We start from the raw sequence: 55,629 nt of genomic DNA on the forward strand, positions 1-55,629 counted from the left end.
CCCAGCCAGTAGGCGTCGACCTGCTCCTTGTCCACGCCGGCCGAGGCGAACGCGTCCCCGGTCGCGGCGAGCAGCAGCTCGTCGACGCCCTTGTCCCAGTGCTCGGTGAACCGGGTGCAGCCCATCCCCACGATCGCCACCCGGTCCTTGATGCCGTGCGAACCCATCTCAGCGCTCCGTTCCGCCGCGAACCGGCCGGGCCTTCCAGAAGTAGTTGTGGATCCCGTCGGCGGTGAACAGCCGGCGGAAGGTCGGTTCCACCCGGTCGCCGACCGCCACCTCGGCGGCGTCGACGTCGGTCAGCTCGACGGGCAGCCGCCCGCCGCCGTCGAAGTCGACCACCGCGAACACCATCGGCGGGCTCGGCGAGTAGGCCAGCCGGTCCACGGTGAACGCGGCGATCGTGCCGGCGACGTCGGCCATCGGGCGAGGCGCGCCGGGCGGGCCGGCGAACCCGTACTTCCAGTCGGCGTTGCGGCTCGCCGCCGACGACGACGGCCGGGCCGGTTCCGGGCGGCGCGGCGGCTCCACCCGCAGCAGCCCCCGCCAGGCGAGGTAGGCGCCGTAGGAGACCGGCGCCCCGGCGGCGGCCTGCTCGGCGACCGGGGCGGCGGGGCGGTACTCCGCGAGCGCCGCGGTGGCGCGCAGGACGATCGCGTCGGCGCCGTCGGACAGCGTCAGCAGCACCAGGTGGTCGCCGGGCGCCGCCGTCTCCAGGGCGGCGGCCAGCAGCATCGCGGGCTGGGCCGCCCCGGTGTTGCCCACGGTGGCGTGCAGCCGGTCGGCCACCCGCCCGGCGGGGACCCCCGAGCCCGCGGCGACCGTCCGGGCGGCCCGGGCGTGCGTTCCCGCCACGATCAGCCGGGCGACGTCCTCGGTCGCGACGCCGGCCTCGGCCAGCGCGAGCTTGAGGGCCTCGGCGCCCAGCCGCGCGTAGACGACCTCGCCGAACCGCTCCTCCCAGCGCCGGGAGGCCGGCTTGCCGGGCACCCGCCACCGGTCGGTGAACTCCTCGGTCAGCGAGACCCAGGCGGCCACCTCGGCCAGCACCGGCCCGTCGGCGGCGGAGCCGACCACGAGCGCGGCCGCGCCGTCGCCGCCCTCGGCCTCGTCCGGCCCGCCGGGCAGGCCCGCGCGCAGGTCGGCGGCGACGGCCAGCGCGGTGCCGGGGCCGGTCAGCGCCGCCCGCAGCGCGCCGAGCGCGCTGCGGACCGAGCCGACCGCGTCGTAGGCGGCCGCGTCCCGGTCCAGGCGCAGCGCCGCGTGCACCGCGGTCGCGTTGGTCTTGTCGAGGTAGGCCGGTTCCGCGGTGGCGAACCACAGCGACCGGACGCCGGCCGGCCGGGCGCGCAGCGCGGCGCGGGCGGCGGCCACGCCCATGGTCGTGGTGTCCTCGTCGTAGGAGGCCACCGTCCGGGTTCCCGTGCCGCCGCCGGTGCCGGCGACCGGTGCGATCTGCGCGCGGTCCAGCCGGTGGTGCGGCAGGTGGACACCCCAGCCGAGGATTCCATGCATGGGTCATATCCTAAGTGCAGATTGAATCTTTTATTCAATCTACATTTAGGATGGCGGTATGCGACTGGGTGACATCGGTAACACGGCCGCCGCGATCCACGGCAAGCCGCTGGACGGGATCCGCGTCCTGGCGCTCGAACAGATGCAGGCACTCCCCTACGCGACACAGCTGCTCGGCCGGCTGGGCGCCGACGTGGTCAAGGTCGAGCCGCCCCGCGGCGGCGACTCCGGGCGCGGCGCCCTGCCCGCCATGACCGACCCCGAGGGCCGCCGGGTGGGCGCCACCTACCTGCGCAACAACCTCGGCAAGCGCAGCGTCTGCATCGACCTCAAGGACCCGCGCGGGCGCGACCTGGTGCTCCGGCTGGCCCCGCGCTTCGACGTGATCGCCGAGAACTCCAAGGCCGGCGCCATGGCCCGGCTCGGCCTGGGATACGACGACGTCGCCGCCGTCCACCCCGCCGCGATCTACCTGTCGGTGTCCGGCTTCGGCAACCGGGCCGACAGCCCCTACCGCAACTGGCCCGCCTTCGCGCCGGTCGTCGAGGCGATGTCGGGCATCTACGAGATGAAGCGGGCGGGCGACGCCCCGCCGACCGTGGCGCCCGTCGGCGCGCTCGGCGACATCGGGGCCGCCCTGTTCGCGACCATCGGCGTCCTGGCCGCGCTGCGGCACCGCGACACCACCGGGCGGGGGCAGCACGTCGACATCGCGATGCTCGACGCGCTCATCTCGATGACCGACATCGTGACGAACTTCTGGTCGATGGGGCTGCGCGGCGGGAACGTCGGCCCGCTCATCATGCACGGCTTCCGCGCCGCGGACGGCTGGTTCGTCCTCCAGGTCGCCCGCGAGGCCCACTTCGCCCGGCTGGCCGAGGTCGTCGGCCGGCCCGAGTGGGTCGGCGACGAGCGCTTCGCCACCCGGCAGGGCTGGGTGGACCACCTGGAGGACGTGCTGCGCCCGGCGATCGAGGGCTGGGCCGCCGGCAAGGGCAAGACCGAGGCGTGCCACGCGCTGGCCGCCGCGGGCCTGGCCGCCGGCCCCTGCCTCGACGCCCCCGACCTCGTCACCGACCCGCACGTGGCGGCACGCGACATGCTCGTGGAGGTGCCGCGCACCGACGGCGTCGAGCAGCCCGTGCTCGTCCCCGGCAACCCGGTCAAGCTCGCCGACATGGCCGAGGGGCCCGAGCGCCGGACGCCCTGGCTCGGCGAGCACAGCGACGAGATCCTGCACGAGGAGCTCGGGCTGGACGCCACGGCCATCGAGCGGCTGCGGGCCGACGGCGTGGTCGCCTAACGCTGCGCCATCCGCCGGATCTGCTCGTGGTCCAGCACCGCGAAGCGGCCCTCCGCCTCGACCGTCACCCGATCCCGCTGGAGCAGCCTGCCGTGCGTGGTGACGCGCCGGTCGCCCCGCTCGACCACCCAGCCCTCGAACACGCAGGGTTCGTGCAGCAGGGTCGGCCGCCGGTAGGTGATCGAGAGGTTCGAGGTGGGGCCCGGAGCGTCCGCGACGACGTTGGCGGCGGCCAGCACGACGTCGAACGTGGCGGCCAGCACCGCGCCGTGGACGCAGCCGGGCGGCCCCTCGTAGGCGATGCCGAACGAACCCCGCAGCACCGCCTTGGGCGGCTCGAAGGAGAGCTCCATCGGCACCGCCAGCGGGTTGTGCCCGCCGATGATCACATCGAACGGCATCCGCCGGGCCATCTCGGCATAGGCCGGCCCGGTCGTGTCCACCTCGGTCAGCGGGTTGCGCGGCGGGATCGGGTCGGGCACGTGCCGTTCGAGCAGCTCCGCGACGGTCTCCAGGGTGTGGGCGGCCGCGGCGGTCGTCTCGGGCGGCGCGGTCGTGGTGGTGGTCAGCTCGACCAGCCGCCGAACGGCGGCGGCGAGCCGGGCCGATTCCGCGGAGCGGCCGTCCAGGGAGGGATGCTGACTCATGGTGATCAACCTTTCGGGCGGGGACGCGCCCCGGTCGGCCCGGAGCGATGCCTCATTACAATGCTTCAGGTTCCGTCACGGGGAAGGCACTCGATTCGCATGGCCCAACGCAATCTGCGCGACCAGCGCCGGGAACTGCGCCGGGAGCTCGGCCGGGACCAGGTTCTCGACGCGGCGGAGCAGATCTTCGCCCGCAAGGGCTTCCACGACTCCTCGCTGCGCGAGATCGCCGAGCTGGCGGAGTTCTCCGTCGGGTCGGTCTACGGCCTGTTCCCCGGCAAGGACGACATCTACCGGGCGATGTTCCGCCGCCGCGGCGCCGAGTTCCTGCCCGGCATGCGCGCGGTGCTCGCCTCCTCCGCCCCGCCCCGGCGGCGGCTGCTGGACCTCGCCGACTGGCAGGTCGACTTCTTCCTGCGGCACCCGCACTTCGGCCGGCTGGTGCTGCGCGGCGGGTCGGTCGCCCCGCCGCTGGCCGAGCCCCCCGGCGACGCCGAGATGGTCGAGAACTTCCGCGAGGCGCAGCGCATGCAGGCCGAGCTGTTCCGGCTCGGGCAGCAGGCCGGCGAGCTGCGCCCGGGCCCGCCGCAGGTGCTGGCCCGGATGTTCTCCGGGCTGGTCAGCGCCTACCAGACGGCCGAACTGGAGGGGACGCCCGAGCAGATGCCGCGGGCCGAGTTCCACGCGGTGCTGGAGGCGGCGTTCCTGGCCCCCGCGGGCTGAGCTCACAGCCGGCGGCCCGTCCGGAACGGCGGGGGCACCCAGTCCGGCTCGCGCCGCTCCGCGAAGGCCCGGGCGCCCTCGCGCATCTCGGCGTTGTACAGCAGGGCATCGAAGGTCATCCGGTCGACCCGGTCGTAGTTGTCGTTGACGATCCGCTTGATGTGCAGCCGGGCCTGGGGCGCGGTGCGGCAGATCTGGATCGCGACCCGCTCGGCCTCGGCCAGGACCTCCTCGTCCGGGACGACGCGGCTGAACATGCCCCAGCTCTCGGCCTCCCGGGCGGTCACCGTCCGCCCGGTCAGCAGCATGTCGCGGGCCCGGGCGACGCCGATCTGGGCGGGCAGGTAGGCGGCGTACCCGGTGTCGGCGATGCCCCGGAACAGCTCCGGTGCCCGGACGGTGACGCTCTCGCCGACCACCGAGACGTCCGAGAGCATCGCGATCAGCAGCCCGCCGCCCTGGGCCAGGCCGTTGACCGCCGAGACCACCGGCTTGGGAGACCGCCGGATCGCCTCGAACGGGGTGGAGTCGACGCCCAGCAGGTCCGGGAAGTCCAGCCACCGGTCGGGTTCGCGGCCGCGCAGCTCGCCGCCGGGGATGAACACGTCGCCGGTCCCGGTGATGATCAGGGCGGCCAGGTCGGGATCGCGGTTGACCAGGTCCACCGCCCGGCGCACGCCGAAGTACATGGCGCTGGTCAGCGCGTTGCGCGAGTCGGGCCGGTCCACCACGCACCAGGCCAGCGGCCCGCGCCGGTCGAACCGCAGGTAGGGGGTGCCGAGGTCGTCGCCCGCCAGCCCCACCGGGCCGTCGCCCAGCATGCCGCCCGTCACCGGCGCTCGAAGGTGACGCCGGCGGCCTCGCGGTCCCAGGTCGCCGGTGTGACGCCCTCGTCCCGCAGGATGTTCTTGGTGGTGCGGCCGGTCTGGCTGAGCGGCAGTTCCTCCCGGAACTCGAAGTACCGGGGGACGGCGTAGTACGGCAACTGGTCGACCGCCCACCGGCACAGGGCCTCCGCCGACAGGTCCGCGTCGTCCCGCGGCACCACGGTGACCTTGACGTCGTCCTCGGCGACCTCGCTGGCGACCGCGTGTACGCACACGTCCCTGACGGCGGGATGCTGGTGGAAGACCTTCTCCAGCTCCCAGCTGGAGATGTTCTCGCCGCGCCGGCGCATGTAGTCGGCCTTCCGGTCCACGAAGAACAGGTAGCCGTCCTCGTCGATGCGGCCGATGTCGCCGGTGTGGAACCACAGGTTGCGCCAGGCGGCGACCGTGGCCTCGGGCCGGTTCCAGTAGCCCTCGAACATCACGTGCGGCATGCGCGGCCGGCAGACGATCTCGCCTTCGGCGCCCGGCGGCACCTCCCGGTCGTCGTCGTCGAAGATCTTCACGATGAAGGCCGCGTCGTTGACGATGCCCGCCGAGGCGGGCCGGCCGGGCATGCCGGGCGGCAGCCAGGAGATCAGCGACGCCTCGGTGGTCCCGTAGGCGTTGCTGAAGGTGGTGACGCCGAACCGGGTGCGGTACAGCTCGTCGATCTCCGGCGGCATCGGTGCCCCGGTCAGCAGCCGCAGCGTGGTGTTGGCCTCCGGCCGCCCCGAGCCCCTGGCCCGGGGGTGGTCGTCGGCGCGGGCCACCATGACCGCCAGCGAGCCCAGCAGGGAGGCGATCGTCGCCCCGGTCCGGTCGATCTCCGGCCAGAACCCCGAGACCGAGAACCGCCGCGCCAGCGCCGCCCGGCCGCCCATCAGCAGGGTGCCGGTCAGCATGCAGGAGATCGCGTTGAAGTGGAACAGCGGCAGCGGGCTCCACACCACGTCCTCCGGCCGCCGGCCCCACGAGGACGCGATCTGCCCGGCGATGGACAGGTGGTAGTTGTGGCTCAGCGCGCAGCCCTTGGACGGCCCGGTGGTGCCACCGGTGTAGACGATCGTGCCCAGGTCCTGCGGGCGGACCCGGACGGCCGGGCGGGCGCCGTCGGCCCGCTCCAGGTCGCTCCAGGCGTGTGTGTCGGCCCGGAGCGGCCGGTCCACCGCGGCCGGGTCGCCGACCACCACCAGGTGCCGGACGCTCTCGATGCCGTCCAGGATCTCGGCGGGACGGTCGGCCAGATCCTGCTGGACGATCACCACCGCGGTGGCGGCGTCGGTCAGCTGGTGCGCCAGCAGCAGGCCCTTGAGCGCGGTGTTCACCGGCACCGAGATGGCGCCGAGCTTGTGGATGGCGAACCACGAGAGCACCGCCTCGGGGCCGTTCTCCAGGATCGTGGCCACGGTCGAGCCGTGCCCGACGCCCAGCGCGGCCAGCCCGGCGGCGATGCGGTTCGCCGCGCGGTCGAGCTCGGCCGCGGTGTAGCTCGTGCCGCAGCAGTCGAGGAAGGGGCCGTCGGGGTCGGTCTCCAGCCGCCTGTCCAGCAGGTCCAGCAGCGTCCGCTGCTCGACGTCCACCCAGTCGCCACGGGTCGCCATGGAGCCTCCTCAGCGTTTTTCATACATTATCCAATATGCCAGGACGGGGTAAGTCGGCACCGGCAGGGGGTTGTGCCGCAACTTGAACCGTAGTTCACTTATCTGAACTGATATTCAAGCCGGATGCACGAGCCGCCCACTCCTGGAGCGCCATGAAGGCCGAAGATCTGATCATGATCAGCGTCGACGACCACGTCGTCGAGCCGCCGGACATGTTCGACGACCACATCCCGGCCAAGTACCGGGACTCCGCCCCCAAGATCGTCCGGAACCCCGACGGTTCCGACGTCTGGACCTTCAACGGTTCGATCATCCCCAACATCGGGCTCAACGCCGTGGCCGGCCGGCCCAAGGAGGAGTACGGCATCGAGCCGACCGCCTTCGACGAGATCCGCCCCGGCTGCTACGACATCCACGAGCGGATCAAGGACATGAACGCCGGCGGCATCCTGGCGTCGATGAACTTCCCGTCCTTCCCCGGCTTCAGCGGCCGGCTCTTCGCCGCCACCGAGGACAAGGACCTGGCCCTGGCGGTGCTGCGCGCCTACAACGACTGGCACATCGACGAGTGGGCCGGGACCCACCCCGGCCGGATCATCCCGATGGCCCTGCCGGTGCTGTGGGACGCCGAACTGTGCGCCGCGGAGGTGCGCCGGGTCGCCGCCAAGGGCTGCCACTCGATCACCTTCACCGAGAACCCGCACACCCTCGGCTACCCGAGCTTCCACGACGAGTACTGGGACCCGCTGTGGCGGGCGGTCAGCGACGAGAACGTGGTGGTCTCGATCCACCTCGGCTCGTCGGGCAAGCTGTCGGTCACCGCCCCGGACGCGCCGATCGACGTGATGATCACCCTGCAGCCGATGAACATCTGCCAGGCCGCGGCCGACCTGCTGTGGTCCCGGGTGATCAAGAAGTTCCCGGACATCAGGTTCGCGCTCTCGGAGGGCGGGACCGGCTGGATCCCCTACTTCCTGGACCGGGTCGACCGCACCTATGACATGCACCGCCTGTGGACCGGCCAGGACTTCGGCGGCCGGCTGCCCAGCGAGGTATTCCGCGAGCACTTCCTGACCTGCTTCATCTCCGACCCGGTCGGCGTCCAGCTCCGGCACCTGATCGGGCTGGACAACATCGCCTGGGAGTGCGACTACCCGCACTCGGACTCCTCCTGGCCGAACGCCCCCGAGGAACTGGCCGAGGTCGCCCGGGACGTGCCCGCCGACGAGCTCAACAAGATCACCTACCAGAACGCGATGCGCTGGTACTCCTTCGACCCGTTCGTCGGCGGGCGCACCCCCGAGACCGCCACGGTCGGCGCGCTGCGCGCCGAGGCGGGCGACCACGACGTGAGCATCCGGGCCCGCGACAAGGGCCGCTTCGAGAAGCAGGTCGGCATCGAGATGGGCAAGCTGGTCCAGTCCACCACCGCCTGAGCACCGCCTGAGCCGAGGGAGGGAGCGGAGCGGCCCGCGAGGGACGAGCGGTCCGCGCAGCGACCGAACGAGGTGAGGGCGGCATGGGCACCGCCTGAGCCGAGGGAGGGAGCGGAGTGGCCCGTGAGGGACGAGCGGTCCGCGCAGCGACCGAACGAGGCGAGGGCGGCGACAAACACAGCCTGAGCCGCAAGGACCCGCCGCACCATTGGTGCGGCGGGTCCTTGCGTGCGACCGGTAGGCGGTGCTCAGCCGACGTTCTCGAACATGCCCTTCTTCGTGAACAGGTCCACCACGAGGTCTCCCTGCTTCTCCAGCATGGCGCTGTACTCCTCGGCGGCGCCCTTGGCGTCCCCGCGGCGCACCGCGCGGACGATCGCGGCGGTGCCCTGCTTCTCCACCTTGGCGGCGCCCGGCACCAGCTCGAAGAAGTTGCCGGGCACGATGCCGGTCATCTGCCGCAGCATGCTGCGCAGCCGGGGCGAGTTGGCCGCGTCAACCACGACGCGGTGGAACTCCAGGGTGGTGGTGTGCAGTTCCTCGGCGTCGCCTTCGGCGCCCACGGCCGCGGCCAGGCGCTTCTGCACGGCGGCCAGGCGCTTGGCCAGTGCGGCGCCCTGCCGCTCGGTGGCCCGCTGCACGGCGAAGCCGTAGAACAGCCCGTACAGCGCGTAGTGGTCGTGCACCGCGGCCTCGTCCAGCGCGTTCACGAAGACACCCCGGTGCGGGATGATCGTCACCCAGCTCTCGCGCTCCAGCGCGATCATGGCCTCGCGGACCGGGATGCGGGAGACGCCGAGCGTCTGGGCGATGGCGTCCTGCGGGACGCGCTGTCCCTGGCGGAGAACGCCGTCGAAGATGAGCCGGCGGACGTACAGGCGCACCTGCTCGCCGCTGCTCATTCTGGTCAGGCCCTCGCCGGGCAGCGTCAACACCGGATCATGGGGTGACGCCGCCGCGGCCCCCGCTCCGGCGACTACCGGCGCGGGCAGGTCGGGTACCGCTTCCTGCCTGCGCATCTCTCTCACTTCCTTTGCGCCACATGTCGTTACCGCGCGTGAAAGTATAAAGCATACAATCAGTGGGCTGCACCGGCGCGTAATTGACGGTACCGGTCATCCCGGCAGGTCGAGGCCGAGCAGGCGGATGGCGTTACCTCGGGCGATCTTGTCGATCTGCTCCTGCTCCAGGTGGCCGAACTGCATCGCCGCGGCCTCCCGGGAGCGCGGCCAGGTGCCGTCCTGGTGCGGGTAGTCGGTCTCGAACAGCACGTTGTCCAGGCCCACCTTATCGAGCAGGTCGATGCCCACCGCATCTTTGAAGAAACAGCTGTGCACCTGGCGGAAGTAGTAGGTCGACGGCGGTTCCGGGCAGTTGTCCTGGCCGCGCGACCAGCCCCGGTGGGTCTCCCACACGTCGTCGACCCGCTCCAGCAGGTAGGGGATCCAGCCGATCTGCGCCTCGGCGTACAGCAGTTTGAGGTCGGGGAAGCGGTGCAGCACCCCGGAGAACAGGAAGTCGGTCAGGCTGGCGACGCTGTTGCCGAAGATGATCGTGGCGCCGACCGCCGCGGGCGCGTCGGCCGAGGTCTGGGGGGTCTTGGTGCCCGAGCCGATGTGCATCGCGACCACCGTGCCGGTCTCCTGGCACGCCGCGAAGAAGGGGTCCCAGGCGCGGGAGTGCAGGCTCGGCAGCCCGAGGTAGGCGGGCAGTTCGCTGAAGGCCACCGCGCGGACCCCGCGGGCGGCGTTCCGCCGGACCTCCGCCACGGCGAGGTCGACGTCCCACAGCGGCACGATGCACAGCGGGAGCAGCCGGCCGCCGCCGGAGCCGCACCACTCCTCGACCATCCAGTCGTTGTACGCCTCGACGCAGAGCCGGGCCAGTTCGCGGTCCTCGCCCCACAGGAACATCTGCCCGCAGAAGCGGGGGTAGTTGGGGAAGCACAGCTGGGCCTGCACCCCGTTGAGGTCCATGTCCGCGAGCCGCTCGGCGGGCTGCCAGCAGCCCGGGCGCATGTCGGCGTAGGTGATGCCCTCCAGGGTGACCTCGTCGGCGGGCACGCCGGCCGCGGCGATGTAGCGCTTGAGCTGGGTGCGGCTGTCCTCGTAGAACCACCAGGCCACCTCGGGCCCCGCGGTGCCGGGTTCCTCGCGGTACTTGCCGTCGATCAGCTTGATCTCGCCCGCCGGGGCGTGCACCAGCCGCGGCCCCCGCTCGCGGTACCGGGCCGGCAGCCGGCTGCTCCACAGGTCGGGCGGCTCCACGACGTGCGCGTCCACGTCGATCAGCGGGGGGATCTTCGCCAGCCGCTCGCCGAGCACGTCCGCCCGGGTCATCTCGGTCATGGCCGCCACCTTTCGTATATAAGATTCTTTATTTGAATATACCTCGGGGGTGTCCCGGGCGCGACGGTCACGGGGACCCGGTTACAGCAGCCGGCGGGCGGGCTCGCCCACCGGGGCGACGAGGGCGGCGCTCACCATGTCCACGAGATTGGCCGCCACCAGCGGCAGCGCCAGCACGGGCCGCCGGGCCGCCGGGGCGTCCTCCAGCGCGGCCCGGTCGGCCAGGATGTACAGGGCGCCGCGCACCATGCTGACCAGCCGCTCCACGGCCAGGTCGCGGGGCATGTCGTGGGCCATGATCTCCAGCAGGGTGCGGGAGACCCGGGTGAGCGCCGGGTCCACCAGGGTCTGGATCTCCTCGATCGCCAGTTCCGGCTGGTCCAGCGTGGCCGCCCACACCCGGATGCCGGCCCGCTGGCTCGGCCCGAGCGCCAGGTACTCGGCCACCGGGAGCACGATGACCTCGACCAGGCCGCGCACGTCCCGCAGCCGGCCGGTGCGCGCGAGTTCCGCGTACAGCGCGTCGTGGCGCTCCTGCAGCGGGCGCCCGTGCCGCTGGAGGATCGCCCGCACCAGGCCGTCCCGGCGGCCGAAGTGGTAGTGCAGCGCGGCGGTGTTCCGCTGGCCCGCCGCCGTGTTGATCTCGTTCAGCGACGGGCCGTCGATGCCCCGCTCGGCCATCAGCCGCTCGGCGGCGTCGAGGATCCGCTCCCGGTTCTCGACGCCGCGCGGGCTCGACCGGCGCTCGGGCGCCCTGCTGGTGGACACTCAGCCCTCGGCGACGGCCGCGGCGGCCCGCCGCAGCCGCAGCGGGACGAAGGGCTCGGCGGGGACGTCCTCGCCGTAGAACTGCTTGGCCCAGTGCCGGAACTCTGTGATCGGCCCGTCACCCTTGATCAGCAGGGGCTTGTCCACGTAGCGCTTGTGCTCCCAGATCGGGATGTCCTCGTTGATGCCCTTGATGAAGGCGTCGATCATCTTCGTGGCGAAGGGCTCCATGGACTTGGGCATGGTGAAGACCCAGTGCACCCGCACGTGCTCCGCGTCGATCGGGGAGACCGAGGAGATGAAGGACATCACCCCTTTGAGGCGCAGCGCGCCCAGGCCGAGGCCGTAGGAGCGGCGGCTGAAGTCCAGCGCGTAGACCTTCTCCCGCCCCTGGAACTCCTGCCGCTCGGTGACGATCTTCACGAAGCCGTCGTAGTCGACCTCGCCGCCGGGGATGTCCTGCGTGCCGTGCACGTACCGGAAGTGCACGTAGTCGGCGTTGTTCTCGGCCATCTCCTGGCAGCAGGTCGCGATCTCCAGCAGGTGGTGGACGGGCGCGGTCCACTCGTCGTCGTCGAACTCCGGCATCTGCGGGAACTCGATGAACGGCGCGGCCCCGCCCAGGTGGTGCCAGGCGAAGATCAGCCCGTACTGCTCGTGCACCGGGTAGGCGCGGATCCGGGCCTGCTCGGAGATGGCGGCGTCGCTGTAGGGCACCTCCAGGCACCTGCCGGTCACGCCGTCGAAGCGCCACGCGTGGAAGGGGCATTCCAGCAGCGGGCCCGCCACCACGCCGCCGTGCGCCAGGTTCGCGCCCAGGTGCGGGCAGTAGGCGTCGACGACGCGGGCCTCGCCGTCCGCGGTGCGGTAGAGCGCCAGGTCCTTGCCGAAGTAGTGGATCGGGCGCACCTGGCCGGGTTCCAGCTCGTCGCTGCGCGAGACGGCGAACCACCCGTTGGGGATCGGGAACGGGAAGCGTCCCATGGGTCCTCCAGAGCAGGGAGTAAAGAACTCTCTTTATATACAAAATACCATCTATGACCCCGAGCGGGCCACATCCGAGCACAGGCCGTACAGAATCCTATTCTGATATATTCTATATAATATAGTTAGGAGATCCCATGCGCGTTCTCAACGGAGTCGACGAGGTCCGCGCCGCCGTCGGCGAGCACCTCGGCTACAGCGACTACCGCCCCGTCACCCAGCGGGACATCGACGACTTCGCCCGGCTCACCGGCGACGACCAGTGGATCCACGTGGACGTCGAGCGGGCCGGGGCGGGGCCGTTCGGCGGCACCATCGCGCACGGCCTGCTCACCCTGTCGCTCGGCCCGAGGCTGGTCCGCTCGATCTACCGGATCGAGGGGATGAAGATGGGCGTCAACTACGGCTACGACAAGATCCGTTTTCCCTCCCCGGTGCCGTCCGGCGCGCAGGTGCGGGTGGGCGCCACCCTGAAGGAGTGCCTGGACGTCCGCGGCGGCCTCCAGGTGAAGCTGGAGTTCGTGTGGGAGATCGAGGGCGGCGCCAAGCCCGCCTGCGTGGCCGAGATGCTGCTGCGCTACGCGGTGTGAGCCGGCCGGCCGGGCCCGCCCGCGGGCCCGGTCACCGCTCCCCTCCCCCGGCGACCCCGGCGGCGCGCAGTGCCGCGATCTCCTCCTCGCCGAATCCCAGCTCCCGCAGGATCGGCCCGGTGTGCTCGCCGAGCGCGGGCACCGGGTCCAGCCGCCAGTCCCAGTCCGCGACCTCCGGCGGCGGCAGCAGGGCCTGCAGCGGCCCGACCGGGGAGCCGACCTCCCGCCAGCGGTCGCGCTCGGTCAGCTGGGGGTGGCCGAGCACGTCGGTAGGGGCGTTCAGCCGGGCGTGCCCGAGCCCGGCCTCCTCGGCGGCCCGCCGCCCCTCGGCCAGCGTGTGCCGGGCGGCCCACTCCCCGATCACCTCGTCCAGTTCGACCCGGCGGGCGACCCGGTCGGCGTTGTGGCGGTAGCGGGGGTCGTCGGCCAGGTCGGGACGGCCCAGCAGCCGGCCGGCCAGCCGCCGCCACTCCCCGTCGTTGGTGGTGCCGAGCACCAGGGTCTGGCCGTCCGCGGTGCGGTAGGCCCCGTAGGGGGCGACCATCGGGGAGCCCAGCCCGGTGGGGCGAACGTCGGTCCCGGCGTAGCGCGCCTGGTTGAGGGCGAAGCCCAGCCATTCGGCCACCGTGTCGAAGAGCCCGACCGAGATCGCCGTCCCCCGGCCGGTCCGCTGCCGCAGCAGCAGGGCCGCCAGCACGCTGCTCAGCGCGTACATCCCCGCGCCGATGTCGGCGAGCGGGATGCCCGGCTTGGCGGGGTGCTCGGGGGTACCGGTGATCGCGCAGGAGCCGGCCTCCGACTGGACCAGCAGGTCGTAGGCGCGCGCCGCGGCCATGGGCCCGCCCAGCCCGTACCCGGAGATGTCGACGGTGATCAGCGCCGGATGCCGGGCGCGCAGGACGGCGGGGTCCAGGCCCAGCCGGGCCGCGGCCCCGGGCGCGAGGTTCTGCACGACGACGTCGGCGCGGGCGACGAGCCGGTCCAGCGCCTCCCGGCCCTGCGGGTGCTTGAGGTCCAGGGCGATGGACTCCTTGTTGCGGTTCGCCCACACGAAGTGCGCGGCCATCCCCCGCACCACGTCGTCGTAGTCGCGCGCGAAGTCGCCGCCCAACCCCTCCACCTTGATCACCCGGGCGCCGAGGTCGCCCAGGTGACGGGTGCAGATCGGTGCCGCCACCGCCTGCTCGACCGCGACGACGGTGATCCCGGCCAGGGGTCTCATCCGTACCTCCGTTCTCGGCGGAAAGAATTTAATCATATATAAAGTAGTAGAGATGATTTCGATCGGAAGGTGGATCATGACCGCACCCCTGGTGCGCCGCACCGTGCGCGACGGCGTGGCCGTGCTCCGCCTGGCGGACCCCGACCGGCGCAACGCCCTGTCCAAGCAGCTCAGCGACGACCTGGCCGAGGCGGTGGGCAACGCCCTGGCGCAGGGGGCGCGGGCGCTCGTCCTCACCGCCGAGCCACCGGTCTTCTGCGCCGGCGGCTCCCTGGCGGGCCTGCTGTCCCGGGAGGTGCCGCTGGCGCGGATGTACGCGGGGTACCAGGCGCTGGCCGAGGCCGCGGTGCCGACCGTGGCGGCGGTCGGCGGCCCGGCCATCGGTGCGGGGGTGAACCTGCCGCTGGCCTGCGACATCGTCATCGCGGCGGAATCGGCCCGGTTCGACCCGCGCTTCCTGGACGCGGGCATCCACCCCGGCGGCGGCCACCTGTGGCGGCTGGCCCGGCGGGTCGGCCCGCAGGGCGCGGCGGCCCTGGTGCTGTGCGGCGACGCGCTCACCGGCCGGGAGGCGGCCGAGCGCGGGCTGGCCTGGCGCTGCGTGCCCGACGGGGAGGTCGAGGAGACCGCGCTGGAACTCGCCCGGCGCGCCGCCGGGCGCCCGGCCGCCCTGGTCCGGCGGACCAAGTGGACCCTGCGCGAGAGCCTGGCGCTCGACGACCCGGCCGAGGCCGCGGCGCTGGAACTGGCCGCCCAGCAGTGGTCGGTCGAGCAGCCCGAGTTCGTCGAGATCGTCACGCGCCTGCACGAACGGATCTCGGGACGCTCCGGATCCGTTCGGGAGTAGATGCATCTATATACTCAATACTTGAGAAGATAGCCAAAGGAGATCCGGTGAAGACCGAGACGGGTGACTCCCCCGGCACGGCGTTGCCGCCGCCCGGCGAGACGATGGTCCGGCGCAGCAGCGGCGAGCAGGTCGCCCTGTACCTGCGCCGGCTGATCTTCGACGGCCGGCTGCGGCAGGGAGACCGGGTCCCCCAGGACGAGATCGCCCGCACCCTCGGCATCAGCCGCATCCCGGTGCGCGAGGCGCTGCTCACGCTGGAGCGCGAGGGGTGGGTCACCATCAAGCCGCACCGCGGCGCGTTCATCGGGGCGCTCGACGAAGCCGCGGTGCGCGACCACTACACCCTGTACGGCCTGATCTACGGGTTCGCCGCCCGCCGGGCCATCCAGCGGCACACGCCGGAGCTGGCCGCCGGGCTCGCCGCGATCTGCGCCGCGCTGGACGGCGAGAGCGACCCGGCGACGGTCGGCCGGCTGAACCACGACTTCAACCGGCTGATCCTGGAGACCGCCAGTTCCCCCCGGCTACGGGCCGTGCTGCGCGCCATGGTCGGCATCGTGCCGGGCAACTTCTTCGAGCTGGTCCCGGGCTCCGTCGAAGTGGAGCGGGCGGGGACCGCCGCGGTGCTCGCCGCCGTCCGGGCCGGCGACGCCGACCGGGCCGCCGAGGAGTACGCCGTCATGCTCAGCCGCCAGGGCGACCTGGTCGTGGAGCTCTTCAAGTCCCGCGACCTGTTCCCGGCCGCGGCCTGAGCGCGGTGCGGACGCTCCGCCCACACCGCGCGACAGACCACGAGGGGCCACGAGGGGCTCAGCACGGTCCCCCACCGGCGACGGCCACCGCTTTGGCCACGGGTCGCTCCGCCGCGGAGTTCCGGCGCGGTCAGCGGGGGGCGAACCGCTGGCCGCCGTCCAGCCGGATGGTCTGGCCGTTGAGCATCGGGTTCTTGACGATCGCCTCGACCAGCCAGGCGTACTCCTCGGGACGGCCCGCCCGCCGGGGGAACGCGGCGTCCTTGGTGAGGTCGGCGACGATCTCTTCGGGGGCGCCCTCCAGCAGTCCGGTGGCGAACAGGCTGGGCGCGATCGCCATCACCCGGATGCCCAGGGTGCCCAGGTCGCGGGCCATGGTGAGGCTCATGCCGGCGATCCCGGCCTTGGCGGCGGTGTAGGCGACCTGCCCGATCTGCCCCTCGAAGGCGGCGATCGAGGAGGTGTTGACGATGACGCCCCGCTCGCCGTCCTCGGTGGGCTCGTTCTTGCTCATGTGCCAGGCCTGCAGCCGGTTCAGGTTGAACGTGCCGATCAGGTTGAGCTCGACGATCCTGCGGAAGTCGGCCAGGGGAAGCGGCCCGTCCCGGCCGATGGTCCGCTTGCTGTATCCGCCGCCGGCGGTGTTGACCGCGATGTGCAGGCCGCCGTGCTGCTCGACGACCTCGGCCAGCACCCGCTCGGTGCCCTCCTCGTCGGTGACGTCGGCCGGGTGGAAGCTGGCGCCCAGCTCGGCCGCGGCCGCCTCGCCCTTGCCGCCGGGCAGGTCGACGATGGCCAGGACGGCGCCCTGCCGGGCCAGCGCCTCGGCGCTCGCCCGGCCCATGCCGGAGCCACCGCCGACGAGCACGGCTACCTTGTTCGCAGGATCCACGGCCTTCTTCCCTCCTCGCTGCGGCCCGCGGCGGTCCCGGGGCCGGAGTCCATCATGGGTAGGATCTGATTTAATATCAATGATTGAAATTAACAGAGCACTCGGGAGGCCCCATGCGCGAGGCCGTCGTCTGTGAACCCGTGCGGACCCCGGTGGGCCGCTACGGCGGTGCGCTGCGGGACGTGCCCGCCCACGCCCTGGCGGCCACCGCGATCCGCGGCCTCGTCGGGCGCACCGGCCTGACCTCGGCGGACGTCGACGACGTCCTGCTGGGCCAGTGCTATCCCACCGCCGATGCCCCGGCCATCGGCCGGATCGCCGCGCTCGACGCCGAACTGGACGTGACGGTGACCGGGATGCAGCTCGACCGGCGGTGCGGGTCGGGGCTGCAGGCCGTGCTGAACGCCGCGATGCAGGTGCAGACCGGGATCAGCGAGCTGGTGATCGCCGGTGGCGCCGAGAACATGAGCTCGGCGGCGTTCTACTCCACCGCGATGCGCTGGGGCGCCCGGGGCGGCGAGGTGACGCTGCACGACGCGCTGGCCCGCGGCCGGGTGACCGCCGGCGGGCGCCACCACCCGGTGCCCGGCGGGATGCTGGAGACCGCGGAGAACCTGCGCGCCGAGTACGGCATCTCCCGCGCCGAGCAGGACGAGCTGGCCGTCCGCTCGCAGCACCGGGCCGGCGCGGCGATGAGTTCCGGGGCGTTCGCCGCGGAGATCGTGCCGGTGACCGTCCGCGACCGCAAGGGTGAGCGGGTGATCGACACCGACGAGCACCCGCGCCCGGAGACCTCCCCCGAGGCGCTCGCCGCGCTGCGCCCGGTGCTCGCCGGCAGCGACCCGGACGCCACGGTGACCGCCGGGAACTCCAGCGGCCAGAACGACGGGGCCGCCGTCTGCGTGGTCACCCACCCCGACAACGCGCTGCGGCTGGGCCTGCGCCCGCTGGCCCGGCTGGTCACCTGGGCGGTGGCCGGGGTCCCGCCGCGCACCATGGGCATCGGGCCCGTCCCCGCCACGGCCGCGGCGCTCGAACGCGCCGGGCTGGGCCTGGCCGACATCGACCTCATCGAGATCAACGAGGCGTTCGCCGCGCAGGTGCTGGCCTGCGCCCGGGAGTGGAAGTTCGGGGACGCCGACTGGGAGCGCACCAACGTGCACGGCTCGGGCATCTCCCTCGGCCACCCGGTGGGCGCCACCGGCTGCCGGATCCTGACCACCATGCTGCGCGAACTCGACCGCCGCGGCGGCCGGTACGGCCTGGAGACGATGTGCATCGGCGGCGGCCAGGGGCTCACCGCGATCTTCGAACGGGTCGCCGGCTGACCCGCCGACCACACGCTGAGAGGGGAACGGCCGATGAGGCTGCTGGAAGGACGGTCGGTCGTGGTGACGGGCGGCGCCCGGGGGATCGGGCGGGCCATCGCCGAGGCCTGCCTGGAGCACGGTGGGCGCGTCGTGCTGGCCGACGTCGACGCGGACGCGGCCGAGAAGACCGCGGCGGAACTGGCCCGGGACGGGGCCGAAGTGCTGCCCGTGGGGTGCGACGTCACCGCCGAGACCGATGTGGAGAACATGGTCGCGCGCTGCGCCGAGGCGTACGGCTCGGTGGACGTGCTGGTCAACAACGCGGGCATCACCCGGGACGCGACGCTGCGCACGATGGATTCCGACCAGTTCCGCCAGGTGATGGACGTGCACCTGTACGGGACGTGGCTGGGCACCAAGTACGCCTCGCTGCGGATGCGCGATCAGGGGCACGGATCGATCATCAACATCTCCTCGATCTCTGGCAAGGTCGGGCTGCCCGGCCAGACCAACTACAGCGCCGCCAAGGCCGGCATCGTCGGCATGACCAAGGCCGCGGCCAAGGAACTGGCGCACCTGGGCGTCCGGGTCAACGCGGTGCAGCCGGGGCTGGTGCGCACCGCGATGACCGAGGCGCTGCGCCCGGAGATCTGGCAGGAGAAGCTGGCCGGGGTGCCGATGGGCCGCGCCGCCGAGCCCGCCGAGGTCGGCTCGGTGGTGCTCTTCCTGGCCTCGGACCTGTCGAGCTACATGACCGGCACGGTGCTGGAGGTCACCGGCGGCCGGCACATGTAGGTCAGCCGATGGTGATCTGCCGGTGGGCCACCCGCCAGCCGTCCGCCTCGCGGCGGAGGGTGTCGTGGTAGTGGCCCATCAGGCGCAGTGCGGGGGCGGTGGTCGTGTCGGCGTAGAACTGCCAGTACGACTCGGCCGTCGCGGTGTCGCCCTCGACCGTGACCGCGGTGGTGCCGACCAGGTGCCGGGTGGCCGAGCCCGGGCCGGTGCCGCCCTCGGCGCGGCGGGCCGCGGCCGCGGCCACGATCTCCGCCCGGCCGTTCTTGGCCGGTGTGCCGGGCATCTCCCAGCGCGCGTCGGCGGTGAACAGGTCGCCGTACTCCGTCAGGTCGCCCGCGTCCGAGCGGTGCGCGATCCGGGCGATCACGTTGCGTACGTCGAGCTCGGCACGGGTGTCGGACATCGACCGAACCTCCTTGATTGTAGAATACATTTTATATATAAGTTGCTTCGTGCTTGTCCGCAACATGTCGCCGGTCCCCGGCCGGCGTCGAGGAGGTACCGGATGACCGAGCAAGAGCAGCGCCACGCCGAACGGCTCTTCCCCGCCCCCGCCGACCACGGCATCGCGCTGCCCGACCGGGCGGTCTCCACCGTGCGCTCCGGCACCGACACCGGCGGCGACCACAGCAACGAGCTGTGGTACCAGGGCAGCGGCCGGATCGGTGAGAAGGCCGTCGAGTCCATCGTGATCTACCCGCCCACCGGCGGGCTGCAGACCCAGGGCGACCCGTTCGAACCGGTCAAGATCGGGCTGCTCATCGACATGGACCTCGGGCAGTTGCTCTCCGACACCATCGACCCGATCATCCTCGCCGTCGAGGACGCGCTCAACGAGGGCGTCTACGACCGGCCGGTGGAGATCCTCACCGTCGACGCCCGCGGCCTGCCCCGGGAGAACTACCTCAAGGTCCGCAAGGGCTACCAGCGGCTGGTGGACGCCGGCTGCGTGGTGGTGATCGGGCCGTTCATCTCCGACAACTCGCTCAACCTCTGCGCGACCATCAACGCCACCGGGGTGCCGTGCCTGGGCTGGACCGGCACGACCCTGTTCCACGGCGAGTACTGCTTCACCGTCGCCAACGGCGACATCCCCGTCGAGGGCGGCATGGCCGCCAACTGGTGCTTCCAGAGCGGCCACGAGAAGGTCGGCTTCTTCTGGGAGCAGGGATCCTCGGGCGACCTGTACGCCGACCACTTCCGCGCCGCCGCCCGGCAGTACGACCTGGAGGTCGTCAAGGAGGTCCGGCTCGGCCCCAACCCGCGCAACTTCCAGCGGCACCTGGAGACCATGCGCGAGCAGGGCGCCCAGGCGCTCGTCTACATGGGCTACGGCTACTCGACCTTCCACTTCGCCGCGGCGTTCAAGGAACTGGACTGGGACCCGCCGCGCTTCATGGGCACCGCGTTCATGTTCTACTCCAACTCCAACACGTGGGCCGAGGGGCTGGAGGGCTGGCACGGCGTCGACCAGCTCGGCGAGGACGGCGCCAACCCCAACTACGAGGCCATGATGGAGCGCTTCCAGGCCCGGTTCGGCCGCACCTCCCGCAACGTCGTCGTGGCCCTGTCCTACGACACGGCCCGCGCCGCGATCCACGGCATCGGCAACGCCCGCATCGCCACCCCCGAGGAGGTCAAGATCGGGCTGGAGAAGATCAAGTGGATGCCGTGCACCAACGGCGGGCCCGGCTGCCACCTCACCTTCGCCGAGTACGACCACCGCGGCTACAAGGGCGACTTCCTCACCATCCGCGAGCTGCGCGGGGGCGAGCTGCACTTCCGCGGCTACCACCGGCCCACCTGGCCCTCCAACACCCGCTCGCCGCTGCTCAAGGCCGACGGGTAGGGCACCGTGGACTTCGCCTTCGACGACGAACAGGAGGAACTGCGCCGGACCGTGCGCGGGTTCCTGCGAGACCACTCCCCCGAACCCGAGGTCCGGCGGCTGATGGCCACCGAGGACGGCCACGACCCGCGCACCTGGGCGCGGCTGGCCGGCGAACTCGGGCTCACCGGGCTCGCCGTGCCCGAGGAGTACGGCGGGGCCGGGGGCGGGGCGCTGGAGACGGGCGTGGTGCTGGAGGAGATGGGACGGGCCCTGTACTGCGGCCCCTACCTGGCCACCGGCGTGCTGGCCGTGCAGGCGATCCTGGCCGCCGGGGACCCCGGAGCCGCCCGGGAGCTGCTGCCGGGGATCGCGGCCGGGGTCACCCTGGCCACGGTCGCCCTGCCCGCCGACGGCACCGACGACACCGGCGCCGTCACGGTGCACCACTCCGGCGGCCGGTGGCTGCTGGAGGGGACGCGGGAGACCGTGCTCGACGGCCGGCTCGCCGACCTGCTCCTGATCCCCGCCCACGGCGCGGACGGGCTCGGCCTCTACGCCGTCTCCGGCGAGGCCGAACGGCTGGTGCGCACGGCGGCGGACCCGCTGGACCCCACCCGCAAGCTCGCCCGGCTCGACTTCGCCGGCACGCCGGCCCACCCGGTGGGCGGGCCGGACGCGGGCGGGCGGGCCCTGGCCCGGGTCCTGGACCACGCCGCCGTCGCGCTGGCCGCCGAGGCGGTGGGCGGCGCCCAGTTCCTGCTGGACACCGCGGTGGAGCACGCCCGGGCCCGGATCCAGTTCGGCCGCCCGATCGCCGCCTTCCAGGCGGTCAAGCACGCGTGCGCGGACATGTACGTCGAGGTCGAGTCGGCCCGCTCGGCGGCGTACTACGCGCTGTGGGCGGCGGCCGGGGACTCGCCGGAGCTGCCCGCCGCGGCGGCGCTGGCCAAGGCGGCCTGCTCGGACGCCTACGCCCAGGTGGCCGCCGAGGCGATCCAGGTCCTCGGCGGCATCGGCGTGACCTGGGAGCACCCGGCCCACCTGTACTTCCGGCGGGCCAAGGCGACCCAGCTGCTGTTCGGCGACCCCGACCGGCACCGCGACCGGCTGGTGGAGCTCATCGGCTGAGGCCGTGGGGGCGCGGCGGCCGGCACGGACCGCCGCCCCCGCGGCCTCACGCCGGCGAGCCCTCCAGCTCGCGCTTGAGCACCTTGCCGGTCTGGCTGTAGGGCAGGGCGTCCCGGAACTCCACCCGCGCGGGCACCTTGAAGGCCGCCAGCGCGCCCGCCACCCAGTCGCGGACCTGCCCGGCGTCCAGCTCCGCGCCGCGCCGGCACACCACGAACGCCTTGACCTCCTGGCCGAGCACGGTGTCCGGGACGCCGATCACGGCCGCGTCGTCGATGTCGGGGTGCTCGACCAGCCGGTACTCGATCTCGATCGGGTAGATGTTCTCCCCGCCCCGGATGATCATGTCGCGCATCCGGCTCTCCAGGTACAGCACGCCGTCCACGATCCGGCCGTAGTCGCCGGTGCGGTACCAGCGCCCGTCGTCCAGCACGTCCCGGGTCGCCGCCGGGTCCCGCCAGTAGCCCAGGAAAACCCCCGCCCCGGCGAGGTGCACCTCGCCGACCTCCCCCTCGGGCAGCGCCGTCCCCGCCGCGTCGCGCACCTGCACCTTCATGGTCGGTGCGGCGGCGCCGACCGACGCGGGGTGGGTGTCCATCTTCTGGGCGTTGAGGAAGGTGCCCGCGCCGGTGGTCTCGGTCATCCCGTACCCGTTGGTGACCTGGACGCCGGGCATCTTCTCCTCGATCAGCCGCAGCAGTTCCGGCGCGAAGGTGGAGCCGCCGCTGCCGATGGTGGCGACCTGGCCGGTCTCGTAGGAGTCGAAGTCCGGATGGGTGAGCATCCGCCAGAAGTGGGTGGGCACGCCGCTCCACTGGGTGAGCCGGTGCTCATGGGTGAGCCGGAGCGCGGTCTCCTCCGACCACCGGCCCGGCGGAGGGAGCACCAGCTTGGTGCCGAACAAGGGTGCGGTGCTGAGCGCCACGCACGCCCCGGAGACGTGGAAGAGCGGGTTGGACAGCAGCGTGGCCCGCTGCACGCCGGGCGGGACCTGCCGCCCGTCCGCGCCGCCCGCGAGCGCGGCGACCGCGCCGCCGAGCCCGCCGAACAGGCCGAAGTGCACCATGTTACGGTGGGACAGGACCGCCCCCTTGGGACGGCCGGTGGTGCCGCTGGTGAACATGATCGCGGCGGGGTCGTCCTCCTCGATCACCGCGGCGGGCCAGTCCGCGGGCGAGTCCAGCCGCTCGGCGGCCCCGGCCAGGTCGGCGAGGTCGGCTAGGTCGGCTATCCGGATCGTGGCCGCCGCTCCGCACTCGTGCAGCCGCTGCAGCGGGCGGCCGGCGCCGAAGACCACCACCGGTCCGGTGAGTTCGATGCCGTGGTCGAGCTCGGCCGGCGTCCACCAGCCGTTCAGCCCAGTCAGGATCGCGCCCAGCGCGGTGGTGGCCCAGAAGGCCAGCAGGTACTCCGGCGAGTTGGGGGCGGCGACGGCCACCCGGTCGCCCTTGCCGACGCCGTACTCGCCGGCCAGGACGGCGGCGTACGCGCGGGCCAGCCGGGCGGCCCCGGCGTAGGTGAGCGTGCGCTCCCCGGCGACCAGGTAGGGCGCGTCGGGCGTGCGCCCGGCCGCGCCGTCCAGCACCGCGGGCAGGTGCGGCGCCCGCTGCACGAACACCTCCGCCGGCGCGCCGAGGACGGGCTCCAGCGCGCGCTCGAAGGGGCCGCCGGGGCCGGTCAGCAGCGCCCGCAGGTCGGCGGAGAGCATTTCGTCGGCACGCCAGTCCAGCGTCACCGGTCCACTGCTGGTCAACAGCGCCTCCAGGGGTGGGTCATTCGATGGCGAGGATGCGGGCGGCGTTCTCCCGGAGGAACCGGGGCCAGACCTCGTCCTTGAACGGCACGTTCGGCAGCTCGTTCATGATCCGGTCGAGGGTCAGGCCCATCGGGTAGTAGCCGGCGTAGAGGATCTTGTGCGCGCCGCGGGAGTTGGCGTAGTCGACGATCTCCCGCGGGTAGTACTTCGGCGCGAACGCGCTGGTGGAGTAGTACAGGTTCGGCCACTTGACCATCAGCTTCACCGCGAGGTCGGTCCACGGTTCGCAGCCGTGCCGCGTCACCAGCACCAGTTCGGGGAAGTCGTACATGACCTCGTCGAGGTACTCCACCCGCTGCGGTGCGAAGGGGACGCGCGGGCCGGGGACGCCCGCGCACACGAAGATCGGCAGGCCGAGTTCCACGCACTTGGCGTAGATCGGGTACATCTTCTTGTCGTTGATCGCGACCTGTGGTGTGGTGCCGGCGGGAAAGACGTCCACGGCCCTGATGCCGAGGGAGTCGTGGGCGGACACGATCGCCCGCACCGCCTCCATGCCCTGGTTGGGGTCCACCGACAGGGTGCCGACGAACCGGTCCGGCCGGGTGGCCACCGCCCGCGCGCCGTCCTCGCCGCGGACCCCGACGAGGCCGACCGCGATGCCGTGGCGGTCCATCTGCTCCAGGGTGATCTCGACCGGGTCCCGGCCCGGTTCGGATCCGTCCTCGGGCACGTCCTTGAACATGTAGCCGGCCGGCATCTTCAGGTCGCCCCGGGACTCGGCGTCCTTGGTCTGCCGGGTGATGTACGCGTAGGTCTTGGCGGGGTCGCGCAGCGGGAACCCGATCATCGTGTCGATGACGGGCACGTCCACGGGCATCGTCATGGGTCGTTCCTCCTGGGCACGCCGGTGGTCAGTTCCCGGAAAGGTACGTCCCGGTCGGGCGCCGGCTCGCGCGGCAGTCCCAGGACGCGCTCGGCCACGGCGTTGCGCTGGATCGAGTCGGTGCCCCCGCCGATTCGCAGCCCCTGGGCCGTCAGCAGCAGCCGCTGCCACTCGTCCCCGCCGCCGGGGCCCAGCGCCAGGCCCGCGGTGCCCTCGATGAGCAGGCCCGCGTCGGCCGCCTCCTGGGCCCGCCGGGCCACCAGCAGCTTCATGATCGACGCCTCGGGGCCGGGCGGGACGCCCTTGCTCAGCGCGGTGCGCGCCCGCAGGCCCAGGTAGCGCAGGGTCTCGTCCAGGGTGTGCACCCGGGCGACGGCCCGGCGGACGGACGGGTCGGCGAGCCGGCCGCGCTCGCGGGCCAGGGCCAGCAGCCCGCCGGCCCGGGCTCCCCCGCCGCCGCCGATCATCGCGCGCTCGCTGGCCAGCGTGGTGTGCACGACCTTCCAGCCCGCGTCCGCCTCGCCGACGACGTTGTCCGCCGGGATGCGCACCCCGTCGAGGAACACCTCGTTGAAGTGGTACGAGCCGTTCATCTGGCGCAGCGGGCGGATCTCGATGCCGGGCGTGCGCATGTCGAGGAGGAAGTAGGTGATGCCCCGGTGCTTGGGGGCGTCGAGGTCGGTGCGGGCGAGCAGGATCGCCCAGTCGGCGACCCCCGCGCCGGAGGTCCACACCTTCTGGCCGTCCACCACCCAGTCCGCGCCGTCGCGCACCGCCCGGGTGCGCAGGGCGGCCAGGTCCGAGCCCGCCGCGGGCTCGCTGAACAGCTGGCACCAGACCGTCTCGCCGTGCAGCAGCCGGGCCAGGTGGTCGCGCCGCTGCGCGGCGGTGCCGTGCCGCATCAGGGTGGGCCCGACCATGGCCAGGCCGATCAGGAGGGGGCCGACGGAGACGTCGAAGGCGGCGGCCTCCTCGGCGAAGATCGCCTCCTGGATCGGGGTGCCGCCGCGCCCGCCGAACGCCTTCGGCCAGGCGATGCCCGCCCAGCCGCCCTCGTGCAGCCGGGCCTGCCAGGCCTGGGCGGCGCGGGCGGCGGCCCGTTCGGCCTCCTCGTAGGCGGCGGCGGTGCCGCCCCAGCCGAAGTGCAGCCGGGCGTTCACGGTGCCGGAGAAGGGCGGGGCGTGCTCGGCCAGCCAGGTGCGCGCCTCGGCCCGGAAAAGCGCCTCCTCGGTGGAGTCCCGGAGGTCCATCAGCGCAGCCCCGGGGCCCGGGTGCCGAAGACGTCGGTGGCCAGCAGCATGCCGAGCCGTTCGGCGTCCCAGCGTTTCCCGTCGCTGGAGATGGTGGCGGCCTCGTGCCAGCCCCGCATCAGGTGGATCTTGTCGTGGATGACCCGGATGATCTGGCCGGTGACGTGCTGTGCCTGGTCGCTGGCGAGCCAGGCCACCACCGGCGAGCTGCCCGCCGGATCCATCGGGTGGTAGTCGTCCACGCCCAGCTCGTCGGGTTCGAACGCCGCCAGGTCCTTGCCCATCGTGGCGGTGAGCCGGGTCATGCCGCCCGGCCCGACCGCGTTGACCGTGACGCCGAGCCGGTACAGCTCCAGGCTGGTGGTCAGGGTGAGCCCGGCGATCGCCGCCTTGGCGGTGGCGTAGTTGGACTGGCCGAAGTTGCCGACCAGGCCGGCGCCCGAGGTGGTGTTGATGATGCGGCCGGTGCTGGTCTCCCCCGCCTTGGCCCGTGCCCGCCAGTGCCGGGCCGCGTGATGGGTGAGCAGCCAGCTGCCGCGTACGTGGACGCGCATGACCAGGTCGAAGTCGTCCGGTGTCATGTTCCAGATGACCTTGTCGCGGGCGATGCCGGCGTTGTTGACCAGGATGTCCAGCCGGCCGAACTCGGTGACCGCGCGTTCGACCAGCGCCCGGGCCTGCTCGTCGTCGGCCACGTCGCCGTAGTCGGCGACCGCGGTGCCGCCGCGCTCGCGGATCAGCTCGACGACCTCGTCGGCGTCCTTGCCCGCGCCCTCGCCGGTGACCGAGGTGCCCAGGTCGTTGACCACCACGGCGGCGCCGTGCCGGGCCAGCTCGAGCGCGTGCCCGCGGCCGATGCCGTGGGCGGCTCCGGTCACGATGGCGATCTTGTTTTCGAGCAGTCGGGCCACGGGTCCTCCTGGTGCGGTACGGCCGTCCGCCGCATCGACGCGGGAAACTGTATATGTTATTTATAATGTATGGAAGTGAGAATGTCAGTCGACACCCGCGGTGACCTGACGTGGGGCACGACCGGCCGGCTGCTGGCCATGACCGCACGGCGGCTGCCCGCGGCCGAGGCCGTCGTCGACGGCGAACTCCGGCTCACCTACCGCGCGCTGGACGCCGAGGTCGACCGGGCCGCCCGCGCCTTCCTGGCCGCCGGGCTGGAACACGGCGACCGGGTGGCAATCTGGGCGCCCAACTCGGCCCGCTGGATGATCGCCGCACTCGGGCTGCAGCGGGTCGGCGGGGTCCTGGTCCCCCTCAACACCCGGTTCCAGGGCGCCGAGACCGCCTACCTGCTGGACAAATCCGGCGCCCGGCTGCTACTAACCGTCACCGACTTCCTGGGCAAGGACTACCCCGCCCTGCTCACCACCGCGGCCGGCGGGCCCGGCGCCGGCCGGCCCGCCCGCGACCTGCCGGGCCTGGAGCGCGTCGTCCTGCTGTCGGGCGAGGGGGACGGCCAGGGCTGGGACGCGTTCCTCTCCACCGGCGAGGGCGTCCCCGCCGACGAGGTCGAGCGGCGGGCCGCGCGGGTCGGGCCCGACGACCTCTCCGACATCCTCTTCACCTCCGGCACCACCGGCTTCCCCAAGGGCGCCATGTGCACCCACGGCCAGGCGCTCCGGGCCTACGCGCTCTGGGGCGCGGTCGTCGGGCTGCGCGAGGGCGATCGCTACCTCATCGTCAACCCGTTCTTCCACGGCTTCGGCTACAAGGCCGGCTGGCTCGTCTCGATCATGGCGGGCGCCACGGCCCTGCCCGCGCGCACCCTGGACGTGCCGCACGTCCTGGAGATGGTGCGCCGCGAGCGCGTGACGGTGCTGCCGGGGACGCCCACGCTCTACCAGACCATGCTGGAACACCCCGACTTCAGCGCCGCGGGCGTGGCCTCCCTGCGGCTGGCCGTCACCGGCGCCGCCAACGTGCCCCCGGCCCTGCTGTACCGGATCAGGGAGGAGCTGGGCTTCGAGCACATCGTCGCCGGTTACGGGCTGACCGAGACCTGCGGGATCGTGTCCATGTGCCGGTACGACGACCCGCTGGAGGTCGTGACCACCACCGCGGGCCGGCCGCTGCCCGGAGTCGAGGTCCGGATCGCGGCGCCCGACGGCGGGGAGGGCGAGATCCTGGTGCGCGGCTACACCCTGATGCAGGGCTACCTCGGCGAGGAGGCCGAAACGGCCGCGACCATCGACGCCGACGGCTGGCTGCACACCGGCGACGTCGGGACGCTCGACGAGGAGGGCCGCGTCCGCATCACCGGCCGGATCAAGGACATGTTCATCGTCGGCGGCTTCAACGCCTACCCCGCGGAGATCGAGAACATCCTCGTCCGCCACCCGGACGTGGCCCAGGCCGCCGTCGTCGGCGTGCCCGACGCGCGGATGGGCGAAGTCGGCGCGGCCTTCGTGGTACCCCGGGCGGGTCGGGCCCCCGACCCGGCTGCCATCATCGCCTGGAGCCGGGAGAACATGGCGAACTACAAGGCGCCCCGCCGGGTCGAGATCCTCGGCGAGCTGCCGCTGAACGCCGCGGGGAAGGTGGACAAGAACATGCTGCGCGAGCGGGCCACCCGGTGACGGGAGTGCTCGACGGGCTCCTGGTGGTCGAAGGGTCGGCCTTCGTCGCGGCCCCGCTGGGCGGCATGACCCTGGCCCGGCTGGGAGCCGACGTCATCCGCTTCGACGACGTGCGCGGCGGCGCCGACCACGGCCGCTGGCCGCTGGGCCCGGACGGCAGCAGCCTGTTCTGGCGCGGCATGAACAAGGGCAAGCGCTCGATCGCGGTCGACCTGCGCCGGCCCGAGGGACGGGAGCTGGTCGCCGCGCTGATCACCGCGCCCGGCCCCGACGCCGGGCTGTTCCTGACCAACTTCCCGGCCACCGGCGCGCTGTCCTACGAGCGGCTGCGGGCCCGCCGCGACGACCTGATCATGCTGACCCTGACCGGGAATCCCGACGGGAGCAGCGCGGTCGACTACACGGTCAACCCGGCGACCGGCCTCCCGCTGATCACCGGTGACGGGCGCGAGCCGGTCAACCACGCCCTGCCCGCCTGGGACGTGGCGGCGGGGCTGACGCTCGCGGTGGGCCTGCTGGCCGCCGAGCGGCACCGCGCCCGCACCGGCCGCGGCGACCACGTCACGCTGTCCCTCGCCGACGTGGCCTTCGCCACGATGGCCGACCTGGGCTACCTGGCCCAGGCCCGGCTGCTCGGCGAGATCCGGCCCGCCCTCGGCAACGACCTGTACGGCGCGTTCGGCCGGGACTTCACCACCCGGGACGGGCGGCGCCTCATCGTCGTCGCGATCACGCTGAAGCAGTGGCGGTCCCTGGTCGAGGCGACCGGGATCGCAGAGTTCCTGCCGACCGTCGAGAAGGCGCTGGACGTGCGGCTCGACGACGAGGGCGGCCGCTTCACCGCCCGGGACGCGGTCGCCGCGCTGATGGCACCCTGGTTCGCCCGGCGCACGCTGGCCGAGGCGCAGGCCGGACTGGACGCCGCCGGCGTGTGCTGGGGCCCCTACCAGTCCTTCACCGAGGCCGCCGCCACCGATCCCCGGCTGTCGACCGCCAACCCGCTGTTCGCCGAGGTCGAGCACCCCGACCTGGGCCCGCTGACGACCCCCGGCTCGCCGCTGGCCTTCACGGGCCGGGAGCGGTCCGACCACCTGCGCGCGCCCCTGCTCGGCGAGCACACCGACGAGATCCTCACCGGGGTCCTGGGGCTTTCCCCTGCCGAGATCGGCCGGCTGCACGACGCCGGCCTGGTACGGGCGACGGAGGCGCGTCCATGAGCGAACCGACCGACTTCGGGGTCCCGCCGCTGCGGGAACTGGAGGTTTCCGGCGAGCAGGCCCGCCGGCTGGCCGCCGTCCTGGACGATCCGGCCGGGCCGGAACTCGCCCCGGGCCGGCCGCTGCCGGCGCTGTGGCACTGGGCCCTCGGCACCCCCGAGACGTCCACCACGATGCTCGGGCCGGACGGGCACCCCCGGCTGCCGTCCTGCGGCCCCGCCGCCGGGTTCCCCCGCCGGATGTGGGCGGGCGGCCGGGTGGAGGTGCACCGTCCCCTGCTGATCGGCGCGCCGGCGCTGCGGGAGACCTCGGTGCTGCGGGCCGAGCGCAAGACGGGCCGCTCCGGCCGGCTGCTGGTCGTCACCCTCCGGCACGTCTACACCCAGCACGACGCCACGGCGATCGAGGAGGAGCAGGACCTGGTCTACCGCGAGCCCGGCGCCCCCGTCCCGGCCCCCGAGGGCGGGCACTCCGAGCCCGCCCCGCCCGGCGGCTGGGCCGAGCGGGCCGAGGCCGGCCCGGTCATGCTCTTCCGGTTCTCCGCGGTCACCTTCAACGCGCACCGGATCCACTACGACGCCGCCTACGCCAGGGACGTGGAGGGCTACCCGGGCCTGGTGGTCCAGGGGCCGCTCACCGCGCTGCTGCTGGCGGAGTCCGCGCGCCGCCGCACCGGGCGGGAGATCGCGGGGTTCTCCTTCCGGGCTTCGGCGCCGCTGTTCGCGGATGCCCCCTTCACCCTGACCGGGCGGCCCGCGGAGCCGGACGTCGAGTTGCGGGCCGTCCGGGGGGACGGTCAGGTCGCGACGGCGGCCACCGCCCGGCTCGCCGGCTGAGATCCCGGCGGCCGCGGGGCCGCGACCGGCTCCGGTCGGTCACGGCCCCGCGGCCCGTCCGGATCAGCCGAGGGCGCCCTCGGCCCGCAGCCGGCCCAGGGTAGCCGGGTCGTAGCCCAGCACCTCGGCGAGCACCTCGGCGGTGTGCTCCCCCCGCCGCGGGGCCCGCCGGGCGGCGGCGGGCGGGGCCTCCCCCACCACCCGGACGGGGAAGGGAAGCTGGTCGGCGACCAGCCGGTCGGCGGGCTGCCACGGCATCCGGTCGGCGAACTGCGGGTCGGCGGCGACGGTGGCCGGGGTGTTGACCGGGCCGATGGGCACGTCGTGCGCCAGGCCCAGCTCGACCCACTCGGCCGTGGTGCGGGTGCGGAAGATCCCGTTCAGCTCCCGGCGCAGGTCCAGGTCGCCGCGGGCGTGGTCGGCCAGCGCCTCCCCCGGGCGGGCCCGGAAGAGGTCCTCCCGGCCGATCGCCGTGCAGAAGTTCTGCCAGAACTTGCGTTCGGAGGCCATGAACAGCACGTGGCCGTCGGCGGACTCGTAGAACTGGTAGCGCACCCCGTCGGCCATGCCCGCCGTGCCCGGGGGGCGGCGCTCGTACCCGTCGGAGGGGTTGCCGGTGACCTCGTCCGCCGGCCTGGCGTAGGCGCGGTGGCCCTCGCTGCGCAGCCAGTCGAACGCCGCCGCGGCGTCGGACTGCGCCACCTCCAGGTGGCAGCCCTCCCCGGTCTGCCGGGCGCGGAGCACCGCGGCGAGGATCGCCGCGGTGCCGAACAGCGGGCCCGCGGTGATGCCGATGGAGGTGTGGTCGGGAATCGACGGCAGCCCGCCGGGCCCCGGGACGGGCTGGACCGTGCCGGCCCAGGCGTCGTAGGCGATGCCGTGGCTGGGCAGCTCCCGGTAGGGGCCGGTCATGCCGTAGCCGGAGATGGTGAACATCACCACGGCGGGGTTGGCCTCCCGGAGCCGCTGGTAGCCCAGGTCGCGCCGGTCGAGCCCGCCGGGGCGCATCGCCTCCACCACCACGTCGGCCGTGCGCACCAGGCCGAGGAACGCCTCGCGCCCGCCCGCGGTGCGCAGGTCCAGGATCACGCTGCGCTTGCCCCGGCTGACGTGCAGGTGCAGCAGCGAGTCGCCCTCGACGATGGGCCAGCTCATGGAGCGGATGTAGTCGCCCGCGGGCGGCTCCACCTTGATGACGTCGGCGCCCAGGTCGGCCAGCGGCGTCGAGACGGCGCCGGGGCCCAGCATCGAGCACTCCACCACCCGCAGCCCGGCCAGCAGCCCCGGTTCCACGCGCTCACCCATCCGTCCTCCTCCATCGTAAATATATTTAGTATATTCAATTAAACAAGCGAAAGGACCCGGGATGGGCGAACGCTACACGTCGGTGAACGGGCTGCGGGCCGAGACGTCGGGCCCGGTGCTGCGGCTCACCCTGGACCGGCCCGACCGCCGCAACGTCCTCGACGACACCTCCATGGCCGCACTGGTCCGCAACCTGGAGGGCGCCGCCACCGACGACGGGCTGCGCGCCGTCCTGCTGTCGGGGGCCGGGGAGGACTTCTGCGGCGGCTTCGACATCGTCGGCCGCAACGCGCCGCAGGAGAACCGGCCCCGCACCGGGAGCATCCAGCGCCGGCTGCCCGTCCAGGCCAACCGGCTGATCCCGCTGCTGCTGGAACTGCAGCTGCCCGTGGTCTGCGCGGTGCGCGGGTGGGCGGTGGGCATCGGCGCCCAGCTCGCCGCCGCCGCCGACTTCACCGTGACCGCCCGGGACGCGGTGTTCTGGTACCCGTTCCTGCGCCGCGGCTTCACCCCCGACTCCGGCAGCACCTGGCTGCTGCCCCGGCTCGTCGGCCCGTCCCGGGCCAGGGAACTGCTGATCCTGGGCCGCAGGCTGTCGGGCGAGGAGGCCGCCGACTGGGGGCTGGCGGACACGGCCGTCGACGCCGGCGACGTCCGCAAGGCCGCCGAGGACCTGGTGGAGACGCTGGCCACGGGCGCGACGGTCGCGATCGGGCTGACCAAGTCGCTGCTGAACGCCGCGCCCGACAACGACCTGCGCCGGCACCTGGCCGAGGAGGCCTACGCGATGGAGCTCAGCTCCCGCAGCCCGGACTTCCGCGAGGGCATGCGGGCGTTCGCCGAACGCCGCACCCCGGACTTCGGCGGCCGGTGACCGCCTGAGCCGAGGGAGGGAGCGGAGCGGCCCGCGAGGAACGAGCGGTCCGCGCAGCGACCGAGCGAGGCGAGGGCGGCGGCAAACACAGCCTGAGCCGAGGGAGGGAGCGGAGCGGCCCGCGAGGGACGAGCGGTCCGCGCAGCGACCGAGCGAGGTGAGGGCGGCATGGGCACAGCCTGAACGGCACCGCCGCGATCAGTCGACCTTCCAGCGGGGCTCGCGTTTCTCGGCGAAGGCGGCCGGGCCCTCGGCCTGGTCGGGGTGGCCCCACAGGCCCACCAGCTCGGCCGCCCCCGCCTTGCACGCGTCGGTGAGCCCGTGTTCCAGCGCGCCCCACAGCGCCCGCTTGGTGGCGCGCATCGCCGCCGGGGAGTTACGGGCGATCTTCTCGGCCAGTTCCTGGGCCGCGTCGTGCAGCCGTTCCGGCGGGTCGACGACCTCGCTGACCATGCCCAGCTCGTAGGCGCGCGCGGCGCTCATCCGCTCGTACCGGCCGACCAGCGCCATCCGCAGCACCGCCTCGGCGGGCATCTTGCGCATCAACCCGATCATCTCGATCGTGCTGGCCTGGCCGACCGACACGTGCGGGTCGGTGAACGAGGCGTCCGAGGCGGCCAGCACGATGTCGGCGTCGGCGACGAAGTGCAGCCCGCCGCCCGCGCAGATGCCGTTGACGGCCGCGATCACCGGCTTGTCGATGCCCAGGAACCAGGAGGTGAAGCCCAGGTCCCATTTCTGCACCGACTCGCGGTAGCGCTCCATGCCGATCCCGTCGCTGGCCAGTTCCTTGACGTCGGCCCCGGTCTGGAAGTCCCGGCCGAGCCCGCCGTTGACGATGACGCGGACCGCCGGGTCCTCGCCCAGCTCCGTCCACGCGTCCCGGAGTTCGTCACGCATCGCGTTGTTCATCGCGTTGCGGCGGTCGGGCCGGTTGAACAGGATCCAGCCGACGCCGCCGCGGCGCTCGACCCGAAGCGTCTGGTAGGTCACTGGGCGTTCGTCCTCTCGTAGCCTGCGACGAGCTCGCGCCGCAGGACCTTGCCGATCTCGTTGCGGGGGAAGTCCGGGACGAGGTGGATCGCGACGGGCACCTTGTAGCCGGCCAGCGCGCCGCGGGCGAACTCCCGCAGCGCGGCCTCGTCCGGCGCGGCCCCGGCGGCGGGCCGGACCCAGGCCACCGGGACCTCGCCCAGCCGGGGGTCGGGCACGCCGGCGACGCAGGCGTCGGCGACGTCCGGGTGGCCCCGCAGGGCGTCCTCGACCTCCTGCGGCACGATCTTGAAACCGCCGCGGTTGATCATGTCCGAGACCCGGCCCTCGATCCACAGGAACCCGTCGGCGTCCACCCGGCCCAGGTCCCCGGTGCGCAGGAAGCCCTCGCCGTCCACCCGGTCGCCGTCCTGGCGGGTGGCGAACGGCGAGTGGATCCAGATCTCGCCCGGCTCCCCCGGCGGCACCTGCGCGTGCTCCTCGTCCAGCACACGCAGGGTGATCCCGGGATGCGGGCGGCCCGGCGAGCCGAGCTTGGCGTCCCCGAACTCGCGCAGGTCCGCCGCCGTCCAGCCGACCACCTCGCCGCCCAGTTCGGTCTGCCCGTAGGAGTTGAGCACGCCGACGCCGAAGCGCTCGCGGAACCGGCGCGCCTGCGCCGGGGTCAGCGGCGCGGTGATCGAGCGGACCAGCTTCAGCGGCGCCAGGTCCGTGACTCGGGGGTCCTCGACCAGCATCGTCATCATGGCCGGGGCCAGCACGGTGGAGCGGATGCCGTGCCGCCTGATCAGCTCCGCGCAGTGCACCGGGTCGAAGCGCTCCAGCAGGATCACGGGCGCGCCCACCCGGAAGGCGAACAGGACGTTCCAGATGCCCGCCCACAGCGCCAGCGAGGCGGGGATCAGGTTCGGGGGCGGCGACCCGCCGCCCCCGCGCGACCCGCCGCGCAGCCGGGCGATCACCGTGTCGACGCCCTCCAGGATTCCCGCGTGCCGCAGCACGACCGGCTTGGCGGGCCCCGTGGTGCCGGAGGTGCGCATGATCAGTGCTGTTCCCGGGGCGAACCGCTCTCCCGCCCAGGGCGTACCGGGCGAGGAGTTCCACCGCCCGTCCGGTGACCTGATCAGCCGGGTGCGGTCGCCCGGCACCCGGGGGGCCTGCTCCTCGTCGACGACGACCAGCAGCGGGTCCGCCGCCGCCAGGTGCTCGTGCAGTTCCGCGTCGGCGAGCCGGGCGTTGACCGGGATGTACACCCCGCCGACCCGCCACACCGCGAACATGGCCAGCACGGCGGTGAGCGCGTCCTCCACGACGCAGGCGACGGGCTCCCGGCCGGACACGCCCAGGCTCACCAGCCGGCCGGCGAGGTCGTCGACGGCCGCCGTCAGCTCGCCGAGCGTGGCGGCGTCCGTCAGGCGGTGCAGCACCGGGGTCCGCGGGTCCGCCGGATGGTCCGGCAGCAGTGCGGCGAGCCCCGGGACGGTGGTCACCGGGCGATCCGGCATCGGTCCTCCTTCAGGCGTTTTCGGGCGGGGGTCCGGGACCGCCCGGGAGGTGCGGCGGGCGGTCCCGGCTGTCACAGCGTGCGGGCCAGCTGCCCGGCCACGGTCTCCAGGTGCTCGGCGGGGGCGCCCAGCAGCTCCGCACCGGTCCAGGCGCGCTTGAAGTACAGGTGGGCGTCGTGCTCCCAGGTGAAGCCGATGCCGCCGTGCAGTTGGATCGTCTCCCCCGCGACGGCCACGAACGCCTCCGAGCAGTAGGCCTTGGCCACCGCCGCGGCCACCGGCAGGTCCTCGCCGACCTCCGCGGGGGCGACGGCGGCGCGTGCCGCCGCACCCGCGGCGGACTTCGCCGACTCGACCCTGATCAGCATGTCGGCGACCTTCTGCTTGACCGCCTGGAAGCTCCCGATCGGGCGGCCGAACTGGACGCGGGACGTCACGTGGTCGACGGTGAGCCGCAGGCAGCGCTCGGCCCCGCCGGCCTGCTCGCAGGCGAGCATCGCGCGGGCGACGTCCAGGGCCCGGGCCAGGGCGGCCCAGGCGTCGGCCGTCGCCAGCCGGTCGGCCGGGACGGCGTCGAAGTCCAGGTGCGCCTGCTTGCGGGTCTGGTCCAGGGTGACCAGCGGAACGGCCGCCAGGCCCGGGGCGTCCCGCCGCACCGCGAACAGCGCCAGGTCGCCGCCGGCCATGGCGGGGACGAGCACCAGATCCGCGTGCGCGCCGTCGAGGACGAAGCCGGCGGATCCGGTCAGCCGCCAGCCGTCACCGTCGGTCGAGGCCGTCGCGATCGGCCGCTCGGCGGCCGAGCGGCCGGCCTGGTCGGTGACGGCCACGGTGGCCACCAGCGTCCCCGCGCACAGTTCCGGCAGGTAGCGCCCGGCCGCGGCGGTGTCGCCCGCGGCCAGCAGCAGCGGGATCGCCAGCCCGGCGGTGGCCAGCAGCGGCGCGGCCAGCAGGCCGCTCCCGGCCTCCTCGAAGACCGCGCCGAGCTCCACCTCGGTGAACCCGGCGCCGCCGTGGGACTCGGGGACCGCCAGGCCGGCCAGTCCCAGCTCGCCGCAGAGCCGCCGCCAGACCTCGGGCGACCAGCCGCGTTCGGTCTCCATCAGCCGGCGCACCTCGGCGGGCGGCGACAGGTCGGCGAACGCGGCGCGCACACCGTCGCGCAGCAGGCGCAGGTCCTCGGGGCCGGCGCTCACGAGCGGCCCTCGGCGAACCGGCCGATCATCGCGTCGAAGGCGGCCTCCAGCGTGCCGTCCCCGCCGGGTGGGTCCGGCAGCCGCACCGGGCCGTGCTCGCGGCTGGGCAGCAGGATGGTCGCGGTGGCCGGCGAGGTGACTTCGTCGCGCTGGCTGCGGGTGCGCAGGGCGAGGTCCACCGCGGGCCGGCCGCCCTCGGCGAGGTACTTGCGGGTGACCTCGCCCGCCACCCACTGCGCGTCGCCGACGTAGTTGAACTTGCGGAACTCCACCCGCAGCCGCCAGAGCCAGGCGTCGTCGCCCATCCAGTCGGTGCAGGCGTGGATCAGCCAGGTCTCACGCATCCGGCCGTAGTCGAAGGTGGTGGGGTTTCCGGACCTGCGGGCGAAGGCGGGGTCCCAGTGCACCCGCTGCATCGCGTCCGGCACGCCGAGTTCGTCGCGGTGGTAGAAGCGCGGGACGCGCTGCCGGTTCTGGTAGGCCAGCCGCAGCGGCGCGACGTTGTACATGCCCATGCCCATGCCGACGTGCCAGCAGACCATGTCGGTGACGGTCAGCGGCCCCTTGACCAGGGGGCCCACCGGGTCACCCGCGGACACGTCCTCCCACCACCGGGGCTCGGCGCCCCGGGGCCGCTCGGCCGCGTAGGCGGCGTCCAGTTCGGCGATGGCGGCCTCGTCCCAGCTCTGCGGCTGTACCTCGGCGTACTTCTTGCGGGTCCGCGCCCGCTCCCGCTCGGTGCGGAACATCATCCGGTACTGCGCGCCGAGGAGGGTGCCCTCGGCTGTCCGGAACGCCTGGGCGGTCCACTCCTGGACGCCGCGGCCGCCGAACTCGCTGGGCTTGTCGACCACGCCGACCAGGGCGGTCCGCCGGAACACCCGCTGGTCGGGGCGGAGCGGGGCCCACCACTCCCGCTCGCTGGCCGCGTAGAAGGCGTGCACGCCGCGCAGCGGGTCGCCGCGCAGCCCGCGCGCGGCGGCCAGTTCGGCCTCGTCGAGGCGGTCCTCCCCGATCAGGCTGTCGCCGCCGACCAGCGGGGGCGGGGCGATGGGGCCCTTCCACCGGGAGGTCGCGGCGTGCTCGGGGTCGCACCACAGCGGGTTGTCGTCGCCGTAGGAGAGGGCGACGTTGCGGAACGCGTCCTCGTTGGGGCGGCGATAGTGCGGCGGCGCCGGATAGGGCTGGGGGACGCCGATCCGTGTGCGCAGGGCGGCGACACCCGCATCGGTGATCTTTCCCGTGGTGGACTCGGCCATCACCCGTCCGCATCTGCTCCAGGGCGGCCGTGCGGCCGCCGCCCGATGACGCCCCAACTATTGCATCAATTATATGATAAAAAATCCATAGGGCAGGGACGCGTCCGGGGAGGCCCGCATGAGCGACGGAACGCTGCTGGTGGAACGCCGCGGGCCCGCGGGCTGGCTGATCTTCAACCGGCCCGACCGGGGCAACGCGATGAACGCCGAGATGATGGCCGCGCTGCCCGCCGCCTGGGCCGAACTCGACGCCGATCCGCAGGTGCGCGCGATCGTGGTGACCGGCGCCGGCCGGGCCTTCCAGACCGGGCTCGACATGACCCAGCTCAGCCGCGACCCCGTGGCCCTCAAAGAGATGTCGCGCCGGACCAGGCGGGCCGACCTGCGGCTGACCGGCTGGCACCTGGGCGTCACCACCCCCGTGGTGACCGCCGTGAACGGCGTGTGCGCCGGCGGCGGGCTGCACTTCCTGGTCGACTCCGACATCGCCATCGCCTCCACCGCGGCCTCGTTCACCGACCCGCACGTCAGCGTCGGCCAGGTCAGCGCCTTCGAGACGATCGCGCTGGCCCGGCGGGCCGCGTTCGCCCCGGTGGCGCGGCTGGCCCTGACCGGAGCGCACGAGCGGGTCTCCGCCGCCGACGCGCACCGGCTGGGCTGGGTCGGCGAGGTGACCGCGCCGGACGAACTGCACGGCCGCGCCCAGGAACTGGCCGAACGGATCGCCGAGGTCCACCCGATGGTCCTCGCCACCGCCAAGCGCGCGCTCTGGCGCGCCCTGGAGACCTCTCTCACCCGCGCCCGCCACGAGACCTCGGGAGCACGGCAGTGACCGACCTCTTCCTCGACTGCCGGACCGAGCGGGACGTCACCGCGGCCGTGCTCGGCTGGATCTCCACCGAACTGCCCGAGTCCTGGCGGAAGGCCGGCGAGGCGGGCGGCCCGAGCGCGGTCCGCCAGGTGCGGACCCCCGAGGAGTACCGGTCCTGGTACCCCGCGTTCGCCCGGACGGGGCTGGTGGTCCCGCAGTGGCCGGCCGCCTACGGGGGGCTGGGCTGGGACCGGAGCCTGGCCCGGGCCGCCGAGCGGGCGCTGGCCCCCTACCACCTGCCCCGGCTCAACCCGCTGGGCCTCAACCTGGCCGCCCCGGCCCTGTTCGCGCACGGCACCGAGGAACAGCGGCTGCGCTTCCTGCCCAGGATCGTCTCCGCCGAGGAGATCTGGTGCCAGCTGTTCAGCGAGCCCGGCGCGGGCAGCGACCTGGCCTCGCTGGCCACCCGGGCCGAGCGGGACGGCGAGGGGTGGCGGATCACCGGGCAGAAGGTCTGGACGACCTGGGCGCACCTGGCCGACTTCGGCGTGCTGCTGGCCCGCACCGACCCGGACGTGCCCAAGCGCAAGGGCATCACCTACTTCCTCATCGACATGCACCAGCCCGGCGTCGAGGTCCGCCCGCTCCGGCACATCGGCGGCGAGGTGGACTTCAACGAGGTCTTCCTGGACGGCGCGGTCGTCCCCGACACCTGGCGGGTCGGGGCGCCCGGCGAGGGCTGGCGGGTGGCCCGCGCGACGCTCAGCGGCGAGCGCCAGATGGTCTCGGGCGCCGGGTCCGGCGGCGTCGACCGGATCGGCGGCGCCGGGGCCCGGCGGCTGGTCCGGCTGGCCCGCGAGCGGAGCGAGCGGGGCCTCCCGCACGGCTGGGACGACCCGCGGGTCCGCGAGCAGGTGGTCCGGCTGTGGTGCGAGGAGCGCATCCGGGCGTGGACCAACGCGCGGGTCCGGGAGGGGCTGCGGGCCGGGCTGCCGCCGGGCCCGGAGAGCTCGATCGGCAAGGTGCACGGCTCGGAGCTCAACCAGCGGATCCAGGCCGCCGCGGCCCGGCTGCTCGGCCCGGAGGGCACCGCCTGGCCCGGCGATCCGGGCGGCTACGCCGAGTCGATGCCGGCCGAGGTCCGCGGGATGCTGCGCAGCCGGGCCAACACCATCGAGGGCGGCACCACCGAGGTCAACAAGAACATCATCGCCGAGCGGGTCCTGGGACTGCCCAAGGAACCCGACCCCTGGGAGGGACAGCCCTGGCGGGACGTCCCACGGGGCTGACACACCGCGAGGAGAGCACACGTGGACGACTCCGACGTCGCAGAGATGGTCGCGGCGGTACGCCGGCTGGTGCGCGAGCGGGTGGTGCCGCTGGAGGCGCGGATCGACGAGACCGACGAGATGCCCGCCGAACTGGTCTCGGCCGCCGCCGAGATGGGCCTGTACGGGTTCGCGATCCCCGCCGAGTACGGCGGGCTGGGCCTGACCATGCACCAGGAGGCGCTGCTGGTCATGGAACTGGGCCACACCACCCCCGCCTTCCGGTCGCTGTTCGGCACCAACAACGGCATCGCCGGGCACGTGCTGCTGGAGGGGGGCACCGAGGAGCAGCGGAAGGCGTACCTGCCGCGGCTGGCCTCGGGCGAGTGGACCGCCTCGTTCGCGCTGACCGAGGCGGAGGCCGGCTCCGATCCCGCCGGCCTGCGCACCGCGGCCCGCCGGGTGCCCGGCGGGCACGTGCTCGACGGGGCCAAGCGCTACATCACCAACGCCCCGATCGCCGACCTGTTCATGGTGTTCGCCCGGCATGGCGAGCAGGAGAAGGCGGCGCGTGACATCTCGGTGTTCCTGGTCCCCCGGGACGCCCCCGGGCTGTCGGTCGGCCCCCGCGACCGCAAGATGGGGCAGCACGGCGCGTGGACCGCCGAGGTCCTCCTGGACGGGGTGTTCGTGCCCGACGACGCGCTGGTCGGCGGTGCGGCGGGGCGCGGCGCCGGCTACCTGACCGCGCTGCGCTGCCTGGCCCACGGGCGGCTGCACATCGCCGCGCTGTGCGTGGGCATGGCGCAGCGGCTGCTGGCCGAGACCGTCGAGTACGCCCGGGAGCGCACCCAGTCGGGCCGGCCGATCGCGGAGTTCCAGCTCGTCCAGGGGCTGATCGCCGACTCGCAGACCGACGTGTACGCCGCCCGGGCGCTGGTGCTGTCGGCCGCGGCGGAGTTCGACGCGGGGACCGACACCCGGATGGGGCCCTCCTGCGCCAAGTACTTCGCCAGCGAGGCGGTCGGCCGGGTGGCCGACCGGGCCGTCCAGGTCTTCGGCGGTGCGGGGTACATGCGGGGGGTGGCGGTCGAGCGGTTCTACCGGGACGCGCGGCTGTTCCGGATCTACGAGGGCACCAGCCAGGTGCAGCAGGTCGTCATCGCCCGGCAGGCGCTCGCCCGGGGCCGCGACTGAGACTGGAGTCTCGACCGCACCCGACCCGTCTGATAATATATTTAATCAAATCTGCCATCCAGGCGTGGAGCCGTCCCGCTCCCGCACCCGTCCCCGGGAGGCCAGATGTCGGCGGCACGCGCCGAGCACCTGCTGATCGACGGCCGGCTCGTCCCGGCCGAAGGCGGCGGCACGTTCGAGAACACCAACCCGGCCACCGAGGAGGTCATCGGCGTCACCGCCGACGGGACCCCGGGCGACATGGACGCCGCCATCCGCGCGGCCCGCCGGGCCTTCGACGGGACCGGCTGGTCCACCGACCCCGCGCTGCGGGTGGAGTGCCTGCGCGGGCTCCAGCGCGCGCTCGTCAAGAACGCCGAGGAGCTGCGCGCCGCCATGGTCGCGGAGCTGGGCACCCCGGTCGCGCTCACACACGGCGCCCAGCTTGACACCCCGGTGGAGAACATCGGCTGGGTCGCCGACCTCACCGAGAGCTACCGGTGGACCGAGGACCTCGGGCCGGCCAGGCCCTACGGCATCGCGTCACACCGCTCGACGGTGCGCGAGCCGGTGGGCGTGGTCGGCGCCATCACGCCGTGGAACTTCCCGATGCAGATCAACCTGGCCAAGCTCGTGCCCGCGCTGGCCGCCGGGTGCACCGTGGTCCTCAAACCCGCCCCCGACAGCCCGTGGACCGCGACGCTGCTCGGCCGCATCGTCGCCGAGGAGACCGACCTGCCGCCCGGCGTGCTCAACATCGTGGCCTCCTCCCGGCACGAGCTCGGCCGGCAGCTCGCCGAGGACGACCGGGTCGACATGGTCTCCTTCACCGGCTCGACCGCGACCGGCCGGGCGGTGATGACGGCGGCCGCCGGCAACCTCAAGAAGGTCTTCCTGGAACTGGGCGGCAAGTCCGCGCTGGTCGCCCTGGACGACGCCGACCTGGGCCAGGTGGTCGGCAACGCCGCGTTCCAGATCACCACGCACGCCGGCCAGGGCTGCGCCATCCTCACCCGGCTGCTACTCCCCCGCGCCCGCTACGAGGAGGGCGTCGAGGCGCTGGTGGAGACGCTGCGCGGCTGGCCCTACGGGGACCCGGCCGACCCGGGCACCCTGATGGGCCCGCTGATCAGCGAGCGGCAGCGCGAGCGGGTGCTGGGGTACATCGCCACCGGCGTGCGGGAGGGCGCCACCGCCGCGCTCGGCGGCGGCGTGCCCGGGCACCTGCCCCGGGGCTGGTTCGTGGAGCCGACCGTGCTGACCGGCGTCGACGAGAACGCCACCGTGGCGCAGGAGGAGATCTTCGGCCCGGTGATCTCGGTCCTCGCCTACGACGGGGGCGACGACGAGGCCGTCCGGATGGCCAACAACTCCCGGTACGGGCTGTCGGGGATGGTGGTCAGCGCCTCCGCCGAGCGGGCCCGCGCCGCCGCGCGCCGGATCCGCGCCGGCACGGTCTCCGTCAACGGCGGCATCTTCTACGGCGCCGACGTGCCGTTCGGCGGTTACCGGCAGAGCGGGATCGGCCGCGAGAGCGGGGTGGCGGGTTTCGAGGAGTACCTGGAGATCAAGTCCCTCGCCGAGGGGGTGTGACCGTGCGGCTCATCGGTCGCCGGATGCTCGTGGTGGGAGCCTCGGCGGGGATCGGGCGCGCGCTGGCCGTCCGCGCCGTCGAGGAGGGCGCCCACGTCCTGGCCGCCGCCCGCCGCGGGGCCGAACTGGAGAAGATCGAGGGCTGTGTCCCGGTGACCGCTGACGTCTGCGCCGAGGACGACTGCGCCAGGCTGGCCGAGACCGCACGGGACGCGCTCGGCGAGATCGACGTCCTGGTCTCCTGCGTGGGCACCGCACCGCTGCGCATGATCGCCGACACCGACGCGGCCGACTGGCGGCGGGTCTTCGACGTCAACGTCGTCGGCTTCCACCAGGTGCTGCGCGCCTGCCGGCCGGTACTGGCCCCGAACGCCGTCGTCGCCGTGCTGTCCTCCGAGAGCGTCGACCAGCCGCGCAGCGGCCTGGGCGCCTACTCGGCCAGCAAGCTCGCCCTGGAGCGCACGCTGACGGCCTGGCGGGTGGAGCATCCGGGCCTGCGGTTCTGCCGGATCAGGGTGGGCGCCACGTTCCCCACCGGGTTCGGCGACGCGTTCGACGGCCCCACCCTGGAGCGGGTCCTGAAGGACTGGGCGGCCCGCGGGCTGGCCCAGGAGCACTTCATGACCCCCGAGGAGGTGGCCGCCGTGCTGACCGGCGTGTTCGCAACCGCCGCGGACCTGCCCGGCGTCTGCCTGGACGAGCTGACCGTGCGCTCCCCCTCGGCGGTGACCGAAGGCTTCGAGAGCGCCTTCGGCGATCACCGACCGTGACAGACGAGGAGAGAACCGTGATCGAGTACAACCCGTTCTCCCGGGTGACGACGCACAACCCGTTCCCGGTCTACCGGCGGCTGCGCGACGACGCCCCCGTCTACCACAACGAGGAACTGGACTTCTGGGCCCTGTCACGGTACGAGGACGTGATCGCGGCGCATCTGGACACCGACGTCTACTCCAGCGCCCACGGGGTCACCATCGAGGGGGTCGACCAGGGGGCGCCGTTCCTCATCGTCAAGGACCCGCCCGACCACACCACGCACCGCAAGATCGTGGCCCGCATGTTCACCCCCCGCCGGATCAACCAGCTCGAACCGTTCATCCGCGCCACCGCCGCCGCGCTGCTGGACAAGGTCGCCGACCGGGACCGGTTCGACCTGGTGCAGGAGTTCTCCTTCCGGCTGCCGCTGGACGTCATCAGCGAGCTGATCGGCATCCCCGAGTCGCTGCGCGAGGAGATCCACCGGCTCAGCGACCGCATCGCGGTGCGCAACGAGGACATGTCCGTCCCCGAGGACACCTACGTCGCCAGCGCCGAACTGTGGTCGCTGCTGACCGAGCTGGTCCGGGAACGCCGCCGCTCCCCCGGCGACGACGTCATCACCATGCTGATGAACACCCGGGTGGAGGACGGGGACGGCGAGCGCTCCCTCGGCGACAGCGAGCTGGCGTCCCGGTTCCTGGAGCTGGCCTTCGCCGGGCACGAGACCGTCGCCAAGCTCATCCCCAACGGCGTCATCGCGCTCAGCTGGTACCCCGACCAGCGGCGCGAGCTGGTGGCCGACCCGTCGCTGATCCCGAACGCGGTCGAGGAGATGCTGCGCTGGGACCCGCCCTCGCACTACCAGGGCCGCTGGACGACCCGCGAGGTGGAGCTGCACGGCACCACGATCCCCGCCGACGTGCGGGTCATCCTGCTCACCGGCTCGGCCGTGCACGACGAGCGCAAGTACCCCGACCCCGAGACCTTCGACATCCACCGCGAGATCGACCGGCACGTCAGCTTCGGCTTCGGCCGGCACCTGTGCCTGGGCGCCTCCCTCGCCCGGCTGGAGACCCGCGTCGCCTTCGAGGAACTACTCCGGCGCTTCCCCGACTTCACCTTCGACGGCACCGGGGTCGAACGCCACTACTCCGGCAACGTCCGCGGGCTCGCCGCACTCCCGATGATCGTGGAGCGGCGCGCGGCCGCCTGAACCCGCAGGAGACACCGCGATGAGCGACCATCCGACCAACGACGCCATCAACCTGATCAGCGGCGAGTTCTGGGGGCGCGACCCGCACGACGAGCTGCGCTGGATGCGCGAGCACGCCCCGGTCTACCGCGACCCCCACAGCGGAGCCTGGGGCGTCGCCAAGCACGAGGACGTCCGGCTGGTCTCGCGCACCCCCGAGGTGTTCTCCAGCGCCCAGGGCATCCGGGCCGACTCCGGCCCGATGCCCATGATGATCGACATGGACGACCCGGCGCACAAGCTGCGGCGCAAGCTGGTCAACGCCGGGTTCACCCCCCGCCGGGTCACCGCGCAGGAGGACTACCTGCGGCAGCTCTGCGACGACATCATCGACCGGGTGTGCGAGCGGGGCGAGTGCGACTTCGTCTGGGACATCGCCGCCCCCCTGCCGCTGATCGTGATCGCGGACGCGCTCGGCATCGCGCCCGAGGACCGTTCCACGCTGCTGACCTGGTCCGACGACATGGTCCGCGGGCTGACCGGCGGCGCCGTCCCCGAGCTGCTGGTCAAGGCGGGCGAGGCGTTCAACGGGTTCACCGAGTACGCCGGCCGGGTCATCTCCGACCGCCGGGACCGCCCCCGCGACGACCTCATCAGCCTGCTGGTGCACGCCGAGATCGACGGCGACCGGCTGGACCACGACTCGCTGGTGCAGGAGTCGCTGCTCATCCTGATCGGCGGGGACGAGACCACCCGGCACGTGATCTCCGGCGGCGCCTGGCAGCTGTTCCGCCACCCCGACCAGCGGCAGGCCCTGATCGACGACCCCGGCCGGCTGCCCACGGCGATCGAGGAGATGCTCCGCTGGGTGTCGCCGGTCAAGAACATGAACCGCACGGCCACCCGGGACGTCGAGCTGCGCGGCCAGCGCATCCGGGAAGGCGACAACGTCCTGCTGCTCTACCCCTCGGCCAACCGCGACGAGGACGTCTTCACCGACCCCGACCGCTTCGACATCGCGCGCTCCCCCAACGACCACATAGCGTTCGGCAACGGACCGCACTTCTGTCTGGGCAACAGCCTGGCCCGGCTGGAGCTGCGGGTCATGTTCGAGCAGTTGCTGACCCGGCTGCCCGACATGGAACCGGTCGACGCGGCCGAGCCGGCGCACCGTCCGGCCAACTTCGTGTCCGGCTACGAGTCCATGAAGGTGCGTTTCACCCCCGCGCCCCGGGCGGGCGACTGAGCCCGGCCGTCGATCTGGAGGATGTCATTTCCGATTACAAGACCCTGCGGTACGAGGAGCGCAACGGCGTCGCCTGGGTCACCCTGGACCGCCCGGAGGTGCACAACGCCTTCGACATGGTCATGATGCGCGAGCTGTACGAGTGCTGGCGCGGGCTGCGCGACAACGACGACGTCAACGTCATCGTGCTCACCGGCTCCGGGGACAAGGCGTTCTGCACCGGCCTGGACCGCATCGCCGAGAACGTCGGCGCCACCGACCACACCGAGGGCCTCGGGCGCCGCGGCGCCACCCCGATGCACACCGACGACCCCTGCGACTGGCTGCCGCCCAAGACGGCGGCCGAGCTGTGGAAGCCGGTCGTGGCCGCGGTCAACGGCATGGCCTGCGCCGGGGCGTTCTACCTGCTGGGCGAGGTCGACATCATCATCGCGGCCGAGCACGCGACGTTCTTCGACCCGCACACCACCTACGGGATGCCGGCGGTCTTCGAGCCGATGTCGATGCTCCAGCGGATGCCGCTCGGGGAGGTGCTGCGGATGTCCCTGATGGGCGCCTACGAGCGGATGAGCGCGCAGCGGGCCCACGAGGTGGGGCTGGTGCAGGAGGTCGTCCCCGCGGACGAGCTGATCGAGGCCGCCCGGCACGTGGCCGAGGCCATCGCCTCCCAGCCGCCGCTGGCGGTCCAGACGACCACGCGGGCCATCTGGTACGCCCAGGAGCTGGGCTACCGGCAGGCTCTGGACGTGGCCAAGACGCTCGTCCAGCTCGGCCTCGACAAGGACTCCCTGGCGGCCGGCAAGGAGCTGTTCGATTCGGGCCGGCGCACCCCGTGGCGGCTGCGCTGACCAGGGCCCGGCGCGAAGGGAGGGCACGGCAGAGCACTGTGCCCTTCCCTCGCGTTCACACCCGGTCGCGGAGGCCGTCGGCCAGGCCCGGGGCGCGCAGCAGGTCGCCGAACGCGGCGTCCTCCCGGGCGCGGGCCCGGGCGATCTGGTCGCGGTGGGCCTCGGTGACCAGGCGTTTGGTGGCCAGCAGCGCGGGCAACGGCTTGGCCGCGATCTCCCGGGCCAGCTCGTGCGTCGTCTCCAGCAGGGTCTCGGCCGGGCACGCGCACAGCGCGAGCCCGCTGCGCACGGCCTGTTCCGCGGTGATCCAGCGACCGGTGTACAGGGCCAGCGCGGCCTGCTGCTGCCCCATCCGCAGCGGAAGCAGGTAGCTGCTTCCCGCCTCCGGGACGACTCCCATCGCGGTGAACGGGGCCAGCAGCCGGGCGTGCTCGGCGACCAGCACCAGGTCGCAGTAGCCGAGCATGGTCAGCCCCAGCCCGACGCCGGAGCCGTTCACCGCGGCCAGCAGCGGCTTGGGGAAGTCCGCCAGCGCGCCCAGCAGCGCCCGGAACCCCGCCCCCATGTCGCCGGAGGACTCTCCGGCGGCGTGCGCGCCGGCGTACCCGGCCATCTCCTGCAGGTCGGTCCCCGCGGAGAAGGTGCGGCCCGCGCCGGTGAGCACCACGACGGACACCTCGCCGTCCGCCGCGGCGTCCGCCAGTGCCCCGGCCAGCGCGTGGTAGAGCACTTCGTTGAACGCGTTGGCGCGCTCGGGCCGGTGGAAGGTGAGCGTGCGCACCCGCTCCCGGTCGGCCAGGTCCAGTGCCCGCGGCTCCGCGCTCATCCGCCCACCTCACCCGCGTCGCTTAGCTGATCTTAAATATAAAATCAGATAATGCGCTGTCGCGGCTATGCCGTGGGGTCCTCGGCCGGGGCGGCGGTGACGTGCTCGCCGAAGAACGCGAAGATCCTGTCCCAGCCGTCGGCGGCGTTCTCCCCGCCCTTGCCCATGCCGAAGACGACCTTGGCCACGGGGCCGAGCGGGGCCGGGGGCACGTACCCGGTGAGGAAGCTGTGCCCGGTGCCGGGGTACTCCTTGACGTCGTGCGGCACGCCGGCCGCGGTCAGGGCGCGCTCCAGTTTCCGTGCGGCGCCAGGCAGGCTGCGGTCCGCGCTCCCGTAGCTGGCGACGATCGGGCACGCTCCGCGCAGGGCCTCCTCGGGCTTGCGCGGCAGGATCCCGTAGTTGTCCGCCGCGGCCTGGAAGCCGTACCTGGCGGCGGCGACCAGCGCGAATCCGCCGCCCATGCAGAACCCCGCGACGCCGACGGCGCCGGTGCAGTCGTCCCGGCCCGCCAGCCAGGCCCGGGTCGCCTCGATGTGGTCGTAGGTCGGCCCGCGCTGGGCGCGCATGTCGCGCATCGCCTTGCGCACGCAGCGCAGCCAGGGCGCCCCCGCGTACAGGTCCGGGAGCACCGCCAGGTAACCGTGCGCGGCGAACCGGTCGGTCGCGGCACGCATGTCCGCGGTGGCGCCCATCGCCTCGAACAGCACGACCACGCCGGGCCAGGGCCCCTCGCCGTCCGGTACCGCAAGGTAGCCGGGCAGTTCCCGCGCTCCCGCGGGGATGGTCACGTCGGCCATTTCGCCCGCCCTTCAGATATACGCCGTACGTGCAGGGCAATGTACACCGTACGTACCCGGCCATCGAGGGCCGGGCGTGGCGGCCGTCCGGCCCCGGGCGGTGCGGTCAGGCCCGGCTGATCTCGGCCATCTGGAAGTCGGCCTTGGCCGCCCCGCAGTCCGGGCAGGACCAGTCGCCCGGGACGTCCTCCCACCGCGTGCCGGGCGGGATGTCCTCCTCGGGCCAGCCCCGGGCCTCGTCGTAGACGAACCCGCAGACCATGCACTCCCAGACCCGGTACTCCACGCGCCTCACACCTTCTCGAAGTCGATCTTCTCGCGGACGCCGCAGTCGGGGCAGCACCAGTCGTCGGGCACCCGCGCCCAGGGGGTCCCTGCCGGGAAGCCCTCGCGCGGCTCCCCGGCCGCCTCGTCGTAGCGGTAGTCGCAGACCGGGCAGCGGTAGGTCATGCCGCCCGCTCCCCGGTCCCGGCGGGGGCCGGCGGGGCGACGCCGTAGCGGGCGTGCTTGCCGGGCTGGATGTTGGCCAGGGAGGCGTCACCGCCGTAGTGCCGGATGACCCGCTTGTCCATCACCCGCCGCCAGATCGGCGGGATGAGGGCCAAGCGGGTCATGAGGGCGTAGCCGGAGGGCAGTTCGGGGGCTTCCTCGCAGTGCCGCAGCGCCTGGTAGCGGCGGGTGGGGTTGGCGTGGTGGTCGCTGTGCCGCTGCAGGTGGTACAGCGCGATGTTGGAGGCGATGTCGTCGCTGTTCCAGGAGTGCCGGGGGGCGCACCGCTCGTACCGGCCCGCGGGGGTCCGCTGCCGCAGCAGCCCGTAGTGCTCCAGGTAGTTGACGACCTCCAGCATCGTGAACCCCAGGACGGCCTGGACCAACAGGTAGGGGACGATGCCGGCGCCGAACACGCCGGTCAGGACGCCGAACAGCACGGCGGTCATCGCCCAGGAGTTGAGCACGTCGTTGCGCGGCGTCCACGGGCCCCTGCCGGTGCGCGCGAGCCGGGCCCGCTCCAGCCGCCAGGCCGACTTCAGGCCGCCCCACACGGTGCGCGGCCAGAACCGGTAGAAGCTCTCGCCCAGCCGGGCGCTGGCCGGATCCTCCGGAGTCGCCACCCGCACGTGGTGGCCCCGGTTGTGCTCGATGTAGAAGTGCCCGTAGGCGGTCTGCGCCAGCGCGACCTTCGACAGCCAGCGCTCCACCGACTCCTTCTTGTGGCCGAGTTCGTGCGCGGCGTTGATGCCGATCCCGCCGACGACGGCGATCGTCAGCAGGATGCCGATCTTCTCCCACGCCGCCACGTCGCCGCGCGACCACATCCAGGCGGCCAGCACCAGGCCCCCGTACTGCAGCGGCAGGTACAGGTACACGCACCAGCGGTAGTACCGCTGGTTCTCCAGCCAGGTCAGAACGCTCTCGGGCGGGTTCGCGGAGTCCTTGCCCAGCACCATGTCCAGCAGCGGGGTGACGACGCCCAGCAGGACCAGGCCGGAGAACCAGAACACCCCCCACCCGGTGGCCTCGACCAGCCCCCAGCCCACGAACGGCGACAGCGGCACGGCCAGGCCCAGCAGCCACAGGTACTTCTTCCGGTCGACCCAGTCCACGTCCATGACGTCGGCGGTCTCGGTTGTCATGACACCTCCAGGTGTCGCTCAAGCCGGGTCTCGGTGGAACGACGCGGTGGCCCGGCCGCCGACGACCTCCGCTCCCGGCCCGCTCGGCGGCACCGGCGGCCGTCGCCACCGCGGTCACCATGCCATGGTACGTACAGTGTAAACAAGATTTATGCCGTACGTACCACCGGGCGGCCCGTCCCGGCGTCCCTCGGCGGAGCGGCCCCGCGAGCGTGATAGACCTGTGCTCGCACGGCACGCGCGAAGACCGTGGTCACGCGATGCGGCCGTAGGCTCGGAAGAGAGTCGGGAGAGCACCCCGAGAGGTCCGTCCCGGCGCCCTCGAGTGCGGCCCGCCGGGCGGGGAGTTCGGGCAGAGAGAGTGGTGATGGCGGAGAAGCCGGCCGGTCGCGTCGAGCGGCGGCCTCTGACGCGCGAGCTGATCGTCCGGACGTCCATCGCGCTCATCGAGCGGGACGGCGCCAAGGCCCTGTCCATGCGGAAGATCGCGGCCGAGCTCGGGGTCGGCGTGATGTCGCTGTACAACCACGTGCCCAACAAGGACGCGCTCCTGGCGGCCGTGGCCGAATCCGTCCTGGCGGAGCTGGACGTGCCCGACGCCGATCCCGACCGGGACTGGAAGCTCAACGCCCGCGCCATGGCCGCCGCCTTCCAGGCCACCGCCCGACGCCACCCGCGGAGCATGTACCTGGCGCTGACCAGCAGGGCCGGCCAGCTGTCCGGCTGGCGTACCGCCGAGCGGGCCCTGGCGCTGTTCGACGCCGCGGGGTTCGACGGCGCCACCTCGGTACGCGCGCTGCGGGCGCTCATGTCGTACGTGATCGGCGCCCAGGTGCTGGAGGGCGGTGCCCTCAGGATGTCGGAGCGGCTGCCGGGCGAGCCGGCCGAACCGCAAATCAACATCGACCTCGCCGAGATCCCCCGCGTCGTCGAACTAGCCGACGAGCTGGTCCGGCTCGACCCCGAGGCCGACTTCGAGTGCGGCCTGGAGATGCTGCTCTCGGCCCTCGACCGGCTTCCCCGCGCGACCCCCTGAGCCCGCGGGGCTCAGTCCGCGCGCCGGCCCAACACCTCGATCGCGGACAGGAACAGCTCCAGGCCGAACTCGAAATCGGCGTCCGACCCGTGCTCGGCCAGCTCGTCGGGCACCGCGGCGACGTGCGGGAAGCCGGTGGCGTCCAGCTCCCGCAGGCCGTCGGCCAAGCCACCCGGCTGCTCCCGCAGGAACTTGCTCAGGCCGGCCTCCCGCAACTGGGAGCCGAACGCGTAGGCCATCAGCGCGCGCATGACGCGCACGGAGGTGACGCCGTCGAGGCCGGCGGCGGCGCACAGGTCCAGGGCGCGTTCGATCGCGCGCAGCCCGACCGGGATCCCGGTCTTGCTCGCCACCGCGAGCGCCAGGCTCCGCGGGTACTCGTCGGCGGTCCGGCGGAAGGCCCAGATGAGATCACGCGCACCGGCCCGCCAGTCACCGGGCTTCTCCGCGGGCAGCTCCAGGGTGCCCATCACGTACTCGGCCACGCCCCGGACGAGCGCCTCCTTGTTGGGCACGTGGTTGTACATCGCCATCGCGGTCACGCCCAGCTCGCCCGCGACCGCGCGCATCGACAGGGCCTCGGCGCCCTCGCGCTCGATGAGGCCGACGGCGGTGTGCACGATGAGCTCGCGGTTGAGCACGACCCGCATGACCGGCTGTGGTGGGCGCTTCGGCATGGCCCGATCTCCTCCTGCCCGGAACGGCTCCTGATCGCCCCCGCGGGCAGACGCCCCGGCAAGTGTACGCACGCGAACGGCCGGAGCCCTCCGCTCCGGCTCCCGCCCGGAAGCCGGAACGGGGCCGGTCAGCCGATGCGGAGCGGGAGCGTGCGCGGACCGCGGACCTGGCCGGCGGCCCGAGCGGGTGGCCGTACGGGCGTGCGTGCCGGGTACGGCAGGATCGGAGGCAGACCCATCCTGGCCGGAACGGAAGGACACCCCACCATGACCGACAGCGCGACGGACGAGGCCCTGCACCGGCTGCTGGCCGACCGGCCACAGGGCGTGCTCGTCACCCTCAAGGCCGACGGGCGCCCCCAGCTGTCGAACGTCAACCACCACTACGACCCTGGCAAGCGGCTGCTGCGCGTGTCGGTCACCGACGACCGCGCCAAGACCCGCAACCTCAAACGCGACCCGCGCGCCTCCTACCACGTCACCAGCGAGGACTTCTGGGCGTACGCCGTCGCCGAGGGCACCGCCGAGTTCTCCGAGGTCGCCGCCGACCCCCACGACGCCGCCGTCGAGGAACTCATCGACCTCTACCGCGACGTCGCCGGCGAGCACCCCGACTGGGACGACTACCGTGCCGCGATGGTCCGCGACCGGCGCCTGGTCCTGCGCATCCACGTCGACCGCGTCTACGGCGCCCCACCCCGCTGATCCCGGCCCCGCGAGGTCGGCACGTACCGGCCGGGTCGCGTGCCGTGCGGGAACCACGGCCCCGGGCGGGCGCTGCCGGGACTGTGGCGGGGCGCAGCCGGCACATGCGCGCCAGCGTTGGTCCACGATCGACGGATTGCATGCCATGTGTCATGGTTCGTCCGCGCAAGGGGTATGAAGGTGGGGCGAGTTCCGGATCTTGGCTTCCCCGCCGGTAGGTACGGACATGTGGAGGCTGAACCCGTGCCGGTACTCCAGGAGCGGCATCGGCTGCTGAGCTTCCTGCATCAGGTCGTCGAGCAGGACACCGCCCGGTTGCGGGCCGGACGGTTGTCGTGGTCGTGGTGGCTGGAGGCCGCGGCGCGGCACGGGCGTCACGGGTTCGCCGACACCCTGCTGATCTGCGCCCAGTCCCCCGCCGCCACCGACGTCCGCTCCTACGAGCAGTGGCGGGCGCGGGGACGCCGGGTCCGCAGGGGCGAGAGCGGGATCCGGATCCTGTCGCCGCGGGGCGGGCCCCGGGCGGTGTTCGACGTGACCCAGACCGAGGGCGACCCGATCGCCGTGCCCGCGCCGGCCACCGCGGCCCAGGCGTACGAGCGGTTGCGCGCCGTGGCCGCCGGGCTCGGGCTGCACGTCCGGCGCGACCGGCGCTGGGCGCGTGCCGGGCGGCCGGACCGGTCGGTCCACCTCGACCCGGCGCTGAGCGACTTCGGCGCCGCCACCGAACTCGCCCACCAGCTGGCGCATCTCCTGCGCCGCGGCGACCGCCTCGACCCGCGCGAGGACTTCTGTCACGGGACCCGCCGCGTCGAAGCCGACTCCGTCGCCTACCTGGCCCTGGCCCACCTGGGGCTGGACACCGCGCACCTGGTCTTCCCGCCGGTGGCCTCCTGGGCGGGCCACGGCGCCCGGTCGCCGCAGAGCGTCCGCCAGGCCGGTGACCGGATCCTGCGCACGGCCTCCCACCTGCGCCGGCGATTCTCGCCGCCCGGCGAGGCTCCGCCGGGTGGCGAGCAGGAGCCGGGGCGGCGCAGGCGCACCGGCCACGGGCCCCCGCGCCCGCCCCGGACCGGCGAGCGCCGCGCGCCGGACCGGCCCGCCACACCTGCATGGCCCGCCGCGAACGCACGGCCCACCGCGGACGCTCCGCATGCGGTGCGGCAACCCCTCGGCAATGAGGATGAACGGACCGGCCCTCCCCCGGCCCGGCCGGCGGACCTGGTGGCCGCGCATCAGGCGGCGCACCGGTTCTTCCGCACCCAGCTGCCCGGCAGCTGGGTGCCCGCGTACCTGTCCGGACGCGGGTTCGACCAGGACGTCCAGCGGTCGTGGCAGCTGGGGTACGCGCCGCGCGCCTGGCGGGCGCTGACCGACCACCTGCGCGCGCTCGGCCACTCCGACCGCACGATCCTGGCCGCCGGGCTGGCCCGCCGGACCGGCGCCGGGGCGCTGTTCGACGCGTTCCGCGACCGGCTCATGTTCGCCCTCCGCGCCGCGGACGGCACCGTCACCGGCTTCCTCGGCCGGCTGCCCGACGGAGCCGAGGGACCCAAGTACCTCAACAGCCCGCACACCCCGCTGTTCCGCAAGAGCGACCTGCTGTTCGGGCTGCACGAGACGCGCGACCGGCTGGCCGCCGGCGCCCGGCCGGTCATCGTCGAGGGCCCGCTGGACGCCATCGCCGTCAACATCGCCGAACCCGCGCGCCATGCCGCCCTCGCGCCCTGCGGCACCGTGTTGACGGCGGCCCAGCTCACCGCCCTCGGCGGGTGCACCGACCTGGACGCCACCGGGGTCCTCCTCGCCCTGGACGGCGACGCCGCCGGGCACGCCGGCATGATCCGCACCTGGCTGGCCCTGGGCAGCCTCGCCGGGCCGCTGGACGCCGTGGTCCTCCAGCGGGGACACGACCCGGCCGACCTCCTGCGCGCCGGGGGACCCGCCGCCGTCCGCGCGGCGCTGCGGGCTCCGGTCCCCCTGCCCGATCTGGTCGTCGACGCCTGCGTGGACCGGTACGGCGGGTCGCTGGAGTTCGCCGAGCAGAAGCTGACCGCCGTCCGCGCGGCCACCGCGCTGATCGCCCGCATGCCCGCCGCCCGGGTCCCCCGGCAGGTCGCCCGGCTGCACTCCCGCACCGGCGTGGACACCGCCACCATCACCGACGTCCTCACCGCGACGATCACCGGCCGGCCGGTGTAGCGCCCCGGCGGAACGCCCGGGTTCAGGTGGGGCGGGCGAGCTCCTCCCAGTGCAGGGTCCGGTCGCAGCAGGCCGCCAGCAGCGCGGGGTCGTGGCTGACCATCAGTACACCCCGGTCCCGCTCGTGGACCTGCGCGCGGATGAGGTGGACGAGTGTGGCGGCGCTGGAGGCGTCCAGCATGGCGGTCATCTCGTCGCACAGCAGGTAACGGGGGTCCGTGCCGAGCGTGCGGGCCAGGCAGGCCCGCTGGAGCTGGCCGTCGCTGACCTCGTGCGGCCGGCGGGACAGCAGGTCCGGGGTGAGGCCGACGAGTTCGGCCAGGCGGTCGGTCTCCTGCGGCGGGGACTTGGCGGGGAGGTGGGCGGACACGATGCGCCGCAGCGTGTGGCGCGGGTCGGCGGCCGACCGGGGGTGCTGGAACACCACGCCGACCTGCCGGCGCAGCGCGGCGGGCGCCGCGTGGCGGAAGCGGTCGACGCGATGGTCGTCCAGGCGGACGACCCCCTCCTCGGGGGTGTGGAGCAGCGCGAGCACGCGGATGAGCGTGGACTTGCCGCAGCCGCTGGGGCCCAGCACTCCGGTGATGCTGCCCGGCTCCAACTCCAGCGAGACCCCGTCGAGAACGCGCTGGCCGCGGTGGTATCCGGCGACCAGGCCGGTGCCGCTCAGCATCCCCGCTCCCCGGCGTGGCCCGGCTCCGCGGATCGGCCGGCGCCCCGCCGGTCACCTTCCCCGACCGGCTCCGCCGGCCCGCTCGCGCAGGCCAGGTGCCGGCCCGCCACCGGCACGGGGGCCGGGTCGCCGCTGCAGGTGTCGCGCCGCGGGCAGCGGGGCCGGAAGGCGCAGCCCGCGGGCAGCGCGGACAGGTCGGGCGGGTGGCCCGGCAGCGGGCGGAACCCGCGGGCGGGGGTCGCGTCGAGCAGCCCGCGGGTGTAGGGGTGCCAGGGGTCGGTGAACACCTCGCCGGCCGGGCCCTGCTCGACGATCCGGGACGCGTACATGACGGCCACATCGGTGGCGACGCGTTCGGCGGCGGCGAGGTCGTGGGTGATGAGCAGGACGGCGCGGCCGTCGTCGGCGAGTTCGCGCAGCATGTCGACCGTCCGTTCGACCAGTGGCCGGTCCAGCCCGGAGGTGGGCTCGTCGGCGAGGATCACGTCGGGGTCGGCGGTGAGGGCGAGCGCAAGGACGACGCGCTGGGCCATGCCGCCGGACAGTTCGTGCGGGTAGCGGTCCAGGTCGGCGGGGCGCAGCCCGACGCGTTCGGCGAGCCGGTCGGCCGCGCCGCGGGTGTCGCCCTCGCCCGGGCGCAGCACCCGGATCGTCTCGGCGAGCTGGCTGCGGGCCGTGCGCACCGGGGTCAGCGCGGTGGCCGCGGACTGCGGTACCAGCGCGACCCGGTGGCCGCGCACCCGGCGGGAGAGGGTCCGCTCCCCCGCCGCCGTCAGGTCGAGCCAGTCCGGCGACGCCTCCGGACCGGCGCTCTCCCGGAGCCGGACGCGCCCGCGCAGTTCGGCGTTGCCCGGCAGCAGCCCGAGCAGCGCGGAGGCGAGCACGCTCTTGCCGCACCCGCTCTCCCCGACGAGCGCGAGCAGCCGGCCCGGCAGCAGGTCGAACGACACGCCG

54 protein-coding genes (2 of these 54 only partly in view) are annotated in these 55,629 nt (G+C 73.4%); 25 read left to right on the forward strand and 29 right to left on the reverse strand.

What is annotated here, in order from left to right:
* Nucleotides 1-167, reverse strand: the beginning of a protein-coding gene (locus DPM19_RS04965; RefSeq protein ID WP_111863590.1) for an acetyl-CoA acetyltransferase. Its footprint begins 1,021 nt before the window's first position; the window shows 167 of its 1,188 coding nt (coding positions 1-167); its start codon is at nt 165-167; its stop codon lies off the left edge, out of view.
* Between the two features lies 1 nt (nt 168).
* On the reverse strand, nt 169-1,515 hold the full coding sequence (locus DPM19_RS36725) for an OB-fold domain-containing protein (RefSeq protein WP_111863591.1): 1,347 nt from the start codon (nt 1,513-1,515) through the stop codon (nt 169-171).
* Nucleotides 1,516-1,573: 58 nt separating this feature from the next.
* Between DPM19_RS36725 and DPM19_RS04975 the strand changes: the two genes are divergently transcribed.
* Nucleotides 1,574-2,818, forward strand: a complete 1,245-nt coding sequence (locus DPM19_RS04975) for a CaiB/BaiF CoA transferase family protein (protein WP_111863592.1) — start codon at nt 1,574-1,576, stop codon at nt 2,816-2,818.
* Here the strand turns inward: DPM19_RS04975 and DPM19_RS04980 are convergent.
* Nucleotides 2,815-3,465, reverse strand: a complete 651-nt coding sequence (locus DPM19_RS04980) for a PaaI family thioesterase (RefSeq protein ID WP_111863593.1) — start codon at nt 3,463-3,465, stop codon at nt 2,815-2,817. The genes DPM19_RS04975 and DPM19_RS04980 overlap by 4 nt on opposite strands.
* Before the next feature lie 99 nt (nt 3,466-3,564).
* On the opposite strand from DPM19_RS04980, the gene DPM19_RS04985 reads away from it, so the two are divergent.
* A complete protein-coding gene (locus DPM19_RS04985; protein WP_158566702.1) occupies nt 3,565-4,188 on the forward strand; it encodes a TetR/AcrR family transcriptional regulator in 624 nt (207 codons plus the stop codon).
* A 2-nt stretch (nt 4,189-4,190) separates the two neighbouring features.
* On the opposite strand, the gene DPM19_RS04990 is transcribed toward DPM19_RS04985, so the two are convergent.
* Entirely contained in the window at nt 4,191-5,021 is an 831-nt protein-coding gene (locus tag DPM19_RS04990; protein WP_199484855.1) for an enoyl-CoA hydratase/isomerase family protein, read from the reverse strand.
* A complete protein-coding gene (locus tag DPM19_RS04995) occupies nt 5,018-6,658 on the reverse strand; it encodes an AMP-binding protein (RefSeq protein ID WP_111863594.1) in 1,641 nt (546 codons plus the stop codon). The genes DPM19_RS04990 and DPM19_RS04995 overlap by 4 nt, the downstream gene beginning before the upstream one ends.
* A gap of 152 nt (nt 6,659-6,810) precedes the next feature.
* Here DPM19_RS04995 and DPM19_RS05000 point away from each other — a divergent pair, with 152 nt between their 5' ends.
* A complete protein-coding gene (locus DPM19_RS05000) occupies nt 6,811-8,094 on the forward strand; it encodes an amidohydrolase family protein (RefSeq protein WP_111863595.1) in 1,284 nt (427 codons plus the stop codon).
* Between the two features lie 248 nt (nt 8,095-8,342).
* Here the strand turns inward: DPM19_RS05000 and DPM19_RS05005 are convergent, their stop codons facing one another.
* The 4 genes from DPM19_RS05005 to DPM19_RS05020 form a co-directional block, all read right to left on the reverse strand.
* Nucleotides 8,343-9,113, reverse strand: a complete 771-nt coding sequence (locus tag DPM19_RS05005) for a GntR family transcriptional regulator (protein WP_111863596.1) — start codon at nt 9,111-9,113, stop codon at nt 8,343-8,345.
* A gap of 96 nt (nt 9,114-9,209) precedes the next feature.
* Entirely contained in the window at nt 9,210-10,442 is a 1,233-nt protein-coding gene (locus DPM19_RS05010; RefSeq protein ID WP_199484856.1) for an amidohydrolase family protein, read from the reverse strand.
* Nucleotides 10,443-10,523: 81 nt separating this feature from the next.
* The gene (locus DPM19_RS05015) at nt 10,524-11,210 is read right to left on the reverse strand and encodes a TetR/AcrR family transcriptional regulator (protein WP_111863597.1); all 687 of its coding nucleotides are present in this window, start codon (nt 11,208-11,210) and stop codon (nt 10,524-10,526) included.
* Entirely contained in the window at nt 11,211-12,194 is a 984-nt protein-coding gene (locus DPM19_RS05020) for a Rieske 2Fe-2S domain-containing protein (RefSeq protein ID WP_111863598.1), read from the reverse strand.
* Between the two features lie 137 nt (nt 12,195-12,331).
* On the opposite strand from DPM19_RS05020, the gene DPM19_RS05025 reads away from it, so the two are divergent.
* Nucleotides 12,332-12,784 (forward strand): MaoC family dehydratase, encoded by a 453-nt coding sequence (locus DPM19_RS05025; protein ID WP_111863599.1) that lies wholly within the window; start codon nt 12,332-12,334, stop codon nt 12,782-12,784.
* A gap of 31 nt (nt 12,785-12,815) precedes the next feature.
* On the opposite strand, the gene DPM19_RS05030 is transcribed toward DPM19_RS05025, so the two are convergent.
* Nucleotides 12,816-14,006 (reverse strand): CaiB/BaiF CoA transferase family protein, encoded by a 1,191-nt coding sequence (locus tag DPM19_RS05030; protein ID WP_199484857.1) that lies wholly within the window; start codon nt 14,004-14,006, stop codon nt 12,816-12,818.
* A gap of 76 nt (nt 14,007-14,082) precedes the next feature.
* On the opposite strand from DPM19_RS05030, the gene DPM19_RS05035 reads away from it, so the two are divergent.
* On the forward strand, nt 14,083-14,853 hold the full coding sequence (locus DPM19_RS05035; protein ID WP_199484858.1) for an enoyl-CoA hydratase-related protein: 771 nt from the start codon (nt 14,083-14,085) through the stop codon (nt 14,851-14,853).
* A 47-nt stretch (nt 14,854-14,900) separates the two neighbouring features.
* Nucleotides 14,901-15,608 carry a GntR family transcriptional regulator gene (locus DPM19_RS05040; protein ID WP_233509852.1) on the forward strand — a complete coding sequence of 236 codons (708 nt, stop codon included), beginning with the start codon at nt 14,901-14,903 and terminating at the stop codon, nt 15,606-15,608.
* 130 nt (nt 15,609-15,738) lie between these two features.
* Here DPM19_RS05040 and DPM19_RS05045 read toward each other — a convergent pair whose 3' ends face one another.
* On the reverse strand, nt 15,739-16,500 hold the full coding sequence (locus tag DPM19_RS05045) for an SDR family NAD(P)-dependent oxidoreductase (protein ID WP_111863602.1): 762 nt from the start codon (nt 16,498-16,500) through the stop codon (nt 15,739-15,741).
* A 113-nt stretch (nt 16,501-16,613) separates the two neighbouring features.
* On the opposite strand from DPM19_RS05045, the gene DPM19_RS05050 reads away from it, so the two are divergent.
* On the forward strand, nt 16,614-17,828 hold the full coding sequence (locus DPM19_RS05050) for an acetyl-CoA C-acetyltransferase (RefSeq protein ID WP_111863603.1): 1,215 nt from the start codon (nt 16,614-16,616) through the stop codon (nt 17,826-17,828).
* Between the two features lie 33 nt (nt 17,829-17,861).
* Nucleotides 17,862-18,605: a 3-oxoacyl-ACP reductase FabG gene (gene fabG / locus DPM19_RS05055; RefSeq protein WP_111863604.1), complete on the forward strand. Its 744-nt coding sequence runs from the start codon at nt 17,862-17,864 to the stop codon at nt 18,603-18,605.
* Nucleotide 18,606: 1 nt separating this feature from the next.
* On the opposite strand, the gene DPM19_RS05060 is transcribed toward fabG, so the two are convergent.
* Nucleotides 18,607-19,008: a nuclear transport factor 2 family protein gene (locus DPM19_RS05060; protein WP_158566703.1), complete on the reverse strand. Its 402-nt coding sequence runs from the start codon at nt 19,006-19,008 to the stop codon at nt 18,607-18,609.
* A 102-nt stretch (nt 19,009-19,110) separates the two neighbouring features.
* Between DPM19_RS05060 and DPM19_RS05065 the strand changes: the two genes are divergently transcribed.
* Complete coding sequence (locus tag DPM19_RS05065; protein WP_111863606.1) at nt 19,111-20,454, forward strand: ABC transporter substrate-binding protein; 1,344 nt, start codon at nt 19,111-19,113, stop codon at nt 20,452-20,454.
* A 6-nt stretch (nt 20,455-20,460) separates the two neighbouring features.
* Nucleotides 20,461-21,564 carry an acyl-CoA dehydrogenase family protein gene (locus DPM19_RS05070; RefSeq protein ID WP_111863607.1) on the forward strand — a complete coding sequence of 368 codons (1,104 nt, stop codon included), beginning with the start codon at nt 20,461-20,463 and terminating at the stop codon, nt 21,562-21,564.
* Nucleotides 21,565-21,610: 46 nt separating this feature from the next.
* On the opposite strand, the gene DPM19_RS05075 is transcribed toward DPM19_RS05070, so the two are convergent.
* The 4 genes from DPM19_RS05075 to DPM19_RS05090 are packed head-to-tail and all read right to left on the reverse strand — an operon-like array spanning nt 21,611 to nt 26,367.
* A complete protein-coding gene (locus DPM19_RS05075) occupies nt 21,611-23,317 on the reverse strand; it encodes a class I adenylate-forming enzyme family protein (RefSeq protein ID WP_199484859.1) in 1,707 nt (568 codons plus the stop codon).
* Nucleotides 23,318-23,336: 19 nt separating this feature from the next.
* Nucleotides 23,337-24,206 carry an amidohydrolase family protein gene (locus tag DPM19_RS05080; protein ID WP_111863608.1) on the reverse strand — a complete coding sequence of 290 codons (870 nt, stop codon included), beginning with the start codon at nt 24,204-24,206 and terminating at the stop codon, nt 23,337-23,339.
* Complete coding sequence (locus DPM19_RS05085) at nt 24,203-25,456, reverse strand: acyl-CoA dehydrogenase family protein (protein WP_111863609.1); 1,254 nt, start codon at nt 25,454-25,456, stop codon at nt 24,203-24,205. The genes DPM19_RS05080 and DPM19_RS05085 overlap by 4 nt, the downstream gene beginning before the upstream one ends.
* Nucleotides 25,456-26,367: an SDR family NAD(P)-dependent oxidoreductase gene (locus DPM19_RS05090; RefSeq protein WP_111863610.1), complete on the reverse strand. Its 912-nt coding sequence runs from the start codon at nt 26,365-26,367 to the stop codon at nt 25,456-25,458. The genes DPM19_RS05085 and DPM19_RS05090 overlap by 1 nt, the downstream gene beginning before the upstream one ends.
* An 81-nt stretch (nt 26,368-26,448) precedes the next feature.
* Here DPM19_RS05090 and DPM19_RS05095 point away from each other — a divergent pair, with 81 nt between their 5' ends.
* Genes DPM19_RS05095 through DPM19_RS05105 form a run of 3 tightly spaced genes read left to right on the forward strand, consistent with a single transcriptional unit; the run spans nt 26,449 to nt 30,097 of the window.
* Nucleotides 26,449-28,044 carry a FadD3 family acyl-CoA ligase gene (locus tag DPM19_RS05095; protein ID WP_111863611.1) on the forward strand — a complete coding sequence of 532 codons (1,596 nt, stop codon included), beginning with the start codon at nt 26,449-26,451 and terminating at the stop codon, nt 28,042-28,044.
* A gap of 5 nt (nt 28,045-28,049) precedes the next feature.
* On the forward strand, nt 28,050-29,261 hold the full coding sequence (locus tag DPM19_RS05100; RefSeq protein WP_233509853.1) for a CoA transferase: 1,212 nt from the start codon (nt 28,050-28,052) through the stop codon (nt 29,259-29,261).
* Nucleotides 29,258-30,097, forward strand: coding sequence for an acyl-CoA dehydrogenase (locus DPM19_RS05105; RefSeq protein ID WP_111863613.1), 840 nt, complete (start codon nt 29,258-29,260; stop codon nt 30,095-30,097). The genes DPM19_RS05100 and DPM19_RS05105 overlap by 4 nt, the downstream gene beginning before the upstream one ends.
* 63 nt (nt 30,098-30,160) lie before the next feature.
* On the opposite strand, the gene DPM19_RS05110 is transcribed toward DPM19_RS05105, so the two are convergent.
* Nucleotides 30,161-31,402 carry a CaiB/BaiF CoA transferase family protein gene (locus DPM19_RS05110; protein WP_111863614.1) on the reverse strand — a complete coding sequence of 414 codons (1,242 nt, stop codon included), beginning with the start codon at nt 31,400-31,402 and terminating at the stop codon, nt 30,161-30,163.
* Between the two features lie 61 nt (nt 31,403-31,463).
* Between DPM19_RS05110 and DPM19_RS05115 the strand changes: the two genes are divergently transcribed.
* Entirely contained in the window at nt 31,464-32,276 is an 813-nt protein-coding gene (locus DPM19_RS05115) for an enoyl-CoA hydratase/isomerase family protein (RefSeq protein WP_111863615.1), read from the forward strand.
* A 198-nt stretch (nt 32,277-32,474) separates the two neighbouring features.
* On the opposite strand, the gene DPM19_RS05120 is transcribed toward DPM19_RS05115, so the two are convergent.
* The 4 genes from DPM19_RS05120 to DPM19_RS05135 all read right to left on the reverse strand — a co-directional run bounded on the left by DPM19_RS05120 (nt 32,475) and on the right by DPM19_RS05135 (nt 37,229).
* Nucleotides 32,475-33,269 carry an enoyl-CoA hydratase/isomerase family protein gene (locus tag DPM19_RS05120; RefSeq protein WP_111863616.1) on the reverse strand — a complete coding sequence of 265 codons (795 nt, stop codon included), beginning with the start codon at nt 33,267-33,269 and terminating at the stop codon, nt 32,475-32,477.
* Nucleotides 33,266-34,774 carry a class I adenylate-forming enzyme family protein gene (locus DPM19_RS05125; protein ID WP_111863617.1) on the reverse strand — a complete coding sequence of 503 codons (1,509 nt, stop codon included), beginning with the start codon at nt 34,772-34,774 and terminating at the stop codon, nt 33,266-33,268. The genes DPM19_RS05120 and DPM19_RS05125 overlap by 4 nt, the downstream gene beginning before the upstream one ends.
* A 71-nt stretch (nt 34,775-34,845) precedes the next feature.
* Entirely contained in the window at nt 34,846-35,970 is a 1,125-nt protein-coding gene (locus DPM19_RS05130) for an acyl-CoA dehydrogenase family protein (protein WP_233509854.1), read from the reverse strand.
* Complete coding sequence (locus tag DPM19_RS05135) at nt 35,967-37,229, reverse strand: hotdog family protein (RefSeq protein WP_111863618.1); 1,263 nt, start codon at nt 37,227-37,229, stop codon at nt 35,967-35,969. Before DPM19_RS05135 ends, DPM19_RS05130 begins: the two co-directional genes overlap by 4 nt.
* 118 nt (nt 37,230-37,347) lie before the next feature.
* Between DPM19_RS05135 and DPM19_RS05140 the strand changes: the two genes are divergently transcribed.
* From DPM19_RS05140 to DPM19_RS05175, 8 genes are all read left to right on the forward strand, one after another.
* The gene (locus DPM19_RS05140) at nt 37,348-38,061 is read left to right on the forward strand and encodes an enoyl-CoA hydratase/isomerase family protein (RefSeq protein WP_111863619.1); all 714 of its coding nucleotides are present in this window, start codon (nt 37,348-37,350) and stop codon (nt 38,059-38,061) included.
* A complete protein-coding gene (locus DPM19_RS05145) occupies nt 38,058-39,329 on the forward strand; it encodes an acyl-CoA dehydrogenase family protein (protein WP_111863620.1) in 1,272 nt (423 codons plus the stop codon). Before DPM19_RS05140 ends, DPM19_RS05145 begins: the two co-directional genes overlap by 4 nt.
* Nucleotides 39,330-39,350: 21 nt before the next feature.
* Nucleotides 39,351-40,505, forward strand: a complete 1,155-nt coding sequence (locus DPM19_RS05150) for an acyl-CoA dehydrogenase family protein (RefSeq protein WP_111863621.1) — start codon at nt 39,351-39,353, stop codon at nt 40,503-40,505.
* Nucleotides 40,506-40,610: 105 nt separating this feature from the next.
* Nucleotides 40,611-42,077, forward strand: coding sequence for an aldehyde dehydrogenase (locus tag DPM19_RS05155; protein WP_111863622.1), 1,467 nt, complete (start codon nt 40,611-40,613; stop codon nt 42,075-42,077).
* 2 nt (nt 42,078-42,079) lie between these two features.
* Nucleotides 42,080-42,847: an SDR family oxidoreductase gene (locus DPM19_RS05160; RefSeq protein ID WP_199484861.1), complete on the forward strand. Its 768-nt coding sequence runs from the start codon at nt 42,080-42,082 to the stop codon at nt 42,845-42,847.
* A 17-nt stretch (nt 42,848-42,864) separates the two neighbouring features.
* On the forward strand, nt 42,865-44,049 hold the full coding sequence (locus tag DPM19_RS05165) for a cytochrome P450 (protein WP_199484862.1): 1,185 nt from the start codon (nt 42,865-42,867) through the stop codon (nt 44,047-44,049).
* Nucleotides 44,050-44,068: 19 nt separating this feature from the next.
* Nucleotides 44,069-45,274 (forward strand): cytochrome P450, encoded by a 1,206-nt coding sequence (locus tag DPM19_RS05170; protein ID WP_111863624.1) that lies wholly within the window; start codon nt 44,069-44,071, stop codon nt 45,272-45,274.
* 44 nt (nt 45,275-45,318) lie between these two features.
* Nucleotides 45,319-46,122, forward strand: a complete 804-nt coding sequence (locus DPM19_RS05175; protein WP_267900866.1) for an enoyl-CoA hydratase/isomerase family protein — start codon at nt 45,319-45,321, stop codon at nt 46,120-46,122.
* 55 nt (nt 46,123-46,177) lie between these two features.
* Here the strand turns inward: DPM19_RS05175 and DPM19_RS05180 are convergent, their stop codons facing one another.
* The 5 genes from DPM19_RS05180 to DPM19_RS05200 form a co-directional block, all read right to left on the reverse strand.
* Nucleotides 46,178-46,948 carry an enoyl-CoA hydratase/isomerase family protein gene (locus DPM19_RS05180; RefSeq protein WP_111863625.1) on the reverse strand — a complete coding sequence of 257 codons (771 nt, stop codon included), beginning with the start codon at nt 46,946-46,948 and terminating at the stop codon, nt 46,178-46,180.
* Between the two features lie 65 nt (nt 46,949-47,013).
* The gene (locus DPM19_RS05185) at nt 47,014-47,748 is read right to left on the reverse strand and encodes a dienelactone hydrolase family protein (protein ID WP_111863626.1); all 735 of its coding nucleotides are present in this window, start codon (nt 47,746-47,748) and stop codon (nt 47,014-47,016) included.
* A 106-nt stretch (nt 47,749-47,854) separates the two neighbouring features.
* Nucleotides 47,855-48,034, reverse strand: coding sequence for a rubredoxin (locus DPM19_RS05190; protein ID WP_456049237.1), 180 nt, complete (start codon nt 48,032-48,034; stop codon nt 47,855-47,857).
* Between the two features lie 5 nt (nt 48,035-48,039).
* A complete protein-coding gene (locus DPM19_RS05195; protein WP_111863627.1) occupies nt 48,040-48,198 on the reverse strand; it encodes a rubredoxin in 159 nt (52 codons plus the stop codon).
* Nucleotides 48,195-49,382: an alkane 1-monooxygenase gene (locus tag DPM19_RS05200; protein WP_111863628.1), complete on the reverse strand. Its 1,188-nt coding sequence runs from the start codon at nt 49,380-49,382 to the stop codon at nt 48,195-48,197. Before DPM19_RS05200 ends, DPM19_RS05195 begins: the two co-directional genes overlap by 4 nt.
* 367 nt (nt 49,383-49,749) lie before the next feature.
* Between DPM19_RS05200 and DPM19_RS05205 the strand changes: the two genes are divergently transcribed.
* Nucleotides 49,750-50,418 (forward strand): TetR/AcrR family transcriptional regulator, encoded by a 669-nt coding sequence (locus tag DPM19_RS05205; RefSeq protein WP_111863629.1) that lies wholly within the window; start codon nt 49,750-49,752, stop codon nt 50,416-50,418.
* 11 nt (nt 50,419-50,429) lie between these two features.
* Here DPM19_RS05205 and DPM19_RS05210 read toward each other — a convergent pair whose 3' ends face one another.
* Nucleotides 50,430-51,095 (reverse strand): TetR/AcrR family transcriptional regulator, encoded by a 666-nt coding sequence (locus tag DPM19_RS05210; RefSeq protein ID WP_111863630.1) that lies wholly within the window; start codon nt 51,093-51,095, stop codon nt 50,430-50,432.
* A gap of 267 nt (nt 51,096-51,362) precedes the next feature.
* Here DPM19_RS05210 and DPM19_RS05215 point away from each other — a divergent pair, with 267 nt between their 5' ends.
* Both DPM19_RS05215 and DPM19_RS05220 read left to right on the forward strand, forming a co-directional pair.
* Complete coding sequence (locus DPM19_RS05215; RefSeq protein WP_111863631.1) at nt 51,363-51,800, forward strand: PPOX class F420-dependent oxidoreductase; 438 nt, start codon at nt 51,363-51,365, stop codon at nt 51,798-51,800.
* A gap of 243 nt (nt 51,801-52,043) precedes the next feature.
* On the forward strand, nt 52,044-54,002 hold the full coding sequence (locus tag DPM19_RS05220) for a toprim domain-containing protein (protein WP_158566704.1): 1,959 nt from the start codon (nt 52,044-52,046) through the stop codon (nt 54,000-54,002).
* Between the two features lie 22 nt (nt 54,003-54,024).
* On the opposite strand, the gene DPM19_RS05225 is transcribed toward DPM19_RS05220, so the two are convergent.
* Together DPM19_RS05225 and DPM19_RS36085 are read right to left on the reverse strand one after the other, a co-directional pair.
* Nucleotides 54,025-54,675 carry an ABC transporter ATP-binding protein gene (locus tag DPM19_RS05225; protein ID WP_111863633.1) on the reverse strand — a complete coding sequence of 217 codons (651 nt, stop codon included), beginning with the start codon at nt 54,673-54,675 and terminating at the stop codon, nt 54,025-54,027.
* Nucleotides 54,669-55,629, reverse strand: the 3' portion of a protein-coding gene (locus DPM19_RS36085; RefSeq protein ID WP_111863634.1) for an ABC transporter ATP-binding protein. It continues 80 nt past the right edge of the window; 961 of the gene's 1,041 nt are visible here — the last part of the coding sequence; its start codon lies beyond the right edge, outside the window; the stop codon is at nt 54,669-54,671. The genes DPM19_RS05225 and DPM19_RS36085 overlap by 7 nt, the downstream gene beginning before the upstream one ends.

The organism is Actinomadura craniellae (genome assembly GCF_003289645.1).
GTDB lineage: Bacteria > Actinomycetota > Actinomycetes > Streptosporangiales > Streptosporangiaceae > Actinomadura_D > Actinomadura_D craniellae.

What these genes read in the sequence shown, in the direction of transcription:
- DPM19_RS05065 (WP_111863606.1), top strand. Translation starts at nt 19,111, where the DNA reads ATGACCGAGCAAGAGCAGCGCCACGCCGAACGGCTCTTCCCCGCCCCC.
- DPM19_RS05225 (WP_111863633.1), bottom strand. Translation starts at nt 54,675, where the DNA reads ATGCTGAGCGGCACCGGCCTGGTCGCCGGATACCACCGCGGCCAGCGC.
- DPM19_RS05170 (WP_111863624.1), top strand. Translation starts at nt 44,069, where the DNA reads ATGAGCGACCATCCGACCAACGACGCCATCAACCTGATCAGCGGCGAG.
- DPM19_RS05195 (WP_111863627.1), bottom strand. Translation starts at nt 48,198, where the DNA reads ATGACCTACCGCTGCCCGGTCTGCGACTACCGCTACGACGAGGCGGCC.
- DPM19_RS36725 (WP_111863591.1), bottom strand. Translation starts at nt 1,515, where the DNA reads ATGCATGGAATCCTCGGCTGGGGTGTCCACCTGCCGCACCACCGGCTG.
- DPM19_RS05030 (WP_199484857.1), bottom strand. Translation starts at nt 14,006, where the DNA reads ATGAGACCCCTGGCCGGGATCACCGTCGTCGCGGTCGAGCAGGCGGTG.
- DPM19_RS05005 (WP_111863596.1), bottom strand. Translation starts at nt 9,113, where the DNA reads ATGCGCAGGCAGGAAGCGGTACCCGACCTGCCCGCGCCGGTAGTCGCC.
- DPM19_RS05020 (WP_111863598.1), bottom strand. Translation starts at nt 12,194, where the DNA reads ATGGGACGCTTCCCGTTCCCGATCCCCAACGGGTGGTTCGCCGTCTCG.
- DPM19_RS04975 (WP_111863592.1), top strand. Translation starts at nt 1,574, where the DNA reads ATGCGACTGGGTGACATCGGTAACACGGCCGCCGCGATCCACGGCAAG.
- DPM19_RS05025 (WP_111863599.1), top strand. Translation starts at nt 12,332, where the DNA reads ATGCGCGTTCTCAACGGAGTCGACGAGGTCCGCGCCGCCGTCGGCGAG.
- DPM19_RS05155 (WP_111863622.1), top strand. Translation starts at nt 40,611, where the DNA reads ATGTCGGCGGCACGCGCCGAGCACCTGCTGATCGACGGCCGGCTCGTC.
- fabG (WP_111863604.1), top strand. Translation starts at nt 17,862, where the DNA reads ATGAGGCTGCTGGAAGGACGGTCGGTCGTGGTGACGGGCGGCGCCCGG.
- DPM19_RS05080 (WP_111863608.1), bottom strand. Translation starts at nt 24,206, where the DNA reads ATGACGATGCCCGTGGACGTGCCCGTCATCGACACGATGATCGGGTTC.
- DPM19_RS05000 (WP_111863595.1), top strand. Translation starts at nt 6,811, where the DNA reads ATGAAGGCCGAAGATCTGATCATGATCAGCGTCGACGACCACGTCGTC.
- DPM19_RS05115 (WP_111863615.1), top strand. Translation starts at nt 31,464, where the DNA reads ATGGGCGAACGCTACACGTCGGTGAACGGGCTGCGGGCCGAGACGTCG.
- DPM19_RS05050 (WP_111863603.1), top strand. Translation starts at nt 16,614, where the DNA reads ATGCGCGAGGCCGTCGTCTGTGAACCCGTGCGGACCCCGGTGGGCCGC.
- DPM19_RS05135 (WP_111863618.1), bottom strand. Translation starts at nt 37,229, where the DNA reads ATGGCCGAGTCCACCACGGGAAAGATCACCGATGCGGGTGTCGCCGCC.
- DPM19_RS04985 (WP_158566702.1), top strand. Translation starts at nt 3,565, where the DNA reads ATGGCCCAACGCAATCTGCGCGACCAGCGCCGGGAACTGCGCCGGGAG.
- DPM19_RS05200 (WP_111863628.1), bottom strand. Translation starts at nt 49,382, where the DNA reads ATGACAACCGAGACCGCCGACGTCATGGACGTGGACTGGGTCGACCGG.
- DPM19_RS05010 (WP_199484856.1), bottom strand. Translation starts at nt 10,442, where the DNA reads ATGACCGAGATGACCCGGGCGGACGTGCTCGGCGAGCGGCTGGCGAAG.
- DPM19_RS05095 (WP_111863611.1), top strand. Translation starts at nt 26,449, where the DNA reads ATGTCAGTCGACACCCGCGGTGACCTGACGTGGGGCACGACCGGCCGG.
- DPM19_RS04995 (WP_111863594.1), bottom strand. Translation starts at nt 6,658, where the DNA reads ATGGCGACCCGTGGCGACTGGGTGGACGTCGAGCAGCGGACGCTGCTG.
- DPM19_RS05140 (WP_111863619.1), top strand. Translation starts at nt 37,348, where the DNA reads ATGAGCGACGGAACGCTGCTGGTGGAACGCCGCGGGCCCGCGGGCTGG.
- DPM19_RS05125 (WP_111863617.1), bottom strand. Translation starts at nt 34,774, where the DNA reads ATGCCGGATCGCCCGGTGACCACCGTCCCGGGGCTCGCCGCACTGCTG.
- DPM19_RS05185 (WP_111863626.1), bottom strand. Translation starts at nt 47,748, where the DNA reads ATGGCCGACGTGACCATCCCCGCGGGAGCGCGGGAACTGCCCGGCTAC.
- DPM19_RS05180 (WP_111863625.1), bottom strand. Translation starts at nt 46,948, where the DNA reads ATGAGCGCGGAGCCGCGGGCACTGGACCTGGCCGACCGGGAGCGGGTG.
- DPM19_RS05105 (WP_111863613.1), top strand. Translation starts at nt 29,258, where the DNA reads ATGAGCGAACCGACCGACTTCGGGGTCCCGCCGCTGCGGGAACTGGAG.
- DPM19_RS05205 (WP_111863629.1), top strand. Translation starts at nt 49,750, where the DNA reads ATGGCGGAGAAGCCGGCCGGTCGCGTCGAGCGGCGGCCTCTGACGCGC.
- DPM19_RS05210 (WP_111863630.1), bottom strand. Translation starts at nt 51,095, where the DNA reads ATGCCGAAGCGCCCACCACAGCCGGTCATGCGGGTCGTGCTCAACCGC.
- DPM19_RS05085 (WP_111863609.1), bottom strand. Translation starts at nt 25,456, where the DNA reads ATGGACCTCCGGGACTCCACCGAGGAGGCGCTTTTCCGGGCCGAGGCG.
- DPM19_RS05060 (WP_158566703.1), bottom strand. Translation starts at nt 19,008, where the DNA reads ATGTCCGACACCCGTGCCGAGCTCGACGTACGCAACGTGATCGCCCGG.
- DPM19_RS05215 (WP_111863631.1), top strand. Translation starts at nt 51,363, where the DNA reads ATGACCGACAGCGCGACGGACGAGGCCCTGCACCGGCTGCTGGCCGAC.
- DPM19_RS04980 (WP_111863593.1), bottom strand. Translation starts at nt 3,465, where the DNA reads ATGAGTCAGCATCCCTCCCTGGACGGCCGCTCCGCGGAATCGGCCCGG.
- DPM19_RS05110 (WP_111863614.1), bottom strand. Translation starts at nt 31,402, where the DNA reads ATGGGTGAGCGCGTGGAACCGGGGCTGCTGGCCGGGCTGCGGGTGGTG.
- DPM19_RS05035 (WP_199484858.1), top strand. Translation starts at nt 14,083, where the DNA reads ATGACCGCACCCCTGGTGCGCCGCACCGTGCGCGACGGCGTGGCCGTG.